Below are 55931 nucleotides of genomic sequence, written 5' to 3'. Positions count from 1 at the left end.
CGCCGTGGCAGGAGACGAACACGCCGTCGACCGGCAGCACGGACCTGAGCCCGGCCTCGATCTCGGCGAGGAACTCCTTGAAGAAAGTCTCCTCGACCGGGCCGCCGGGCTGGGCCTGCGAGACGCGCAGCGGCACCGGCGTCCACGGACCGCCCTTGTCCATCTCGGCGAAGAAGCCCGGCAGGTCGGGCAGGGTGATAGAGGCCTCGGCGCGGCCTTCGGTGACGATGCGGTTGCCGCGGATGTCGACGTCGGTCTCGAAATCTTCCTTGGTGCTGACCGGCGAAAAGCGATTGCACTCGATGGCGAATCCCAGCACGGCGATTCGCGGGTTGTCCTTGGACAACGTCTCCTCCTTAGCGGTGGAGCGAGAGGAAGGTCTCCACCAAGCGATTGAACGTAGCGGCCTGCTCGAAGTATGGCGAGTGTCCACTGTCGGCGATCACTCGTGCGTCGGCGCAGGGCAGCTTTGCGGCGATGGCCTCGGCGAGGAACGCAGGAAAAACAACGTCTTGGCCGCCCGCAATCAGCAGCGTCGGCACGCGGAAATCCTTCAGCCCGTCGAGGGTGCGGACCGCTGTGCGACGCAAGCCTGTGCGCACTTTCTCCTTGTCGAGCGCGCCCGCCATCTCGTCGACGCTCTTGTAAAGAAGATGCAACGCGGGCGTTCGCGCCGCCGCGGCGAGGCCGACGGCGGGATGGACGCCCTGGGCGAGGCCCGCGGCGACCTTCGCCTCAGCATCCTCGAGCCAGGCGTCGTACGTCGCGCCGCCCGACGGATCGGCGCCGCGGCGGTCGATGGTGCCGGAGGTCGAGCTCAGCACCAGCGCCGTCACCTTGCCCGGATTCGCGATCGCGTATTCGAGCACCGTCCAGCCGCCCATCGACTGGCCGACGAGCGCCACGTCGGCGAAGCCGAGATGATCGACCAGCGCGGCGAGGTCGCCGGCATAGTCGGCGGGATCGGGCCCTTCGGCGATCCGATCCGACGGCGCGAAGCCGCGATGGGCGAAGGCGACGCAGGTGTAGTGCGGTGCGAAGTGCGCGACCTGCTGCCACCAGCTCATCTGGTTGCCGCCCAGCCCGTGGGCGAACAGCAGCGCCGGCCCGCTGCCCGTCACTTCGTAGTGGAGCTTGCCGAACGGCCGTTCGAGCTTGCCGGCGCTGCGCTTCATCGAGTCCCCTTCTAGAAGAGGACCAGCCTAGAGCCCGCGACGCCGAGCGGCCAGCGTCCGGCCGCGAACAATCTGAACTTGCTTTCGAACAGCGACGCCGTCTCGCCGGCGATGCGCGCTACCGCGAGCTGGTACACCGCCTGCGCCGCCGCGCCCGCTGCGACATGGATCGAGGCCGGGGCCGCGCCGCCCATGCGCGCCGCGGCGGTCGCGGCCCTGCCGTGCACGAGGTCGCCGGCTTCGGTCGTGAGCTCGGTGAGCGCCGTCCACAGCGCGCGCTCCGGAACCTTTGCCTCGGCGCGCGCCAGCAGCGCCTTGCGCAGCGCTTCCTCGCGATCCCACCACGCGAGCGAGGCCGGCGCCTTCAGGAACGCCTCGGCCTCGGGCCACGACGTCACGAGCGTGACGTCATCAACGTTGGCATAGGCGAGGGCATCGGTGCGATCGCCGTCAGTCAGCGGCTCGCCCAGCGCGGCGAACCACGAAGCCGCGCTGATTTCGGCGCGCAGCGCGCGGGTCGAAGAACCAATATCACCCAAACTCGGTGTCATCCCGAGCACAGCGAGGGATCTATGCTCATGGCCTTCTAGATCCCTCGCTGTGCTCGGGATGACACCGGATGGGATCAGGCGCTTGCTGCGCGGATCACGCCGCCTGCCGGACCTCGGGCAGGGTGAGGCCGTACTTGGCGGCGACCTCGGTGGCGCGCTGGACGAAGTCCTCGCGCATCTCGTCGTTGGTGCGCTGCTTGATCTTCCACTTGCGGAAGATCTCGTTGTTCTTCGACTTCGAGCTGCCGAAGAACTTCGGCAGGTACGGCCAGTACCCGTTCACCGCCGCCTGCAGGCGCGCCCTGCCCTCGGGCGTCTTGATCAGCTCGGCCGAGAAGTCCTCGCCGAACTGCGCATGGAAGCGCTCCTCCGGCATGGTCGCGCGCGCGAGGTTGCGCAGCGGATGGAAGGTGCAGTGCAGGAGATCCTCGACCTGCAGGATCTCGGCGAGGTCGGCCAGCAGCTTGATGGCGACGAATTCCTCCCAGGTCTTGAGCGGGAACTCGAAGATCGACAGCGGCTTCTTGCCGGTGCCGGGGACCATGCGCTCCTCGGGGATGCCCATCTGGGTGCCGAGCTGCCGGAAGCGCACGTGATGGCCGTACTCCTCCATCGCCACGCGGCAGGTCAGCCACTTGGCGTAGGGCGTCGGGGCGTAGGCGATGGCCGGCTCGTCGAATACCTGCGCGCCGTAGAGTTCGTTGATGGCGTGGCTGATCACCAGCTTGCCAACGGCCTCGCGATATTCCGCGGGCGCGTTCTTCAGCTCTTCGACGGTCTTGACGACGAGGTCGGTCATCACGGGCTCCACTAGACGAGGGGTTCGGTGTTGAAGGCTTCGAGATCGGTGGTCATGTCCGTGAACTTTCCGCCGAGCCTGGCGATGAGGTCGGCGGCGAGCGCCTCCGGCTTCTCGACCTCGAGCCTGGCCACCGGCCTGGGCTGGCCGAACAGGAAGACCTCGCGGCCGCGCACGCCGAGGAGTTGGCCGGTGATGCCCTTGGCGGCCGGCGTGCACAGCGCGGTCACCAGGTTGGCGACGTGGTTGGCGCCGATCTTGAGCGCGCGCTCCTTGTAGGTCTTCTGCGCCTCGTTGGCCGGCTGGATGATGTCGGTGACGCGGGTGCGCGCGAACGGCGCCACGGCGTTGACGGTGATCTGCGCGCGAGCCAAGTCCATTGCCGCCACGCGGGTCAGGCCGAACAGGCCGGCCTTGGCGCTGGCATAGGCCGACTGGCCGAGATTGCCGTAGAGGCCCGCCGACGAGACGATGTTGACGATGCGGCCCCAGTCGTAGGCAGCGCCGCCGCGGCCCGATTTGCCCTGGTCGCGCATGACGCCGGAGGCGGCGTTGATCAGGTAGAACGGCGCCGAGAGGTTGTTACGGATCACCGCGTCCCAGTCGCGCGGATCGGCGCGGAAGACGAAGGCGTCGCGCAGGATGGCGGCGTTGTTCACGACGATGTCGATGCCGCCGAAGTTCTTGACCGCGATCTCGACCAGTTGCTTCGCGACACCCGGCGAGGCGACCGATTCGGTGAAGGCGATCGCCTTCCTGCCAATTCCCTCCGCGACCTCGCGCGCCGGCGCGGGATCGGCGCCGTCGCCGCCGATCGAGGCGCCGACATCGGCCACGATCACGTTGGCGCCCGCGGCCGCCAGAGACTCGGCAATGGCCCGGCCGATGCCGCGGCCGGCGCCGGTGACGATGGCTGAACGTCCGTCGAGAAGTCCCGTCATAGTTCCGCTCCCGTTTTCTTGCCCGCCTGGGCCATCTCGGCTGCCGTGTAGAAGGCATCGGCATGGATGTCGATCCGGCGCATGCCGCGCTGCTCGAACAATTTCGTGGCCGCCTCGACCATCACCGGCGGGCCGGCGAGGTAGGCCTTGCAGCCGTCGAGCTCGTCGAAGTCCTTCGCGACCGCCTCGTGCACCAGGCCAGTCCGATAGGGGCCGCTGCGATGGGAGCCGTTGCTCGCCTCACTCAGCACCGGCGTGAAGTGCAGGGTGCCGTGCTTTGCCGCCAGCGCCGCGAAATGGTCGTGCAGATAGAGGTCGCGCTCGGTGCGGACGCCGAAATAAAGGTGGATGTGCTGCGGCAGCTTCTGCGCCAGCGCGCGCTCGACGATCGACTTGATCGGGGCCAGGCCCGAGCCGCCGGCGACGGCGATGATCGGCCCGCGATGGCTCTCGCGCAGGTAGGAGGGGCCGAACGGGCCTTCGACCCGCACGCTGTCGCCAAGCTTGAGGGTCTCCGCGACATAGGCGCTGACCGTACCACCGACCGAACGCCTGACATGGAATTCGAGGATGGGATCGCCCGGCACGTTGGCCATCGAATAATCGCGCGGCACGCAGCCCGCGAAGGTCACCGAGGCGAACTGGCCGGCCGAGAAATCGAACGGCCCGCCCGAGTCGATCGCCAGCCGCACCCGCTTGATGTCGTGCGTGGCGTCGTCGAGGCCGACCACCCTGCAGGCAAGGATGCGACGCGGATGGACGATCAGGTCGTCCTCCTCCAGCCAGGCGACCTCGCAGTCCTCCCACGGCACGGCGCGACAGGCGAGGATCAGGCCGCGCGCCTTCTCCTCGTCCGAGAGGGCGAATTCCGAATAGCCCTCCATCGTCACCTCGCCGCTCACGAGGTGGGACTTGCAGGCGCCGCAGTTGCCCGACTGGCAGCCGAACGGATAGTCGACGCCCTGGTCGAGCGCCGACCACAGGATGGTGGCGCCGGTCTCGACCTCGATCGTGCGGTTGGCTTTGGCGATGCGGACCTTGAAGCTCATGGAGAGATAACGCCCATCCGAATTTGTTTGCTCCCCAAACAATCTCCGTTTACCACTCGGACCATGGCTCGTCCATCGGCCAAAAACCCCACACTCAGCCTCGATCGCGGCGTGCTGCCGTCGCTGCTGGGCTACGTGCTGCGGCGCACCCAGTCGGCGGTTTTCGCCGATTTCGCCGCAACCTTCGCCCAGGCCGGCGAGGCGCTGACGCCGGGCGAGTTCGGCCTGCTGGTGCTGGTCGAGCGCAATGCGGGGCTCAGCCAGATGGCGCTGGCGCGGGCGCTCGGCATCGACCGCTCGACCCTGGTGCCGATCCTGAACCGGCTGCAGGCGCGTGGCCTCCTGGTGCGCCGCGATTCACCGACCGACGGGCGCACCCATGCGCTCGGCCTGACGCCGGCCGGCGAGAAGGCGCTGACCCGCTTCGCGCGGCTGGTGAAGGCGCACGAGAAGCGCATCGCCTCGGGCCTTTCGGCGGCCGAAACGCGCACCCTCATCGGATTGCTGGAGAAGGTGCGGGCGTCGGCACGTTCGTTATAGTCCGCGCCCGATGTCCTCGACCCATCCCGATTTCGCCGGCGTCGATGCCGCGGCGATGACCGACGCCGGCATGCTGCGGCACTTCAACGACAACCGGGTCGAGCCGACGCGGCTGCTCAACGGCGCCTTCCTCGCCGTCGATTCCGGGCGCGGCACCTGCCGCTGCAGCTTCGAGATCGTGCCCGCCTTCTGCCATTCGCAGGGCCGCATCGCCCAGGGCGGCTTCCTGACCGGCATGGTCGACATCGCCATGGCCCACGCCGCGATCGCCAAAGGCCGCTTCGCCTGCGCCGTGCCGACGCTGGAGCTCAAGATCAGCTTCATGGAAGCGGTCGGCCCGGGCACGGTATTCGCCGAGGGCCGCGTGCTGCGCTGGGGCGGCTCGGTCGGCTTCCTCGACGGCGACCTGCGCGACGCCGACGGCAAGCTGATCGTCCACGCCACCTGCACGGTGAAGATCGTGCGGCCGAAAGAACCTGTCATCCCGAGCGTAGCGAGGGATCTTTGAGATCGCAGGAAGGATCCCTCGCTTACGCTCGGGATGACATCTGGGCTGTCCAGTGCTCGGCGATTTGCCGGCGCGTCGCGAACCAGGCGCCGCCCTTCGCTTTCAGGTGACCGACGATGCGGTCGATTGCAGCGATGCGGCCCGGGCGGCCGATCATGCGCAGGTGCAGGCCGATCGACATCATCCGTCCGCCCTCGGCCCACAGCGTGTCGAAGGCGTCGGTGGTGTATTCGGCGAAATCGCGCGCAGTGACGAAGCGGTGGAAGCCCTGGTGATAGTGCATGTCGTTGGTGTCGAAGCTGTAGGGGATCACCAGATGCCTCTTGCCCGACACCTCGACCTGGAACGGCAGCTCGTCGGAATAGTCGTCGCTGTCGTAGAGGAAGCCGCCTTCCTCCACGAGTAGCCGCCGCGTGTTGGGCGAGGGCGTCGAGCGGGTGTGCCAGCCGACCGGCCGATGGCCCGCGATCTCGGTCAGCACGCGCACCGTCCTGGCGATCGCCTCGCGCTCCTCGTCCTCCGTCATGTGCGCGTGCTTCTCCCAGCGCCAGCCATGGCAGGAGATCTCGTGGCCGCGCTTCACCGCGTCCAGGATCAGCCACGGCGACAGCTCGGCGGCGCGGCCGCAGGTGCTGACGGTCGCCGGCACGCCCAGCCGCGCCAACGCGTCGGCGATGCGCCACCACGCGACCTTGGTGCCGTACTCGAAATGGGACTCCATGCAGCGGTCGGGCACGCCTGCGACCTCGTCGCTGACCTCGTAGACCTTCTCGTTGAAGGCGTCGCCGGCGCCGAGCGACATCTCGGCGCCTTCCTCGAAGTTGATCACGAACGAGACGGCGACCCGCGCGCCGCCGGGCCATTTCGGATCGGGCGGCGTGCGGCCGTAGCCCCTCATGTCCCGCACGACTCGGTCACGCATCCTTGTGCCCGATCACGTCGGCCAGCGCCTCCGCCAGCCCCTTGGAATCCTTCGGCCCCGGCCGGCGGAACGTGCCGGCGGTGGGCTTGCGCGGATTGATCCGTACCAGGCCCTCGGCCATGGTCACGGCGGCCTGGATGCCGTCGACCAGCGGCACCGGCACGCGCTCGCGGATCTTGTTGGCGAGGCCTGCGAGCGGCGCGCCGGCCAGGATGATCACGTCGGCGCCGTGATCGACGACGGTCTCGTTGGCGAGATCGACGAGAAGTTGCTCCATCTCGTCCGCCACCGCGTCGATGTTGGTGAACGGGCGATCGAGCATGCGGATCGCAGCGCAGCGGTCCGACAGGCCGTGCCAGGCGACGATCTCGGCGAACCACGGCTCGAGCGACTTGGAGAAGCTCACGATGCCGAAGGTGCGGCCGAGCGTGCAGGCGACCAGCATCGCCGCCTCGGCCATGCCGACCACCGGGAAGTCGAACAGCTCGCGCGCGCCGCCCAGCCCGGGATCGCCGAAGGCGGCGCAGATCGCGGCGTCGAACGTGCCGCGCTTCTCCGCCAGCATCTCGAGGAACATCGCGCTGCCGATCGCGGCCTCGGCGCGGGTGGCGATGTAGGGCACGCCGCGCGAGGCGGTCATCGGTATCAGTTCGGTGCCGGCACTCGCGACCAGCTTGCCGGAGGCGACGAGGCGGTCGGTGATGCCGGTCGAGGTGTTGGGATTGGCGACGAGAAGCTTCATGCCCGCACTCTAGCGGCCGGTTCGGGTGTGGATAGGCCTGCATGCACGAGTCGCGTTCTGGGCAATGGAACGCGAGTCGCATATTGATTCTTTTGCCGAAAAATCGCGGCCATTGCCCATATTGGGAGTCTGGCGCGCGCTGGTGCAGGGTGGCGCCCACGATGACATCCGCCTTCGACCCGCCAACGTCTTCCGCTCGCCGCGTCCTCGCGCGTCCGCGGACTCTCGGGATGCTTTTTTCGCGCGGAGGAGGCGGGCGTGCGGGCAGCGTGGCAGGACTGGCGGAAAACGTTGGTCCGTCTGCAACGAGACGCTGCCACGGCGGCTGGCAGACCCTGTCAGCCCGCCTTCAGGCGCGCGACTTCTTCTTCCAGTTCCCTGATGCGCGCGATCAGCTTGTTCACGGCCGGTGCCATCTCCGCCTCGCTGTAGCGCGCGATGATGTGCTGGTTGCAGTTGACGTCCCACGCCTCGAGCGTGAACACGATCGCGCGCTGCGGCCGCGCCTTGTAGGCCGGATCGACCAGCCGCTCCATCAGCTCCGGATCGTGCTCGACCACCCGTGCGCGGCCCCACAATTTCACACGCTGCTGGGTGGCAAAATGCAGGATGAAGATATGCGCCCGGTCGTTCTCCTTGAGATGCCCGAGCGAGATGTACTGCCGGTTGCCGGCGAAGTCGGCGAAGGCGAGCGTATGGGTGCCGATCGTCTTCAGGAAGCCGGGCGGCCCGCCGCGATGCTGGATGTAGGGCCGGCCGTCGGCGCTGGCGGTGGCGAAGAAGAAGGTGTCGATGGCGTCGAGGAACTGGCGGAGGTCGTCGGTGATCTCCGTCTTCCAGTCGCGGCCCTCGAACATCGGGCGCGATCCCAGACGCTCCTGCTCCGCCTTGACCGCCGGGGAGAACAGGACGTCTTCGGGACCGCTCATGGTCTACTCCAGCTTCTTGCCGAGTTGGCCGGCCACTTCCTGGATGAACTGCCAGGCGACGCGGCCGGACCGCGCGCCGCGTGTCACCGACCATTCGACGGCCTGCTTGCGCAGGTCCTCCGACGACACGCCGAGCTTGTAGCGCCTGGCGTAGCCCTCGATCATGGCGAAGAAGGTGTCCTGGTCGGCATTGTGGAAACCGAGCCACAGCCCGAACCGGTCGGACAGCGAGACTTTCTCTTCCACCGCCTCGGACGGATTGATGGCGGTCGAGCGCTCGTTCTCGATCATGTCGCGCGGCATCAGGTGGCGGCGGTTGGAGGTGGCGTAGAACACCACGTTCTCCGGCCGGCCCTCGATGCCGCCCTCGAGCACCGCCTTGAGCGACTTGTAGGCCGCGTCCTGGCCGTCGAACGAGAGGTCGTCGCAGAACACCACGAACCGCCGGTCGGTCTCGCGGATGCGGTGGAGCAGGGCGGGCAGCGACGGGATGTCCTCGCGGTGGATCTCGACCAGCGCCAGCGGGCCGGGCGGGCCGCCCATCTCGCGGTTCACGTGGGCATGGACCGCCTTGACGATCGAGCTCTTGCCGGCGCCGCGCGCGCCCCACAGCAGGGCGTTGTTGGCCGGCAGGCCCTTGGCGAAGCGGCGGGTGTTGTCGAGCAGGGTCTCCTTCTGCCGGTCGATGCCCTGCAACAGGTCGAGCTCGACCCGGTTGACCTTGGAGACCGCCTCCAGCCGGTGGCCGGCGGCATGCCAGACATAGGCCTCCGCTCCCCTGATGTCGGCGCCGGCCGGCGCCGGCGGGGCCAGGCGGTCGAGCGCCCCGGCGATACGGGAAAGCGTGGCTTTAAGCTCTTGATCCATTGTCATCCAGCGCCCATGTCGACCCCAAAATCGGGCCGAAAAGGGGGCGACCATATCGCCCCGCCCTTGCGTTGCAAAGCCGCCAAGGGTGGTTATAGTCCGCGCGCTTTTTCGGCGTGTCCGGAAAGATATGAAGAATCGGAGCAGGGACGATGTTGATCTCGCAAGCGTGGGCGCAGGGCGCCGGTGGAGGCGGTTCGGACTTTCTCGTCCAGCTCTTCCCGCTGGTCCTCATTTTCATCGTCTTCTACTTCCTGCTGATCCGCCCGCAGCAGTCCAAGATGAAGCAGCAGCGCGAGATGCTGTCCGGCGTCAAGCGCGGCGACCGCGTCGTCACCGGCGGCGGCATCATCGGCCTGGTCACCAAGGTGATCGGCGACAACGAGTTGCAGGTGGAACTCGCAGAAGGCGTGCGGGTGCGCATCATCAAGGGCACCATCACCGACATCATCACCAGAGGCGAATCGGTGCGCGGCGGCAAGGAGTCCGAGGAGGACGACAAGCCCCTGCTGCCGACCAAGCCGGCGACAGCGCCGGCCGAGCGCAAGAGCCTGCTGGGCGGCCTGTTCGGCGGCGGCAAGAAGTAAGCCGCCACCGTCATGCTCAATCTTCCGCGCTGGCAGGTCATCGGCATCATTGGCGTTACGGCGCTGGCGATCCTGTTCGCCCTGCCGAACGTGCTGCCGCAGTCGGTGCTCGACAAGCTGCCGGGCTGGTACCAGCAGAGCCGCGTCAATCTCGGCCTCGACCTGCGTGGCGGTGCGCATTTCCTGCTGGAAGCCGACCTGCGCTCGGTACTGAACGAGCGGCTGGCCAATTTGAGCGATTCGGTGCGCGGCGAATTGCGCAAGCAGCAGGTCGGCATCAAGGACGTCACCGTGCAGGGCGGCAACGCCGTGATCGTGGTGCTGCGCGACGAGAGCCAGCGCCAGAAGGCGATCGAAGGCATCCGCAACATCGATCCGTCGCTGCAGGTCGGCGGCCAGGGCGACACCCTCCAGCTCACCTTCTCCAACGTCGACCTGGTGCGCAAGAAGAAGGAAGTGATCGACCAGTCGATCGAGATCCTGCGCCGCCGCGTCGACGAGACCGGCACCATCGAGCCGACCATCACCCGCCAGGGCGACGACCGCATCCTGCTGCAGGTGCCCGGCATCAAGGACACCACCGACCTCAAGCGCAAGATCAACCAGACGGCGAAGCTCACCTTCCATCTGGTCAACGAGGACGTGGCGCAAACCGGCCAGAACATCCCGACCAACCTGCCGCCCACCACCATGCTGGTGCCGACGCGCGAGGGCATGCAGGCGCTGCGCCAGGCCAATCCCAAGGCTTTTGACGAGATCATGGGCGCCAACCCGCGGCTCACGCCCGAGCAGGTGTGCCGGCGCTACCAGCCGCCCTGCCTGCCGGTGTTCAAGCGCGTGATCGTGGGCGGCGAGGATCTCGACGACTCCAAGGCGACCTTCGATCAGCAGCAGAGCGGGCGGCCGATCATCTCCTTCACCTTCAACGGCGCCGGCGGCCGCGCCTTCTGCGCGGCGACCCGCCAGAACATCGGCAAGCGGCTGGCGATCCAGCTCGACAACGAGATCATCAGCGCCCCGGTCGTGCAGAGCGCGATCTGCGGCGGCAGCGGCATCATCACCGGCCAGTTCACAACCCAGCAGACCCAGGAGCAGGCGCTGCTGCTGCGCTCTGGCGCGCTGCCCGCGACCCTGACCATCATCGAGGAGCGCACGGTCGGCGCCGACCTCGGCGCCGACGCGATCCGCGCCGGCACGGTGGCGGCGCTGGTCGGGACGGGGCTGGTCATCCTGTTCATGCTGTTCGTCTACGGCCCCTTGTTCGGCGGCTTCGCCTCGCTCGCCATGCTGGTCAACATGCTGCTGGTGTTCGCCGGCATGTCGATGCTCGGGGCCTCGCTCACCTTGCCGGGCATCGCCGGCCTGGTGCTGACGGTCGGCATGTCGGTCGATTCCAACGTGCTGATCTACGAGCGCGTGCGCGAGGAGCGCGAGGGCGGCCGCTCGGCCTTCAGCGCGCTCGCCACCGGCTATGACCGGGCGCTGACGGCGGTCATCGATTCCAACCTGACGGCGCTGATCGCGGGCGTGCTGCTGTTCGGCATGGGCTCGGGCCCGATCAAGGGCTTTGCGACCTCGCTGACGCTCGGCCTGCTGACCCATCTCTTCACCGCGACGGTGTTCACCCGCATGCTGCTGGCGGTCTGGGTACGCTGGCGGCGGCCGACGGAACTGCCGGTCTGATCATGCTCTGGAAACCCCATCATCTCATCCGGAAACGGACCAGCTTCGACTTCCTCGGCAAGCGCAAGATCGCGCTCATCCTGTCGTCGGTCATCAATGTCGTGGCGCTGGTCGGCGTGTTCGTGTTCGGCCTCAACTTCGGCATCGACTTCCAGGGCGGCATCGCCGTCCAGGTCCGCGCCAAGCAGGGCGAGGTCCATCTCGACAACCTGCGTTCGACCCTGGGCAATCTCGGCGTCGGCGAGGTCTCGCTGCAGGAATTCGGCGACAAGAGCACCGCCCTGATCCGCGTGCAGCGCCAGGAGGGCAACGCCGAGTGCGTCGCCCACGCCGACAACGTGATGAAGCGCCGGGTCGGGCAGGGCTGGTCGGTCAAGCCGGGTCCGGCCAGCACCGGCGACGTCGAGTTCGGCGCACCCAGCCCGCTCGATGCCGCCGGCTGGCGGGACGCGGTGAGCCAGGTCGGCCTGACCCTGCAGGAGCGCCAGCTGCCGCGCGCCAACACCAACGTCGCGCGCATCGACATGAGCCTCGAGCAGCGCGCCGAATGGTGCCAGCAGGTCGCGATCAAGCTGGTCGAGGACACCATCAAGGACCAGTACGAATTGCGCGGCACCGAATCGGTCGGCCCCAAGGTCGGCGAGGAGCTGATGCACTCGGGCATCTGGGCCGTGATCGCCACGCTGGCCGCGATCGCGATCTATGTCTGGTTCCGCTTCGAATGGCAGTTCGGCGTCGGCGCGCTGATCGCGCTGCTGCACGACGTGCTGTCGACCGTCGGCATCTTCGTGCTGTTCCATCTCGACTTCAGCCTGACCGCGCTCGCGGCGCTGCTCACCATCGCCGGCTACTCGGTCAACGACACCGTCGTGATCTTCGACCGCGTGCGCGAGAACATGCGGCGCTACAAGAAGATGGGCCTGATCGAGCTGCTGAACTTCAGCATCAACGAGACGCTGGCCCGCACCTTCATGACCGCGGGCACGGTGTTCGTGGCGGTGCTGGCGCTGGTGCTGTTCGGCGGCCCGGTGCTCTACAGCTTCTCGATCGCCATGCTGTGGGGGGTCATCGTCGGCACCTACTCGTCGATCTGGATCGCGTCGGCCACGCTGGTCTACACCGGCCTGCGCCCCGAGCAGCTGCGCACCGACAAGGACGACGAAGCCGCCAAGGCGAAGGCGTGAAGCCGCCGGGCACCGGCCCGCTCGACAAGACCCTGCCGGCGCCGGATCCGGCGCAGGTCCAGGTGATCCGGACCTACGGGCCGGGCCATTTCCTGATCAGCGAGCGCGACTGGCGCGAACCGGTGCTGGTGACGCCAGGCGCCTCGACGCCGTGGGCCGTGACGCGCGCCGAGGACCTTTCACCCGACAATGTCGCTGCCGCACGCCAGGGCGCTGCGCCGGCCGAGCTGCTGGTCGTGGGCTGCGGCCCGCGCGCGGTGTTCATCCCGCCGGCGGTGCGTGCCGCCTTCAAGGAAGCCGGGCTCGCGCTCGAGGTGGTCGACAGCGGCTCGGCCTGCCGCATCTACAACGTCCTGCTGGCCGAAGGGCGGCGGGTCGCGGCGGCCCTCATCCCGCTATGATCGCTCAATGATGCCGATCGAGCTCTATCTCGCCTTCATCGCCGCCACCGTGATCCTGATGGCGATCCCGGGCCCGAACGTGGCGCTGATCGTCGCCAACAGCGTGGCGCACGGCACGCGCTTCGGCCTGCTGACCGTCGCCGCGACCAGCAGCGCGGTCGTGGTGCATCTCGCGCTGACCGTCGCCGGCGCGACCGCCGTCCTCAATGTCCTGGCCGCGGGCTTCGACTGGCTGCGCTGGCTCGGCGTCTCGGCCTGGCGTGCGCCGGCCGCCGATCTGGCGCAGACCAAGGCGCAAGCCCGCTCGGCCCGCGTGATCTTCGCGCGCGGCTTCCTGGTCAGCCTGACGAACCCCAAGACGCTGCTGTTCTATGGCACGTTCTTCCCGCAGTTCGTCACGCCCGGTCCCGATGCCGACCGTCAGCTCCTGCTGCTGGCCGTGACGTTCCTCGTCGCCGCCATCGCGTGCGACAGCACCTGGGCGATCCTCGCCGGCCGCCTGCGTGCGCTCCTGGTGGCGCACGTGCGGCTGCGCAACCGTATTACCGGCGGCCTTTTGGTCGGCGCGGGCCTCGGGCTCGCGATGGCGCGCCGCTCATGAAGAACGGGGCCCCGCAGGGCCCCGTCTTCCCGTTGATCTCGCGTCCGTCAGATCGGGGCGAATCGCTGCATCACCATGAAGTAGAGCATGCCGATCGAGAACATGGTGTTGAAACGGCTGGCATAGAGCGCGGGCTTGGCGGCCGCGGCTTTCTGCTCGTCAGTCGCGGGAACGAGGCCGAGGATCTTCTGCTGGTTCGGCCAGATGATGAACCAGACGTTGAAGGCCATGACCAACGCCATCCACATGCCGAGGCCGATCAGGATGAAACCTTTCTGGAGCATCAGCGCCTCCAGGATGTAGCGCTGCATCCAAGCCACCAGCAGGCCGGTGATCACCGTCGCGAGCGCGGCGTAGCGGAAGTAGAACAGCACGTTCGGCGCGATGTGCTTGGTGATGGCGCTGCGATTCTCCGCCGGGATGCTCGGCATGGTCGGCACCTGCACGAAGTTGAGGTACCAGAGCAGGCCGATCCACAACACGCCGCTGATCACGTGCAGCCAGACCATGGCGTAGGTCGCCCAGGCATGGTCGATCTTGGTCCATTGTCCGGTGACGGCGCCGACGACGGCCACGATGATGATGAGCAGGACGACGCCGGCGCTTACCGTCCGGCCGGGTGATGTAAAGATCGCACCCATATTAAAATCCCCTTATCTTGTTGAAGGGACACGCAATCCCATCAACCTATTGTACTATTTGCACGTCGCGCGTTCAATGGCTGCACAATCCACCTTCTTCGCCGCCTCCGAGGCTGCCCACCGTTACGTGCTCGACGAGGTGCGGCAGGCCGACCGCGACCGCTTCTTGGCGGCCCTGTTCGCTCCCGAGCCCCAGCGACGGGGCCTGCTGGCGCTGCTGGCCTTCGATCACGAGTTGGGGCGGACCCGAACCGTCACCCGTGAGCCGATGCTGGCGCGTATCCGCCTCGAATGGTGGCGCGAGGCAATCGGCGAGGCAGTGGGCGAGGGCAAGCCGCGCGCCCAGCCGGTCGTTGAATCGCTCAGCGAAACGGTCCGGCGTCACGGGCTGCCGCAGCAGCGCCTGCTCGCGCTGATCGACGCGCATGAGGAAGAGGTCGAGGGCGCGCTCGACGTCGTCCGTGCGGGCCACGCCCTCGCCGACCTGCAGCTTGGCGTGCTGGGCGTGGACGCCGCCGCCACACGCAGCGCTGCACGCGCCGTCGCGGCGGCCGGGCTGATGGGCGAGGGGCCCGAGCGCGCGGCGCTGCTGGCTGAGGCGCGCGCGCTGCGACCGCAGATCGATCCGGCGGCGTTGCCGATCCTGCTGCCGGCGCGTCTGCTCGACCGTCGCTGGGCGCCATGGCAGAAACCTCTGGTGCTGTGGTGGGCAGCCCGGCGCGGACGTTACTGAGCGATGTCGACACGCATCGACAAGTCATGGCTTGTCCTGGAGAGCATCGAGAATGCCGAGCACGACCGCTGCGTCGACCTGTTCCGGCGACCCGGCGGCAGTTTCGGATTCGAGGTGTTCCGCCGCGACGTCGAGGACGCCGGCCTCTGGACGGCGATTGCATACCATTCCGGCGCCGCCTATGGCTCACGGGAGGCGGCGTTGGCCGCCGCCGTTGCCGCGGTGAGCTGGTTGGCGGAAGCGCTCACGGTCCGCCAGGGGAATGAACCGGGGCGATGAACTGGATCGGACGGAGGACCGCGTGGCCAAGATCAAGGCGAACGGCATCGAGATCGAGTACGAAACCGCGGGCAACAAGAGCGATCCCGCTCTGTTGCTGGTCATGGGCCTGGGCGCGCAGCTCACCATCTGGCCCGATTCCCTGTTCCAGGGACTGGCGCAGAAGGGCTTCTACGTCATCCGCTTCGACAATCGCGACACCGGCCTTTCCACCGACTTCGGCAAGTGGGGACCGGCCAACATTCCCGCCGCGCTCCAGGCGGCGATGAAGGGCGAGACGGTCAAGGCGCCTTATCTCTTGGACGACATGGCGGCCGACGCGGTCGGCCTGCTCGATGCGCTCGGCATCGACAAGGCGCACATTGTCGGCGCCTCGATGGGCGGCATGATCGTGCAGATCGTGGCGGCCAGGTACCCGCAGCGCACGCGCTCGATGGTGTCGATCTACTCGACCTCGGGCCGCCGCGGCCTGCCGCAGGGCAAGCCCGAAGCGCTCGCCATGCTGGGCTCGGTGCCGGAGAACGACACGCGCGAGGCGCGGGTGCTGCACGGCATGAAGCTGCGCCGGACCATCGGCAGCCCGGGCTTTCCGACCCCGGAGGCCGAGCTGCGCGCCTTCGTCGAGAAGAACGTCGACCGGCGCTATTATCCCGAAGGGGTCGGCCGGCAATATGTCTCGGTCATCGCGTCGGGCGACCGCGTGGATCTCTTGAAGACCGTCAAGGCGCCGACCCTGGTCCTGCACGGCGAGGAGGATCCGCTCCTGCCGGTCGACTGCGGTCGCGATGTCGCCAAGCTGGTGCCGGGCGCCGAGATCGAGACCATCGCCGGCTGGGGCCACGACTTCCCGCCACAGCTCGTGCCGCGACTCGTCGAGCGTGTGGCGTCGTTCTGCCAAGGGAAATAGGCCGTCGCCCCGAGCGTAGCGAAGCGAAGTCGAGGGGCCTATTTTGAAGGCGCCAGAAAAAAAGGTCCCTCCGCTCCGCGCTTCGCGCTCCGGTCGGGACGACAGTGGAGGGCGTGATCGATGAAGTTCGGCATCTTCTACGAGCACCAGCTCCCGCGGCCGTGGGGCGAGCGCAGCGAGTACCAGCTCCTGCAGGATTCGCTCACCCAGATCGAGCTCGCCGACAAGCTCGGCTACGATTACGCTTGGGAGGTCGAGCACCACTTCCTCGAGGAGTACTCGCACTCCTCGGCGCCCGAGGTGTTCCTCGGTGCCGCCAGCCAGCGCACCAAGCGCATCCGGCTGGGCCATGGCGTGATCCAGCTCACCACCAACCAGCCGCATCGCGTCGCCGAGAAGGTGGCGACGCTCGACCTCTTGTCTGGCGGCCGGGTCGATCTCGGCATGGGCGAGGCGGCGGGGCCAGCCGAGCTGCATCCCTTCAACATCCGCGTGCGCGATAAGCGCGAGCGCTGGGAGGAGGCGGTCAAGGCGATCGTCCCGATGTTCAGCCGCGAGAGCTGGGAGTTCCACGGCCAGTATTACGACTTCCCGGCGCGCAACGTGATCCCCAAGCCCCTGCAGAAGCCGCATCCGCCGCTGTGGGTCGCCTGCTCCAACATCGCGACCATCGGCAAGGCCGGCGAATGGGGCATGGGCGCGCTGGGCTTCACCTTCGTCACGCCCGAGGCGGCGCGCGCCTGGGTTCACAAGTACTACAACAACCTGCTGAACAACCAGGCCAAGCTCACCGACTATCCGAGCAATCCCAACGTCGCGATGGTGTCGGGCTTCATGTGCGCGGCCACCGACGAGGAGGCCGAGGCCAAGGCCGCCGGCTGGACCTTCTTCATCTTCGCGCTGAGCTATTACGGCCGCAAAGGCGTCGATGCGCCCGGCACCTCCGACCTGTGGAAGGAGTACCAGAGCTGGAAGGGCGGCCCGGAGGAGAAGAAGGCGCTCGAGTCAGGGCTGATCGGCTCGCCCGAGACCATCCGCCGGAAGCTGCGCCAGTTCCAGGCGAGCCGCGTCGACCAGGTGATCCTGCTCAACCAGGCCGGCAAGACCAGCCATCAGGACATCTGCGATTCGCTGGAGCTGTTCGCGAAGGAAGTGATGCCCGAGTTCCACGCGGCCGAGTCAGAGCACGCCGAGTGGAAGCGCAAGGTGATCGCGCGCGAGATCGTGCTCGAGGATCTCGACGTCCAGAAGTACGACATCTACAGCCATCAGAACGAGCACATCGTCCGGCTCACGCCGGAGCAGCTCAAGGCCAAGATGGCCGAGAAGGAAAAGGCTAGATCGGCAGGCGATTGAGGATCGGCCGCGGCAGGTGCCGCACGATCAGCATGATCCAGCGCCATAGCCCCGGGGCATAGACCGTCGTCTTGCCGCGCCGGATGGCATCGACCGTGATCTGCGCCACCTGCTCGGGCGTCGCCAGCCGCTGGCCGGCGGCCTTCATGTGCGTCGTCATCGGCGTGTCGGTCGGGCCGGGCTTGATCAGCACCACCTTCACGCCGCTGCCGAACAGGCGGTGGTCGAGCCCCTGGGCGTAGCGCGTCAGCAGGGACTTGGCGCCGCCGTAGATGTAGTTGGCGCGCCGCGTCACGTCGCCCGCGACCGAGCCGATGATGGCGATGGTGCCGCGCCGCGCCTGGGCGAAGGGACCGGCGAAGGCCTCGGCGAACAGCACCGGCGACACGGCGTTGATCTGCAGCACCTGTTCGGCGCTGGCGATGTCGAGCGCGTCCTGGCCGAGCGGCATCCAGCCGTGGGCGATCAGCACGATGTCGACCGCGCCTCCGGCGAGGGTGGCGTCGGCGAAGGCCTTGATCGCCGCGGGATCGAAGAACTCCGGCGTCGCCAGCGACACCGATTTGGCGCCGCGCACCGTGAGGTCGGCCGCGATCTTCTCGAGCTTGGCTGAATCGCGCGCCATCAGCACGAAGTCGGCGCCCTCGACGGCCCACAATCGGCAGCAATGCTCGGCGATGGCCGATGTCGCTCCGATGACGACGATCCTCATGGCTTGGTCCTTTCAGCTTCCCATCAGCCGGCGCGACAGGCCCGAGCTCATGCCCGGATCGCGATGGGCCGCGAAGGCCGCGAGGTTGGGATAGGTGGCCTCATACAGCGCCCGCGGCATGCGCGCATCCTTGGCCGGATAGAGGCGGCCGCCGGCGGCCTGGACGATCTCGTCGAGGCGGGCGAACAGGCCTGATGCGGCGCGGCTGTTGCGGAAGTCGAGCGCCAAGGTCGCGCCCTCGCGCGGGAAGCTCAGCAGGCCGGCCGGCGGGCGGGCGCCGAAGGTCTTGAGCACGGCGAGGAAGGAGCCTTCGCCCGACCGGGCGATGGCATCGAGCATGTCGCGCGTCGCCCCGAGCGCGCCTGCGCGGGGCACCACGCTCTGGTACTGGAAGAAGCCCTTCGGGCCGTACAGCCGGTTCCAGTCGAGGATCGAATCGAGTGGGAACAGGAACGGCTCGTAATGCACGACCCGCACGCCGGTGCGACGCCGGCTTAGGCAGTAATAGAGGGCGTTGAACGGCCGGAGCGACAGCCCGTTGACCATCGACACCGGCGGCGTGATCGGGATGCGGCGCGAGCGCTCGTGCCACGGCCGGCCAGTGCCGCCGGATGAGGGGCGCGCGCGCATGAACAGGCCGCGCACGCTGCTGCCCGAGGTGCAGTCGATCCACGACACGGTGTGCTCCCACGCCGCTTCCGATTCGTCGGACAGCGCGAAGAAATCGTCGAGCCCCGAGAACGCCACCGTCTCGGCCTCTAGCCAGGGGCCGCCGATCGGGCGCAACTGCAGCTCGGCCTCGGTGATCAGGCCGGTGAGGCCGAGGCCGCCGACGGTCGCGGCGAACAGCTCGGGGTTCTGGTCCGGCCCGCAGTCGATCGTCTCGCCGGTGGTGCGCACCAGGCGCAGCCGGCGGACATGCTCGCCGAAGGTGCCGACCACGTGATGGTTCTTGCCGTGCACGTCGTTGGCGATCGCGCCGCCGACGGTGACCCATTGGGTGCCCGGTACGACCGGCAGGTTCCAGGCACGGGGAATCATCAGCCGTGAGATGTCGCGCAGCACGACGCCGGCCTCGCAGGTCAGGCGCCCGGTGTCGGGATCGAAGGCGATGAAGCGGTCGAGGCCCACCGTGCGCCACAGCACGCCGCCGGCATTGAGGCAGGCGTCGCCATAGCTGCGCCCCAGGCCATGGGCGATGCCCGGATGATGGCCGGCGAGGGCGGGGGCGACCGCATGGCGGTCGGTGAGCTCGACGACGTCGTGGGGCGCGGCCCCCAGACGGCCCCAGGACGAGACAGGCCTCATGTTTGCGCCACTATAGACCACCGGAGCGGGCCGCTGCATCTTGCTTGGCAGTGAAGCATGTTCCGGTCCTGATTGCGGGCGGCGGCCCGGTCGGTATGACGCTCGCGCGCACGCTCGCCTCGTTCGGCGTGCGCTGCCTGCTGGTCGAGCGCCAGCCTTCGACCACGCGGCATCCGAAGATGGACATCACCAACGGCCGCTCGATGGAGCTGTTCCGCCGGCTCGGGCTGGTCGACAAGCTGCGCGCCGTCGCCGTGCCGGAGGAGAACAATTTCGACGTCGCCTGGATCACCACGCTGACCGATCGGGAGCTGCACCGCTTCCGCTATCCCAGCGTGGTCGAGAAGCGGGCCGAGATTCGGGCCAGGAACGACGGCACCCAGCCACGCGAGCCCGCGATGCGGGTCAGCCAGGTGATGATCGAGCCGGTGCTGCGCGACGCCATCCTGGACGATCCCCTAGTCGACGCGCGCTGGGGCGTGGCCTTCGAGGACTTCGTGCCGGACGCGACCGGCGTCACCTGCATCCTGCGGGTCGTTGAAACCGGAGCGACCGAAACCGTGCGCTGCGATTACCTCGCGGGTTGCGACGGCGGCTCGTCGATCGTGCGCGACAAGCTCGGCATCGGGCTCGGCGGCAAGGCCAATGTGGCGCATCGCTACATGGTGCATTTCCGCTCTGACGCCCGCGACATCCTGCAGGCCTTCGGCATCGCCTGGCATTACCAGAGCGCCATGGGCACCCTGATCGCGCAGGACGACAAGGAGACCTGGACCCTGCAGATGCGCATGCCGACGGAGGGCAACACCGACCCCAACGCCGTGCTCGACGCCTGGGTTGGCCGGGGCGACTTCGCGCGCAAGATCCTGGTGGCCAATCCCTGGTTCACCAACCTGCTGCTGGCCGACCAATACAGCCAGGGCCGCGTGTTCCTGGCGGGCGATTCGGCGCACCAGTACATCCCGACTGGCGGCTACGGCATGAACACCGGCATCGGCGACGCCGTCGATCTCGGCTGGAAGCTCGCCGCGGCGGTGAAGGGCTATGCCGGGCAGGGCCTGCTCGAGTCCTACGGTCGCGAGCGGCGGCCGGTCGGCAATCGCAATCGCCTGGCGTCCGAGCGCCACACCGATGTCCGCCTGAAGATCGCCGAGCTCTACAAGAACGAGCGCGATCCGGAGGCGCTGGCGCGCGGCATCGCCGCCTTGGGCAATGCCGAGAACGAGAGCTGGGGCATCGAGTTCGGCTATCGCTACGACGGCGTCGAGCCCAACTCGGTCGTCTACGAGCCGACCACCGCGCCGGGCGCGCGCCTGCCCAGTGTCTTCCTGCGCGACGGCTCGGCGCTCTACGACCGGCTCGGCCGCTGGTTCACCCTGCTGCGCTTCGGCGATGCGGACCCGTCGCCGCTGATCGAAGCCGCGCCGGTGCCGGTCGAGATGGTGATCGTCGACGATCCGTCGATCGCCCCGATCTACGAGGCGAAGCTGGTGCTGGTCCGCCCCGACACCCACGTCGCCTGGCGCGGCGATCGCTGCGACGACGGGGCGGCAGTCTGGCGGAAGGTGCTGGGATGAGGATTGCGGTCATCGGCGGCGGTATCGGCGGGCTGTCGGCGGCGCTGCATCTGCTGCGCGCCGGCTTCGACGTCCGGGTCTACGAGCAGGCGCCGCGCATCACCGAGATCGGCGCCGGCATCCAGATCAGCCCCAACGCCTCGCGGCTGTTGATCCGGCTGGGGCTGAAGCCGGCGATGGATGCGGCCGGCGTGTTCCCGCAGGCGGTGCACCAGCGGCGCTGGGACGATGGCCGCACCCTGCAGCGTGCGCCGGTCGGCAAGCCGATCGAGGAGACCTTCGGCGCGCCGTACTACCATTTCCATCGTGCCGATCTCGCCAACCTGCTGGCGGCGGCACTGCCGGCCGAGCGGGTGCATGTCGGCCACAAGCTCGTCGACCTCGAGCAGAAGGGCGGCCGCGTCACCGCGCGCTTCGAGGACGGCGCATCGGTCGAAGCCGACCTGCTGGTCGGGGCCGACGGCATCCACAGCAAGGTGCGGCACGTGCTGTTCGGTCCGGAGAAGCCGCGCTTCACCGGCTGCGTCGCCTGGCGCGGGCTGGTGCCGGCCGAACGCGTCCGCCATCTCGGCATCGAGGTCGCCTCGCACAACTGGATGGGGCCCGACGGCCATGTCGTGCATTACTGGGTCTCGGCCGGGCGCTTCATGAACGTGGTCTGCGTCACCGAGCACGGCGACTGGACGCCCGATAGCTGGACCGACAAGGGCAATGTCGCCGACACCACGGCGCGCTACGAGGGCTGGCATCCGATGGTGCGTGGCCTGATCGCGGCGTTCCCGGAAACGTACATCTGGGCCTTGCACGACCGCCTGCCGCTGCCGCAGTGGACGGCGGGCCGCGCCACGCTGCTGGGCGATGCCTGTCATCCCATGCTGCCCTTCATGGCGCAGGGCGCGGCGCAATCGATCGAGGACGGCGCGGCGCTGGCATCGCTGCTCAAGGCGATGCCCGACGACGTGCCCGGGGCGCTGCTGCGCTACGAGGCGATCCGCAAACCGCGAGCGACGCGCCTGCAGGAGGCGAGCGCCAACAACCGCACGCGCTTCCATCTGCCCGACGGCCCCGCGCAACAGGCGCGCGACCAGGCGATGGCCGCGTCAGGCGACCGCTCGATCGGCAACATAGGCTGGCTATACCTTCACGACGCCGCGGCGGTGTAGGGGCGGCGCACTGGCATCGAGCCGCCGACCGGCAGCGCCACCTTGTAGGAATTGCCCGAGGCGCCCAGGCAATGCAGCCGATAGGTCATCGTTTCGGTTTCCTCTTCACCGCGACGCGACGCGCCGCCGCCAGCGCCGCCCGGCCCCAGTCGACCAGCTCGTCGGGCTCGTCCATCAGGCGATCCGGCACGCGCCAGAAGGCAAGGTCGATCATCTCGCCCTTCTTGCGGTAGTTGAGCGGCGGCGAGGAACGGGCCTCCTCGAACGTCGCCTGGTTCTGCTCGTCGACGCGGAAGTAAAGCGTGTTCTCCGTCACCATGCCGAACATCACGCCGCCGCAGAACACGCCGCTCTTGCCGAACATGCGCCGCAGGGTGACGCGGCCGAGCGGTGCGAGCTGCTCGGTCAGGAACTCGGCAAAGTCGGGACTGGCCACCATCGCAGGGATGGTAGCCGCGAATTCCTGCCAGCGCGCGTCAGGATTCGACGCGGGTCCAGATACGGATGGTGCCGGTCCGGCCGCGCAGCTCGTGCTCGCCACGGTCGGCCAGCCTGACCGGCAGGGTAGCCGGATCACCGCCGATCTGCTTCAGGATCGCGTCCGATACCACCAGCGGGGTCTTGAACTCGCGGGTCAGGCCCTGCAGGCGGCTCGCGATGTTCACCGTGTCGCCAATCACCGTGAAGGCGAGGCTGTGCTCGGTGCCGACATCGCCCATCACCGCCGGGCCGTAGTTCAGCCCGATCCCTGTCGCGAGCGGCAGCTCGCCCGAGGCTGCGCGTTCGGCGTTCCAGGCCTCGAGCGCCGTCAGCATCAGGCCGGCGCAGCGCAGCGCGGTCAGCGCATCGTGCGGGCTGGCGTCGGGCAGGCCGAACACCGCGAAGATCGCGTCGCCGATGTATTTCTCGATGGTGCCGCCACAGGCGAAGATCGCGTCGGCCATGCGCTGGTGGAACTCGCGCAGCAGGGCGACCACCGCCTCCGGCGGCATCGCCTCGGCCATGCGGGTGAAGCCGACGATGTCGACGAACAGCACCGCCACGGTCTGGCGCCGTACCGGCCCGAGCGGCTCGTCGCTCTCGGCCAGCAGGTCGACGAGGTTGGGCGAGAAATAACGCGCCAGGTTGGAGCGCGCCCGCTCGGCCTCGGCGCGCTGCTGGTCGAGCGCGCGGATTTCGGCGATGGTCTCCAGCGTCTTGTCGATCGTCACCTCGAGGTCGTTGAGGTCGACCGGCTTGGTCACGAAGTCGAAGGCGCCGCGATTCATGGCGGTGCGGATATTCGCCATGTCGCCATAGGCCGACACGATCACCGCGCGGGCGGGCGAGCGGCGGGTGCGCATCTCCGACAGCAGGGTGAGGCCGTCCATCACCGGCATGTTGATGTCGAGCAGCAGCAGACCGATATCGGGCTCCTCGGCGAGCACCGCGAGCGCCTCCTCGCCATGGCGGGCGAAGCGGAAGGCGAGCTCGCCCTTGCGGATGCGCTGGCGAAAGCGCTGCTTCAGCAACAGTTCGAAGTCCGGCTCGTCGTCGACGGCGAGGATCTTGGCAGCGCTCATGAGGCCGCGCGCAGCTGCTGCAGTTGCTGCTTCAGCAGAGCGAAGTCGACCGGCTTGGTGACGAACTCGGCGGCGCCGAACTCGCTCGCCTTGCGCCGCCGCTCGTCGTCGCCGTAGGCGGTCACCATGATCACCGGCAGCTCGGCGTGCCGCTCCTTGACCTTGCGCAGCAGGCCGAGCCCATCCATGCCCGGCATGTTGATGTCGGAGAAGATCACGATCAGCTCGGGCCGGATGCCATCGGCGAGCTTGTCGAGCGCTTCCTCGGCCGACTGCGCGAAATGCATGACATAGGCGCCTTGCCGCACCTCGCGGCGGAACTGCTGTCGGAAAAGCTCGGCGACGTCGGCCTCGTCGTCGACGACCAGGATGCTGACGCTCATTGACTACGCTCTCTTTGCTGAAGCGACCCGAGGAATACGCGGCAATCGCACGGTGAATTCGGTGAACCTGCCGACCTCGCTTTCGACCTCGATCGAGCCGCCATGCTGCTGCGTGACGATGTCGTAGCTGATCGACAGGCCCAGACCGGTGCCTTCGCCGGTCGGCTTGGTGGTGAAGAACGGCTGGAACAGCTTGTCGCGCACCTCGGCCGGGATGCCGATGCCGTTGTCGCGTACCCTGACCTCGACCCGGTCGCCGAGATCGCGCGTCGAGACCTTGATCGCCGGGCGGAACCCCGCCTCCCTGGCGAGGCGGCGCTTGTTGGCGGCGTAGAAGCCGTTGCCGAACAGGTTGAGGAACACGCGCGTGACGTCCTGTGGCACGACCTCGATCGGCTTGCCCGCCGCCTCGAAGTCGCGCTCCAGGGTGACGTTGAACTCCTTATCCTGGGCCCGCGCGCCGTGATAGGCGAGGTTCAGCGCCTCCTCGACCAGCGCGTTGATGTCGGACGCCTGCCAGTCGCCTGAGCCGCCGCGCGAATGCGACAGCATGCTCCTGACGATGCCGTCGGCGCGCTTGCCGTGCTCGGCGATCTTGCCGAGGTTGCCGGTCAGCAGGCCCATCGTCTCGCCGAGCTCGGCGCGCTTGTCCTGGTCGAGCGTCTCCAGCGCGGGCCCGGCGATCTCCTTCAGCTCGTCGAGCAGCTCGACCGAGAGGCTCGCGAAGTTGTTGACGAAGTTCAGCGGGTTCTTGATCTCATGGGCGATACCGGCGGTGAGCTGGCCGAGCGAGGCCATCTTCTCCGACTGCACCAGGTTAGCCTGCGCCGCCTTGAGCTGCAGCAACGCCGCTTCTGCCGCATCGCGCGCGGCGCGGATATTGGCCTCGGCCTTCTTGCGCTCGGTAACGTCGCCGTAGATCAGCACGGCGCCGCCGTCTGGCACGGGGTTGTTGCGCACCTCGAGGATACGGCCGTTGGGCCGCGTCCGCTCGGCCGACCATTGCTGGTCGAACCGGGCGCGGAAGCGGGCCATCTCGGCTTCGACATCGACGACCGGACCGACCTCACCGCGCTCGATCAGCAGGCGAACGTAGTCGTCGAGCGTAGGCCGCTCCGCCAGGAAGGCATCGGATACGTCTAGCATTTCCTGGAAGTTGCGGTTCCAGGCGGCGAGCCGCCGGTGAGCGTCGAACATCACGACAGCGTCGCCCATGTTGTCGAAGGTGACGCGTAGCTCGCTTTGGCGCTCGCGCAGCTCACCCAGCAGACGGGCGTTCTCGATCGCGATCACCGCCTGGTCGGCGAACGTCTTGATCAGCGCGATCTGGCGGTCGGTGAAGGCCTCGACGTGGTCGCGCAGCACGGTGATGACGCCGATCACCTCGCCCTCGCGCAGCAGCGGTACCGACAGCACCGTCTGGTGGGCGGAGATCTGGCGCGGCACCGCGAGCTCGGGATCGGCGCTCTGGTCGAGGACATGGACGGCCTGCTGCGTGACCATCGCGCGGCCGGCGCAGGTCGACCGGTCGGGGGCGATGATGCGCGTGCGCAACCAGGCATCCTCGGCGGGCGAGGTGCCGATCGAGGCGGCGTAGCGTATCTGCCCGTCGCGCCGGATGCTGACATCGCCTTTCTCGACGCCGAACAGGCGCGCCGCCGCCGCCAGGATGGCGTTCAGAACCGGCGTGAGGTCGGAGGTCGAGCGGCTGATCACCTCCAGCACCTCGCTGGTCGCCGTCTGGTAGTCGAGCGATTCCCGCAGCTCCGTGAACAGCCGGACATTCGAGAGGGCGATCACTGCCTGGGCCGCGAACGCCTCGAGGAGCGCAATCTGGCGGGCGGCAAACGGCCCGGGCTCGGGCTTGCGCAGCAGCACGCCACCGATCGCCACACCTTCGCGCATCATCGGCGTCGCGATCGCTGCCTTGAAGCCATGCGTGGCTGCCAGCTCGCGTGCGGCACCCCATTCGGCGGGATCCAGCATGTCCATGTCCGGCAGATGAATGGTGCTACCGTCGAGGATGGCGCGGCCGATCGAGTTGGTACGGTCGAGCGGCCGGGCCACGCCCAACGCGGCCGTCAGATTTCCCTCGTGCGCCGTGTGCATGTAGTGATTGCCTTGGCGCAGCGTGATCACCGCATCGGTGGCGCCGCAGAAGCGCTGGGCGGCCTTGACGACCACGTCGAGCACAGGCTGCACGTCGGTCGGTGACTGCGAGATGGCGCGCAGGATCTCGGCCGTTGCGGTCTGCTGTTCCAGCGCCTCGCGCTGCTCGGTCAGGAGGCGCGCGTTCTCCATGGCGATGACGGCTTGCGCTGCGAAGTCCTGCAGGAGCGCCACCTGCTTGTCGCTGAAGGCGCGCACTTCGCGGCGGTACATGACGATGACGCCGATGAGCCGGCCGTCCTTGCGCAGGGCCACGAAGATAGCGGTCTTCGCGCCGCCGATATCGACCAGCGCTGTCGCGCCCACGAACCCCGAACGGTAGACGTCGGTGTTGGCGAGATCGACCAGCTGCACGACCGACTCCCCGGCCGCGAGACGGCCCAGGCCCGAATTGGGCGGCGGCGACTGGATTTGCCGCGTCGTCGCGATCAGCTCCGCCGGCACCCCGAGGTCGGCCGCGGGCTCGAAGAGCTGTCCGTCGAAGCGGCCGAAAATCCCAAAGGCCGCCTCGCAAAGATGCATCGCCTTCTCGAGCATGGCACCGAACACGGGCTCGAGGCTGCCGGGCGAGGTGTTGATGACCTGCAGAACCTCGGCGGTCGCCGTCTGCCGCTCGAGCGCCTCGCGCAGCTCGGTGAACAGACGGACGTTCTCGATCGCGATTGCCGCCTGGGCGGCGAAGGTTTCGAGCAAGGCGATCTGGCGCGACGTGAAGGCGCCGGCGTCGCGGCGGCGTAGGCAGATGCAACCGATCGCCCGGCCGTCCTTCAGCATCGGCGCGTTGAGCTGGGCGCGGAAGCCGTGCTGGATCGAATTTTCCCGGATCGACCGGTAGGCCGCCTCCGCATTCGGAGCCAGCGTGTCGGGAATGTGGGTGATACGCGCCTCGACGATGGTCTGCGCCCGTGCCGTATTGCGGGCGTCCAGCGCGTCGCGGTAGCCGAGCGGGTGGGCGGATAGCGGCCCCTCGTGGGCGCTCGACACCATCTCGTCGCCATCTCGCAGGAAGACGTGGGCGTCCTCGGCGCCGCAGAAGCCCACCGCCGCCTTGGCCACGGCCGTCATGACCGGCGCGATGTCGGTCGGCGATTGCGAAATCACGCGCAGGATATCGGCTGTCGCGGTCTGCTGCTCGAGCGCCTCGCGCTGCTCGGACATAAGGCGGGCGTTGCCCATTGTGAGCGCCGCGTGGCCGGCGAACGCCTCGACCAAGGCGATCTGCGCCTCCGTGAACGGCCGCACCTCCTGGCGGTAGAGAATGAACACGCCGATCGGCTCGGCCTCGCTCATCAGCGGCACCTGCAGGATGGTACGAATGCCGCCGAGCTCGACGCTCGCTACCGTCATCGGCAGGCGCTCCACGAGATAGGACTCGGACCGGGCGAGGTCGAGCGTCTGGGCAGATTTGCCGGCTGCAAGAGCGCGGGCCGTGGTGCTGCCCGGATGAGGCGGTTGGGGGGTCTGCCAGAACGCGACGAGCGGGGCGGGGCCGTTGAGTTGCGCGAGCATCGACAGGCGATCGTTCTCGTAGCTCAGCAGCGTGCCGAATGCAGCGTCGCAAAGCGCCATCGCCTTGCCGATGATCAGGTCGAACACGGGCCGGAAATCAGCGGAAGAGGCATTGATCGCGCGCAGCACCTCGGCAAGCGCCGCCTGCTGCTCCAGCGCCTGGTCGCGTTCGGCGCGCGCGAGGGCGAGCTCGCGCTCCAGCGCGTCGCGTGTCATTGCGTCCAGTCCCGCACCCATCGGCCTCCGTCGCCCTCCCTAAAGGCAGGGCAGAGTACATTCCCTCGAGGGGGGATTAGCCAAATTATTTAGAAATCCCGCGCGAAGAATGTCAGATGATGTGAATTCGCGGGAGGACGAAAAATGATCGAAGTCAACGGCATGGCGCACGTGATCCTGACGGTCAGCAGCTGGGACAAGGCGCACGCCTTCTACGGCGGGCTGCTGCCGTTCCTCGGCCTGAAGAAGGTTTACGACGGCAACAACTTCCTCTATCACGTAGGCGGCCGCACCGCGGTCGGCATCCAGCGCTGCGCGCCCGAGCACGAGGGCCGGCGCTTCGAGCAGAACCGCATCGGCCTGCACCATCTCTGCCTGCGCGCCCGCAGCCGCGAGGATGTCGACAAGGCGGCGGCGAAGGTGAAGAGCCTCGGCGGCCGCATCGATCGCGGGCCGCTCGAGGGCGACTGGGCGCCCGGCTACTACTTCTTCGTGTTCGAGGACCCCGACGGCATCCGGCTCGAGATCAACCACATCCCGGGCAAGGGCCTGCTGGCGACCGATCCGCCGATCAACCCCAGCAGCGACCCCGACTGGGACCAGAATTCCGGCCCGCCGCGCTTCTGAATCGGCGGCCTGGCTGCCTTCGTCGGTTGATTCATGTCGACGCAGGTCGGAGAATTGCGGCGTTCACTACAGGGCTTGAGACAGGCCCGATGTTCACATCCGCCTACCTGCTCGCGATCGTCGTGACGGCCGTGCCGCTGGCGATGGCGTTGTCGCGACTGGTGCCCGGCCAGAGCCTGACGCTGCATCGCATCTATCGCGACCTGCTGCGGATCGGCGCCGTCGTGCTGGCGATCATCCTGCTCGAGGTCGCCTTCGACATCTCGCTGCAAAACTATTGGTTCAGGGAGCTCGGCCAACAATACCGCTACTGGCTGGGCCTCGGGGTGCGCATCGGCATCTTCATCGCGGTATTCGTCGTCATAGGCTTGTTCGCCGGGGCCAACCTTCGGCTGCTGGCGCGGGACATACCCGGCTTGCCGCGCAGTGCACCGTGGCTGGTGGGATTCCTGTTCGCCGCGATCGTCGCTTTGGGGGCCACCTCGTTGTGGATGCCGGTCCTCGCGTTCCTCGGGGCCACGCCGTCGGGCTCAGTCGACCCCGTATTCGGTAAGGACCTCTCCTTCTATCTGCTGGAGCTGGCGCTATACGATCGCCTGGTTGGCTTCGCTTACGTCGTGCTGCTCGTTGCGCTCTTCGTCTGGGGAGGCTGGGGGCTGATGATGTACCAGGCGCCGCCGTCTTCGCCGCTCGGCTTTGCCCCCCTGGCGTCGCCGGCGAGAGGTCATGCGATCTGGGTGACCGGCACCAATCCCCTGCGCTTTCGCGGTCCTTTCCCGCTCCGCTGGCTGCGCCAGGGCGCAATGCTTGCGGCCCTGTTCTGCCTCGCCGGTGTCGCCGGCCGCGTGCTCGGCCGCTATCACCTGGTGATCGACGGCCATTCGGAGGTCGTGGCCGGCGCTTCCTACGTCGACGTCGAGTACTGGATCCCGGTCTACGGCGTGATCATCGGCTGCTGGCTCGTGGCTGCGCTGCTGTTCGCGGCGGCAGCCCTGTCGGCGAAGATCTGCGCCTGGCTTCTCGCAACGCCAGCGCGCTGGGCAGGCGCTGCGGGCGCACTCATGTCGGTCGCCCTCGTGGCCGGCATGACGCCCGGTGCGGTCGAGCGGGTCTACGTCCAACCCAACCAGATCACTCTGGAGCAGCCGTATCTGGTGCGCAGCATCGCGGGCACGCGCCGCGCCTTCAATATCGAGGCACCGACGCTGGAAGAGCGAGAATTCGCCGTCTCCACCAGGCCGCTGAAGTCGGCCGATCTCGAGGCCAATGCGGCGACCCTGCGGGACGCGCGCATCTGGGACTGGCGCGCACTGGAGCCGCAGCTCCAGCAGATCCAGGGACTGCGTCCCTACTATCTGTTCTCCAAGGTGGACATCGATCGATACGTCATCGACGGCGCCGAGCGGCAGGTGATGCTGACCGCACGTGAGCTTGACGTCGCGCGGCTGCCGGCGGCGGCCCAAGTCTGGGTCAATCTGGCGCTGAAATACACGCATGGCTACGGCGTCGTTGCAGCGCCCGTCGGCGAGGTCGGAGCCCGCGGCAATCCGGTGACATGGGCGTACGATATCCCGATCGAGGCCAAGGGCAGCCTCGCCGTCAGCCAGGGGCAAATCTACTACGGTCGGCTGGCGCGCGATCGCGTCTACGTGCACACCACGGAGAAGGAGTTCGACCATCCCAAAGGCGACGCCAATGTCGAGACCGAGTATCGCGGCACGGGCGGAGTGGCGGTGTCGAGCTTCTGGCGCAAGCTGGTGGTGGCGCACGAGTTCGACGGCCTGCATCTCTTCATCTCGGGCTACTTCACGCCGCAGAGCCGTGTGCTCTTCCGGCGCAATGTCGTCGACCGCGTGCGGCAGCTCGCGCCTTTCCTGAGCTTCGACCGCGATCCGTACATCGTCGCCGACGGCGACCACTACTCGTTCATCGTCGACGCCTACACGAGCTCGTCAAATCATCCCTACAGCGAGGCCTACGAGGGGTCGAGGACCGAGTTCTACGGCCATAATTACCTGCGCAACTCGGTCAAGGCGGTTGTCGACGCATACAACGGCTCCGTAGCCTTCTATGTGTTCGACGACAGCGATCCGATCATTCGCGCCTGGCGCCGCATGCTGCCAGACCTGTTTCGCGACGGCTCCGCCATGCCGGAAAACCTGCGTCGCCATATCCGCTATCCCGAGGACCAGTTCGTCGTGCAAGCCGAAATCTACGGCACCTATCACATGACCAACCCGACCACATTCTACAACCGCGAGGACCGCTGGCAGGTGCCGCGCCAGCTCCATCGCGACCGCGAGATCGAGATGGCGCCGTACTACGTGATGGCCAAGCTGCCGGGCGCGGAGCGCCCGGAGTTCATGCTCATGCTGCCGATGGCGGTTTACGGCAAGAACCAGATGGCCGGCTGGCTCGCCGGCCTCTGCGACGGAGCCAAGTACGGCAAGATGGTTGCCTTCAGCTTCCCCAAGGGCCGCTTCGTCGACGGCCCCGCCCAGGTCGAGTCGCGCATCAACTCCGACGCGCGCTTCTCCGCTAATCTCACCTTGTGGGACCAGCGCGGCTCGCGGGTGATCCGCGGCAACCTGATCGTTCTGCCTCTGGTCGGGGAGCAGATCATTGCGATCGAGCCGATCTACATCGAGGCCGAGCAGACCAGGATTCCTACCTTGACCCGCGTAGTCATGGCGCAACTCTTTCCGGACGATGAGCGGATCGAATGGGCGCCGAGCCTGAAGGAGGTGCAGGCCCTGTTGGTCGGCGAGCCGCCGGTAGCGCCGGCCGCCGCCGCCGCGTCGGCATCAGGCAGCCAGATCGTCCAGGCCCGGGCGATCTTCGAGGAGATGCGCAAGGCCTATGCCTCCGGCGACTTTGAGCACTACGGCAAACTGCTGCGCGAGCTCGATCGTGTGCTCGCGCCGCAACAGTAGCCGGTGAACGCCCGCACTATTGGCGATGGCGGAGGCCGGCGCTCCGGCGGCGCCAGTACACGAAGGCCGCGATCACGATCGCCAGCACGACCAGCCACAGGATCTCGGTCGAGCCGTCGCCGTTGTCGGGCGAGAGGCCGAAGAGTCGCTCGATGAAGTCCATGATTCTCCCCCTTCAGGCTACCGTGATGTGGCGCACGCGGGCCTTGGCGAGCGCCTTGTCGAGCTGGGCGATGTCGCCGGCCACCAGCGCCTCGAACTTCGCGACCTCGCTGTCGACCTTGGCCATGACCTCGCGCGAGACCTCGCGGGTCTGCTCGGTCGGCGCGGCGTCGGCCGTGGTGGTCATGGCGATCATGTCGAACAGCGTGTCGTTGAGGCCGGCCGGGTTGCGCAGCACGTCGCGCACCGACTTGCGCTGCGGGTCGACCATCACCTGCTCGATGGTGTCGAGCTTGCCGACGAGGGCGTTGGCGCGGTTGCGCAGGGCGCGTTCTGACTTCTCCGTGCGCTCGGCGACCTCGGCCAGCCGCCGCTTCATGCGGCGCAGCCGGTTGAGCGCCTCCTTGAGCTTGCTGAGCGACGCCACCAGCTCCTTGTGCAAGGCGAACTGCGCCGCGTAGTCGGCCGTCGTGGTCGAGAGCCGCGGGTCCTTGACCACGGTGAACTTCACCGACTGGGTCTTGCCGGCGACCGCGAGATCGACGCCGTAGCTGCCGGGCACCACGGTCGGGCCGGGCGGATTGTCGGGATCGGGCACCAGCGGCTTGGGCCGCGCCGGGGCGAGCGAATAGTCGATCTTGCTCGGGCCGGGATAGCGCATGTCCCAGACGAAGCGGTTGAGGCCCGCCTTGGTGTCGGGCTTGCGCGCCGGCGGGGCATCCTTCTCGGTGCTCGAGAAGGTGGCGATCTTGCGCCCGGCCGAATCGCGGAAGGTCAGCGTGACGCCGTCCTTCGCCTCCTGCGCCAGCCAGTACCAGACGATCGCGCCGTTGGGCGGGTTCTCGCCGACATCGAGATGCTCGCGCACCCGCGTGCCGTCGGGCCGCTCGACCATCACCGTGCTGCCGTCGATGCCGAAGGCGGGGCCGTAGGCGATGCCGGTGCGCACGTTAGCGCCGGCGCTCCAGTGCAGCTTGGTGCGGGTGGTGGTGCGCGGCGCGACCAGCCGCGTCGTCCGGCGGCCGTCGGCCCCCTTTGCGGATGATAGGGCACGCAGGGCGCTGACATCGTCCAGGATCCAGAACGAGCGGCCGTGCGTCGCCGCGACCAGGTCGGCGTCCTTGAGCTTCAGGTCATAGACCGGCGTGTTGGGCAGGCCGGTCATGCGCTGCCAGGTGGCGCCGTGGTCGAGGCTGAAATGGATGCCGGTCTCGGTGCCGACGAACAGCAGGCCTTTGGCCACCGGATCGGCGCGCACCACGCGGGTGATCTCGTCCTTCGGCAGGTTGCCGTTGATCGCAGTCCAGCTCTTGCCGCCGTTGGTGCTCTTGAACAGGTAGGGCTTGTAGTCGGCGAGCTTGTAGCGCGTGGCGGCGACGTAGACCGTGTCCGGATCGTGCGCCGAGACCTCGACGCAGCCGACATAGGCGAGCTCGGGCATGCCCTTGGGCGTGACGTCAGTCCAGCGCTTGCCGTCGTCGCGCGTCACATGGACCAGGCCGTCATCGGTCGACGCCCAGATCTCGCCCCTGCGATGCGGCGATTCGACGACCGAGGCGCAGGTCGCATGGACCTCGGCGCCGGCGCTCTCGCGGGTGATCTGGCCGCCCGAGGCGCCCTGGCGGGCGCGGTCGTTGAGGCTGAGGTCCGGCGAGATGCGCTGCCAGCTCATACCCTGATCGCTGGTGCGGAACACGCAGTTGCCGCCGGCATAGAGCGTCTGCGGATCGTGCGGCGAGAACACGATCGGGAAGGTCCAGGCGAAGCGGTATTTCAGATCCCTGGGCGCGATGCCGGTCGACTCCTCCGGCCAGACATTCACCAGCTGGATCTGGCGCGTGCGATGGTCGTAGCGCTGCAAGGCACCGGCGCCGCCGGGCGAGGAGCCGATGGCGCCGACATAGACCACGTTGTGGTCGCGCGGATCGACGGCGATGAAGCCCGATTCGCCGGTGCCGGGATAGGAGCAGTCGGCCAGCGTGATCACGCCCCATTCCGACGCGCTCGGCACCGAGATCGAGGTGTTGTCCTGCTGCGTGCCGTAGACGCGGTAGGGATACTGGTTGTCGATGTCGATGCGGTAGAACTGGGCGGTCTTCTGATTGTAGATCGTCGACCACGAGCCGCCGGAATTGAACGAGACGTGCGCGCCGCCGTCGTTGCCCTCGATCATGCGCGTGTTGTCGTTGGGATCAATCCAGAGATCGTGGTTGTCGCCGTGGCGGGTCGAGACCTCGGCGAAGCTCATGCCGCCGTCGGTCGACTTCCACATCTGCAGGTTGGTCACGTAGACGGTGTCGGGGTGCTGCGTGTCGGCGAAGACGTGGGTGTAGTACCAGGGCCGGTGCATCAGGTCGCGGTCGGGTGAGACCATGGTCCAGCGCATGCCGAAATCGTCAGAGCGGTAGAGGCCGGTCTTGTCGCCTTCGGCTTCGATCAGCGCCCAGACGCGGCCCTGCTTCGCCGGCGAGATCGACACGCCGATCTTGCCCAGCATGCCCTCGGGCAGGCCGGGCTTCCTGGTGATCTCCTCCCAGGTGTCGCCGCCGTCGGTGCTGCGGAACAGGCCGCTGCCCGGCCCGCCGCTCGATATGTTCCAGAAATTGCGCTTGGCTTCCCAGATCGAGGCGAACAGCAGCCGCGGGTTGGTGCGATCCATGGTGAGGTCGATCGCGCCCGAGACGTCGTTGCGGAAGAGGACGCGCTGCCAGCTCTTGCCGCCGTCCTTCGAGCGATAGACGCCGCGCTCGTCGTTCGGCCCGAAGATGTCGCCCAGCACCGCGGCGTAGACGAGGTCGGGGTTGGTCGGGTGGATGACGACGCGGCCGATGAACTTGCTGTTCTTCAGCCCGCTATGGCTCCAGCTGCGGCCGGCGTCGCTCGATTTGTAGATCCCGTCGCCGTAGGAGACGTCGAGGCGGATCGCCGTCTCGCCGGTGCCGGCATAGATCACGTTGGGATCGCTGGGCGCCACCGCGATCGAGCCGACCGCCGAGCTGCCCATGAAGCCGTCCGATACGCAGCGCCAGAACACGCCGCCATCCTCGGTCTTCCAGATGCCGCCGGCGCAGGCGCCGAGATAGAAGACCATCCGGTTCACCGGATCGCCCGAGACCGCGACCACTCGGCCGCCGCGCGGCGGGCCGATACAGCGCCATTTGAGGGAATCGAAGGCGGACCCGTCCGCTGGCGTCGGCTTACGCGGCATCACGGGGACCAACCGTAGGCAGATGCGCATCGCAACGCAATCGGCTTCCCGCTAGAGTCGGCTGGCACGGACCAGGGAGAAGACCGATGACCGACTACTACGATCTGGGGGCCTATTCGCGTCGCATCACGACGACGTCGCCCGAAGCGCAGGTCTGGTTCGACCGCGGCCTGAACTGGCTGTACGGCTTCAACCATGCCGAGGCGATCAAGTGCTTCGGCAAGGCGCTCGAGCACGACCCCGAGTGTCCGATGGCGCACTGGGGCGTCTCCTATGCCGCCGGACCCAACTACAATCTGCCCTGGTACCTCTACGATCCGCAGGGCAAGGCGCAGGCGCTGGGTGCATCGTATGACGCCATGAAGGCGGCACTTGCCGTGGCCGATCGCGCCATGCCACCCGAGCGGGCGCTGATCGAGGCGCTGAAGGCGCGCTACCCGCAGCGCGATCCGATCGAGGACCAGCGGCCGTGGGACAAGGCCTTCACCGCCGAGATGCGCAAGGTGTTCGGCACCTTCTCGAGCGACCTCGACATCGGTTGCGCGCTGGCCGACGCCATCATGAACGAGACGCCCTGGAAGATGTGGGACGTCGACGCGAGCGATGCCGCCGAGGGCGCCGGCACCAAGGAAGTGGTCGGCCTGCTCGAGGGCCTGTTCGCCAATCGTCCGGCGTCGTGGGACCATCCCGGCCTGCTGCACCTCTATGTCCATCTGATGGAGATGTCGCCGTTCCCGCAGCGCGCGCTGCGCCAGGGCGACCGGCTGCGCGATCTGATGCCCGACTCCGGGCATCTCATCCATATGCCGACCCACATCGACATCCTGTGCGGCCACTATCACAACGTCGTCGTCTATAACCAGAAGGCGATCGCGGCCGACCGCAAGTATCTCGCGCGCGAAGGCGCGATGAACTTCTACACGCTCTATCGCAGCCACAATCATCACTTCGTGGTCTACGGCGCGATGTTCCTCGGCCAGTTCGCGCCCGCAATGGCGGCGGCGCAGGAGCTGATCGACACCACGCCCGAGGCGCTGCTGCGCATCCCGTCGCCGCCGATGGCCGACTTCACCGAGGCCTATCTCGGCATGAAGCAGCACGTGCTGGTGCGGTTCGGCAAATGGCGCGAGATTACCGCCCAGGAGCTGCCGGCAGACCGCGACCTCTACTGCGCCACCACGGCGATGATGCTTTACGCCAAGGGGCTGGCCCATTCAGTGCTGGGCGAGATCCCCGAGGCGGTGAAGGCGCGCGCGGCTTTCCTCGAGGCCAAGGCGCGGGTGCCCGATACGCGCCTGCTGCACAACAACAAGGTCGTCGACCTGCTCGACATCGCCGCGGCGATGCTGGACGGCGAGCTCGAGTACCGGCGCGGCAACTTCGACGTGGCGTTCGCCCATCTGCGCCGTTCGGTCGAGCTGCAGGACAGCCTGGCCTACGACGAGCCGTGGGGCTGGATGCAGCCGGCGCGGCATGCGCTGGGGGCGCTGCTGCTGGAGCAGAACCGCCTGGCCGAGGCCGAGGCGGTCTACCGCGCCGATCTCGGGCTCGATCTCAAGATCAGCCGGGCGCGGCACAACCTCGACAATGTCTGGAGCCTGCACGGCCTGCACGAATGCCTCATCCGGCGCGGCGACACGATCGAGGCGCCGGCGATCAAGGCGCGGCTCGACCTGGCCCAGGCCCGCGCCGACATGCCGGTGCGCGCCTCCTGCCTCTGCCGGCGGCAGGCCGCCTGACTGCGGCCTCCTCAATCGGGCGATAGCCGGAACGATATGACGCGCCCCTGCAGTGGCGCGCCCCCGGCGTAAGCGCTAGGGTGCGGGCGCTGTTGTACAGCGTAAGTGCGTAACAGCGTCCGGGGCCCGCGTTCGCCGTCGTTCCGCCGACGACCGGATCCCTACGAAACGACCAAAAATCCGTAAGCGTCAGTCGCGTGCGCAAGCGTTCCTTAACAGGGAGGACGTTCTATGCCGCCATCAAAACTGTCTCGTCGTGGAGTCGTGGCCGGAGGCGCTGCCCTCGGCCTCGCTGCGCCGTTCGTGCGCAGCGCCAATGCAGCTGGGAGTCTGACCATCGGGTTGTGGGACCACTGGGTGCCCGGCGCCAACGATGTCCAGGAAGCCCTCATCAAGGAATGGTCAGCGAAGGAGAAGGTCGACGTCAAGGTCGACTTCATCACCAGCCAGGGCAACAAGCTGCTGCTCACGCTGTCGGTCGAGGCGCAGGCGCGCTCCGGCCACGACATCATGGAGTTCACCAACTGGGAATCGGCGCAGTTCAACCAGGCGCTCGACAACCATGACGACGTGGTCCAGCAGGTCGTCGCCCAGAACGGACCGATCGATCCGGCCGTGGAATATCTCGGCAAGTACCAGGGCCATTGGCTCGGCGTACCGATGACGCGCGGAACGCTGCTGCTCGGCTGCACCGTGCGCTTCGACATGCTCAAGGAGTATGCCGGCGTCGACTACCAGGCGCTCTATCCCGCCGGCAAGCCGCCCAACGACGCGAGCTGGACCTGGGATGCCTTCCTGGTCGCGGCCGAGAAGACCCAGAAGGCCGGGCACGGCTTCGGCCTGCCGCTCGGCAACACCACCGACACCAACCAGTGGGTCGGGGCGCTGTTCCTCGCCTACGGCGCCGAGCTGATGAATGCCAAGGGCGATATCACGGTGAAGAGCGATGCGGTCAAACAGGTGCTGGAATACGGCAAGAAGATCGCCGGCTTCTGCACGCCCGACGCGCAGGCCTGGGACGACGCCTCGAACAACAAGTGGCTGATCTCGGGCAACGGTTCGCTGATCTTCAATCCGCCGTCGGCCTGGGCGGTCGCCAAGCGCGACGCGCCGCAGGTCGCCGAGAAGTGCTGGTTCGGCGGCTTCCCGAAAGGGCCGGCCGGCCGGTTCAACCCGATCCTGCCGCGCTTCTACGGCGTCTGGAATTTCTCCAAGAACAAGCCGGCGGCCAAGAGCCTGCTCGCGTTCCTGGCGAGCCGGCAAGCCGCCGAGAAGCAGGTCGCGGCGAGCCAGGGCTACGACATCCCGCCCTATCCGAAGTTCACCGACTTCAAGACCTGGGAGGAAGAGGGGCCGCCCAAGGGCGCGCTGTCGCACTACCCGATCAAGGGCGGCGACCAGAAGGCGGGCGTCGTCTGTTCGCCGGCGCCGCCGCTGATCGCCGCCCAGATCTGGGCGCAGGCGATCCAGGCGCAGATGATCGTCCGCCACTTCAAGGGCGATTCGATCCAGAAGGTCTCCGACTGGGCGGCGATGGAGCTCGAAGGCTTCAAGCGCACGTAATCATTCACCTCCCCCGTCATACGGGGGAGGCAGGGAGGGGGAAGGCCCCAAACCCGTCGCGTCGCTTTCCCCCACCTCGATCCTCCCCCGATGACGGGGGAGGAAGGCTAAGTCGGCTTGATGTTGGCGGCGCGGATCACCTTGCCCCACTTCTCGGTCTCTTCGGCGAGGAACCTGCCGAACTCGGGCGGCGTCATCGTCATCGGCACGCCGCCGAGATCGAGGATCTTCGCCTTGATCTTGGCGTCGGCCAACGCGGTGGCGACGCCCTTGCCGAGCTTGTCGACGATCTCGCGCGGCGTGCTCGCGGGCGCGCCGAGGCCGGCGAAGGCCGAGGTCTCGTAGCCCGGCACGAACGTCGCGATCGGCGGCACATCGGGTAGCAGCTCGAGCGGCTGCGGCGTCGACACGCCCAAGGCCCGCAGGCGGCCGTTGCGGACATGGTCGATCGACGACGGCAGGTTGTCGAACATCACCTGCACCTGGCCGCCCAGCAGGTCGGCCAGCGCCAGCGGCGCGCCGCGATAGGGCACGTGCTGCATGTCGACGCCGGCCATCATCTTGAACAGCTCGCCGCTGACATGCGCCACCGAGCCGGTGCCGGCCGAGCCGTAGTTGATCTTGCCAGGATGGGCCTTGGCGTAGGCGATGAACGCCGCGCCGGTTCTGGCCGGGAACGACGGATTGACCACCATCACCTGGTAGACGCGGTAGATGCCGGCGACCGGCGCGACGTCGCGCAGCAGGTCGAAGGCGAGCTTGTCGTACAGCGTCGTGTTGATCGGGTTGTTGGCGCCGATCACCAGCAGCGTATGGCCGTCCGGCGTGGCGCGCGCGACGCCCTCGGCGGCGATGTTGCCGCCGGCGCCCGGTTTGTTCTCGACGATGAACTGCTGGGAGAACTGCTCCGACAGCGACTGCGCGACCAGCCGGGCCAGGATGTCGATCGACTGGCCCGCGGCATAGCCGACCATCATGCGCACGGGTTGCGCCGACCAGCTTTGCGCCCGGCTGCGGCCCGCGATCATCGGCGTCGCGAGCACGGAAGCGGCCAGGCGCTGGAAGGTTCGGCGGCGCAGCATCGATCACCTCAGGGGCGGCGGAAGAACATCCAGGGGTTACGCATGAACGCTTCGCGCGCGCTGGCTTGGCGGGCCGGATCCCACAACGGCTGGGCGGCGCGGCGCTGAAAGAACATATCGCGCCGGGCATCGGTTGTATTCGCCGACGTGCCGTGGGCCAGGAAGCTGTGCGCGACGACGATGTCGCCGGCTTCTAGACGCGGCACCGTCATGGGCGCGCGCAGGAACTGCCTCTGGCCGCTGAGCTTGACCTCGCCCCAATGGACGGGAGCGTCCGTCGGTTGCTGCTTGAACAGCGCGGCGAACTGCTCATGACTGCCGGGCAGCACGTGGAAGCTGCCGGCGGTGTCCGAGGCAACGTCCGTCAGCGCGACGCCCAGCAGCACGTTGAACACGCCCAGCGCTTCCTGCTGGCCGCCGTCGATATGGAAGTTGCGGCCGACACGGCCCTTGGTCGCGAAGCCGGGGAAGGTCGCGGCGAGCTGCACGTAGTCGACCGGCGGCGCGCTCTCGAGGATCTCCAGGGTCAGCGGATCGAGCACATCGGCGACCAGCGCCATGAAGGCCGGCTCGCGGCAATAGCGGATCTCGCGCCAGGATTCATTCTTCGAACGCTCCCAGCCGTCTGGGAATGCGGCATTCAGCCGATCTGCGGCCTCCTGCGCCGCGCGGAGCGGCCCCGCGGCGATCGCGCCCGAGACGATCGTGTAGCCGTCCCGCCTCAGCGCCTCCCAATGTGTTTCCTCGAACACCATGTCGGATTCTCCGCCCTGTGCTAGGCTGAGGGCAAGGCCCCCAAGCCAGAAGCCAGCGGAGGAAGCCATGAACGATTTTGCGACCCTGTCGCAGCGCGCCGACGAGCACGAGGCCCGGATGGCGCGCGAGCTCGACACCGTCTTCATCAAGTCGCGGCTGCACATGTACGCCGAGGGCACGATGGACCCGCCGCCGAGCGCCGGCGCGCTGCTCAAGGGCAAGCCGAACGGGCGCGTGTCGATGGTCGACGATCCGCGCCTGCCGGCGATGCCGGAGAAGCCGACGCTGGTCGACTTCTTCAAGCTGCGCTTCGGGCCGTCGATGCACCTGCTGCAGAGCGCCCATCACGCCCGCAAGAACGGCCTGCCGGAGAACATGATCCTGGCCTGCCTGCTGCACGACATCTCGGTGGTCGGCTTCATCCGCGGCGACCACGGCTACTGGGGCGCCCAGCTGGTCGAGCCCTATGTCGACGAGGAAGTGACCTGGGCGATCCGCGCCCACCAGGTGCTGCGCTTCTATCCCGATCCGGCGGTCGGCTACGAGTATCCCAAGAACTACACCGAGTGGATGGGCGCCGACTACGTGCCCGACCCTTACGTCGAGGAGGACTACAAGCGGATGCGGGCGCACAAGTGGTACATGTCCGGCCGCCAGATCACGCTGAACGACATCTACTCGTTCGACCCCAACCTGCATCCCGTGCTCGAAGAGTTCACCGACATCATCGGTCGCAACTTCAAGCAGCCGAGCCAGGGCCTGGGCTACGACAACAGCCCGGTCGCGCACATGTGGCGCGCCATCATCCGGCCGGCGAAGTACCTGTAGGTAAGCGCAAGGAGGGGGTAGCGCCTAGCGCTAACTGCGCCAACTCGCGACAAGTGCCGGAACTGCCGCCTCCTGCCACGCGGCGTGGCAGTCGTTTGGTGCAGGCGGGCCGGCATTTTCGGCCTGTCCTGCCACTCTGCCCGCACCCCCTCTCCGGGGGCACAAATCCACCCGTCCCTCGCGCGCACGAGCCAGCGCAACCGCAACGAGCGGCCGGCGAGAGGCTATGGAGTGCTGGGGCGGGCATCGTCATGCGCGCCACACTGCACGATGCCGGCCCGAACAGCTAATATGGGCATTGGAATAGGATTCGCGGCCTGATTTTGGCTCCTCGATTCGCGGTCCATTGCCCATAATGAAGATCGGGCGCGAGCACTTATCCACACTCTGCGGAATACGAACCCGTCAGCGCCGCATTCTGATCTCGGGAAGCGCGCCGTCTTTCGAGCCGCGCAGCAGGCCACCTGCCCCTGACACCGTGAACGCCGCCCAGAAGGCCGGATGGGCCAGCGTCTTCTTTGTCTGTCGCATGGCCTCGGTCATGGCGCCGAGCCGTCTGTTACCCCCCAGCAGGTTGGCATAGTACCGCGCCATCAGCGACTTGGTGGCGTCGTCGGGCACCTTCCACAGACTGGCGACAACCGTCTCGGCTCCTGCCGCATGAAAGGCGTAGCGCAGGCCGTAGACCGAATCGCCCGGCCGCACCGCGCCGCGCGCCGTCTCACAAGCCGACAGGACCACGAGCTGGGTCGGCGAGAGATCGAGCCCCAGGACGTCGAGCGCGGTCACGATGCCGCCCATCGAATCGTCGGGGCTGCCGGCCAGCACCAGGCCGGTCTCGACCATCGGCGCGAGCCAGAGCGCCGGCGCCGATCCCGGCATCTCCCCGCCGACGCCGCCGGCCGCGGGCTCGGTGTCGTCGAAGAAGATGCCGTGGGTGGCGACATGCAGGACGCCCGGCGCCGGCTTCTCGAGGAGCAGCCGGCGCGTCGCCTGCGCGCCCGAGACGATACTGGCGCGCGGGATGACGCTGCCGATCGCGCTGGCCTCGGCGAGGGTCCCCGGCAGGGGCCGGATCGGCCGCCGGTTCAGCAGCGACAGGTTGCTTTCCTGCGCTCCCCCAGCGGGCGCCGACAGGCGGAAGTCCGGATCGGCATAGACATCGACGTCGAAACCGGGCTTCAGCGCCATCGGCGCGAACATGCCGAGCTGCAAGGCCGAGGCCGCGTAGCCGATATCGTACTGGTCGACCAGGAACGACGTGCCGTCATTCAAGGCGGCGAAGGCCACAAGGTTCAGGTTGCCGTCGGGAAAGATCCGCACGAAGCGATTGATGATCGACCGGTCGAGCTGGGCCGCGCCCGGATCGGCGAACGCCACCTCCCTCGATCGCGCGAGGAGCGGGGCGACGAGGTGATTGTAGCCCTGCCGCGCCAGCGGCAGGTAGTCGCTCAGGGGATTGGCGGCCGCATTCAGGAGGCGAAGCACGAACGGATCGATCTCGGCCGCCGGGCCCAGCGCGGCGACCGCGACGCGGCCATCCGAGCGCGACAGGAAGCCCAGATACTCCCACGCCGGCGCCACGGCGGCCGGCTTGGCGCCGGGCTTGCCGAACCGGTAGCGGCGGAAGGTGGCGTAGTCGATCGTCCACGAGCCGATCGGCGGCCGCCCAGCGTCCGCGAGCAGCTCGGGTTTGTAGCGGACCTCGTTGACGTCGGCCAAGAAGGCCATGAAGCCGAAGAGGTCGTTCATCGCCTGCTGGCCGGCAGTGATCCTTTGCTCGAGGGCCTGCAACTGGGCGATCGTGGCGGCGTCGAAGGGCTGCGCGGCAGCGAACAGGATGCGCTCGTACTCGGCACGCGCCTCGGCCATGTCGGCCACAAGCTGACGGCTTTCCTGCAGCTTGTACGGTCCCTTGGCATTGAGGCGGGTGCGCTGGATGTTGGCCCGCATCAACTCCATCAGGCGGCCCTTCTCGGCACGCGACATGCCGAGAGCCGCCAACGCGAGCTTCTGGTCGTCGGGGCGGTCGGCGAGCAGCGACAGCATCAGGTCACGGTCGGTTTCGAGATAGGTCAGGATGGCGGCGAGCGCCGCATCGGTGAGGCGATGCGCATTGGCGCCGAGGAATTTCTCGCCGAGCGCGAAGGACTGGGTGAAGTCGGCGGCGGCGCCTGCAACATCGCCGCCCAGCGCCTTGAAGTAGCCGCGCCAGCGCAAGGCGGGCATGAGCTGCGGTGAGCCGTCACCGGCCGTGACCTGCCGCTCCTCGACCATTCGGATGGCGAGCTTCAGTCCCTCTGCCGTGTCGCCCCTGGACAGCGCGTCGACCAGTGCGCTCTCCGGCAGGGAACCGGCCGGCGCCTGGGCCCGCGCCGGCTCCCCCGGCCTTCCGAGGAGGGCGAGCACGAGGACAGCGAGCAGGAGGATCGACGAACGTCTCATTGATGCAGGGGCCCGCGCGGGCCTCCTTTCGGTTGGCTTGGGTTTTCAATAATGGTTGAATAGGCGAACTCAATCTATCGTGGCGGAAGACGTGCGTCGCGTCCTTGCATCTATCTTGGTTCTCTGCGGTTGCCTCTTGGGCAACTCGGCCGGGGCGGAAGTGTTGATAACGGCGCGGGAAGCAGCGCTTCCCCCATCCAAGACTGCGGTCGGCGAAACACGCGCGCTGTCGCGAGCGCCCGAGGCCGAGCTGTTGCCGCCCTCGCGCAGCGGCCGCGTGACCTCGCCGCTGCAATTCGGGATCAAGTTCGTGCCCCATGGCGGCACGACGATCGATCCGGCTTCGACGCGCGTGCTTTATCTCAAGGAGCCGATCGTCGACCTGACGCCACGGGTGAAGAAGTACATGACTGCTTCGGGCATCGACATGCCGGTCGCCGAGGCGCCATCCGGCCAGCACGTGATGGTGATCGAGCTCACCGATTCGCGGGGCCATGTCGGCCTCTCCACGGTCACGCTGACCGTTGGCCCGTGAACAGAGTGAGCGGGGCGAGCCTCGCATGAAGTGCCCGTTTTGCGGAGAGGCCGTAGCCGAGGAGGCGGTGGTCTGCCGGACGTGCCGGCGCGACATCTCGATCCCGCGGCCTGTCATGGAACAGAACCAGGCGCTGCAGGCCAAGGTCGAGGCGCTCGAGGCCGAGATCGCGGCGCTGCAGGCCGAGGCCGCCCGGCACGGCTGGTCGTCGCCGACGATCCCCGTCGTGGACCTCCGCCGGCTGATGACGCCCTACGTGCTGCTGCCGGTGGCGCTGCTCGTCGCCGTCCACTTCCTGCTGGTGGTCGTGCTCGACGAGAACCTGATCTATCTACGGATCGCCACCGCAATCCTGCCCATGATCTTCGGTTACGCGCTGCAGACCGGAGGACCCGCGCGCTGGCGCGTGATCGGCGGGTTCGCCTGCCTCGTGGCCTTTGCCGCTGCGCTCGGCATGTCGCTGGTGATGTACGCAGCCTACCGCAACCCCGTGTGGCCGCAGCAAGCGGTCGAGCAGCGTGAGCTGGTCGAGTACGGCTTGAGCATGGCGCTCGCCTACATTCTGGGTGCGCTGCTGGCGGCCAGGGCGGTACCGGGTGGGCAAGTCGGGCTGCTGGCCGTCTTCATGGCGGCCAACGTGCAACGCACCGGGAAGCCGCTCGAGCAGCACATGGAGCGATGGGAGAGGATCGCCCGCTTTGCCGCATCGCTGGTGACGGCCGCGGGCATGATCTACACAGGCTTCAAGCGCTTTCTCACCTGACTCCCTATGGGGCAGGGACCTGCGCTCGATACCAGTCGAGGATCTCGGCGCCGGTCCACATCACCACGCCGTCGCGGCCGAGGATGTAGTCGTACAGCATCTCGAGGTACTTGATCCGGTGTGGCACGCCGGTGAGGTAGGGGTGGATGGAGATCGCCATCACCCGCGGCGCCGTGGCGCCGTCGAGGTACAGGCGGTCGAACTGGTCGCGGCCGCGGCGGAAGATCTCCTCCGAGGGCTGCTTCTCGACCGCGCTGATCACCACGTCGTTGACCTCGACCGTGTAGGGTACCGAGACCACCGTGCCGGCGCGCGTCTCGAGCGGCACCGGCTGCTCATCGAGCACCCAATCGGCGACATACTCGATGCCGGCCTCCGCCAGCAGGTCGAGCGTCTCGTCGGTCTCCATGAGACCCGGCGATTCCCAGCCGCGCGGCAGCTTGCCGGTGAAGCCCTTGATGGCGGCGACGGTGGCGGCGATGGCGGCGCGCTGGTCGTCGACGCGGTGCATCGGCCGCTGCACGAAGCCGTGGCCCATGAAGTCCCAGCCCGCCTCGAGCGCCGCCTGGCAGGCCTCGCGGTAGAGCTCGACCGCCGTGCCGTTCAGCGCGAACGTCGCCTTGAGCTTGCGCGCGCCCAGCACCTCGACGAAGCGCCAGAAGCCGACCCGCATGCCATATTCGTGCCACGCCCAGTTGGGCACGTCGGGCAGCAGCGGCTGGCCCATCGGGGGCGGCAGCACGGTGCGCGGCATGGCGCCCAACGGGCTCCAGTTCTCGACGTTGACGATCGTCCATACCGCGACGCGTGCGTTGCCGGGCAGGACGAGCTTCGGCCGCTTGTGGATCGGCAGGTAAGGCGTGCGGCCGCGCAGACTGTAGCCGGGATCGGTCATGGTCAGTCCTCAGATACGCTTCGCCGTGCCGCCAGCTGGGACGGGGTCGGCATGGAAGCTCAGAATCGTCCAGCTCCCGTCGCGTTTGATCAGGACGATCTGGAAGGTCGCGTTGCCGTTCTGGAAGCGGGCAGTGGCGACATACCTGGCGGAGACTTCGGCGCCCGCGCCGGTGCCATAGCTCATCGTGGCGTCACCCTTGGCACCCTCGTACGCGACCATGGGGCCGAGCTTGGCCAAAGTGTCGAATACCAGCGCGAGCTGCTCCGGGGTGGCTTTGGTCCGGAGCTCCGGCGCGGCACGGTCGAGCAATGCCTGTCTGTTCTAGTTGGCGGCAATGGCAGGCACGGCGCTGTCGACGAAAGCTTTGCTTTCCTTGTCCAGCGCCGAACCCCGATACGCGGCCCAGCCGAGGACACCGGCAATCGCGATCACGCCTACCAAAGCGATCGCGCCGAAGATCATCAGGAATTTCTTCATGTCGGCCCCCGAAGAGCCCGACTGTATCAGGCCTTATTCGGGTTGATCAGGAACTTCTCGCCGGTCGCGCGCTTGTTGTAGATCGCGATGTTGGCGGGATCGAGCACCTCGGGCAGCGAGATCGTCCTGGTGTAGTGGCTGGCGAAGGTCGTCTTCAGCGACTTCACCACCCGCTCGCGCAGGCGTGTCTGGTCGGGGCGGCCGATCTTCTGCAGGAACGGCGTCAGCAGCCAGCCGCCGACACTCCAGGCCATGCCGTAGTTGCGCGTCAGCTCGACCGCGCCGGTGTTGAGGCTGCCGTAGATATAGACCTGCTTGTGCGTGATCGAGCCGTAGCGGCTGTACTCCTTGGCGGTCTTGTTCAGCGCGATCTCCATCGCGGTCAGGATCTGGCTGGCGAGCTTGCCGCCGCCGATCGCGTCGAAGGCGATGGTGGCGCCGGTCTCGACCAGCGCCTGGACGAGATCGTCCTGGAACGAGGCCGTGGTCGAATCGACGACATGCCTGGCGCCGATGTCCTTCAGGATCTTGGCCTGTGCAGCACTGCGCACGATGTTGACCAGGCCGATGCCGTCCTCGTTGCAGATCTTGTTCAGCATCTGGCCGAGGTTCGATGCGGCGGCGGTGTGCACCAGCGCCTTGTGGCCTTCGCGCTTCATGGTCTCGGTCATGCCGAGCGCGGTCAGCGGGTTGACGAACCACGACGCGCCCTCGGCCGCCGTCGTGCCGGCCGGCAGCGGCTGGCAGTCGCGCGCCTTCAGCACGCGGTACTGCGCGTACATCGAGCCGCCGACCATCGACACGGTCTTGCCCATCAGCGCCTGCGCCTCGTCGGAGGCGCCGGCCTTGATCACCGTGCCGGCGCCCTCGTTGCCGACCGGCATCGACTGGTCGAGCCGCGCCGCGAGGAAAGGCAGGGCCTGCGGCGACACCTTGGCGGTGACCTTGAGCGACGCGCCGCTGCCGGAGGTGGTCGCGGCGGCCATGTCGGCGGGGCCGAGCAGCAGGCCGAGATCGGAGGGATTGATCGGCGTCGCCTCGACCTTGACCACGACCTGGTCGGGGCCGGGCTCGGGCACCTCGACAGTCGCGAGCGACAGTTCGAGCTCGCCGCTCTTCTTGATCAGGGAGCGCAGCTGCAATCCGGTGGTCATGACGTTCCTCTCCAGGCGGGTCGTGTGGTCGAGAAGGCTAGCACGGCCGAGAAGGAGACGATGCCCAAAGCGACGAACACGAACAGCCCGTGCAGGCCCCAGCCCATGACGTCCAGCGCGAACAGGCTGCCGCAGACCGCGATCAGGATGCGGCAGAGGTTGGCCATCACCGGCCAGACCATCTCGCCGGTGCCCTGGCTCGCGAAATAGAGCGCCATGGCCAGGCCGAAGAAGCCGTAGACGGGTCCCACTATGTGCAGGTAGGTGCGGCCCGAGGCCAGCGCATCGGGATGGCGGGTGAACAGGCCGAGCCACAGGTCGGGCTGGATCGCCACCACGATGCCGATGGTCGCTGCGATGGCGCCCGCCATCAGCGCGCCGCTCCAGGCCACGCGCTGGGCGCGCTCATGCTGCCGGGCGCCGATGTTGGTGCCGACCAGCGCGGTCAGCGTGGCGCCGATGCCGAAGCTGATCGGCACCAGCATGTATTCCAGCCGGCTGCCGATGCCGTAGCCCGCGATCGCCGCGTCGCCGGCCCGCCCGATCAGGCCGGTCACCAGCAGCACGGTGCCGTTGGTCAGGATCACCACCAGGCAGGCGACCAGCCCGACCTTCAGGATGTCGCGGAACGAGGCCCAGCGGAATCCGTCCTTCGGCCAGTGCAGGCGCAATGCCGCGTGCGGGCCGACGAGACGCATCAGCATCCACAGCGCCGCCAGCGTGAACGACGTCACGGCCGCGGCGGCGGGACCCGCGATGCCGAGCTTCGGCAGGCCGAGCCAGCCCAGCGTCAGCGCGCCGCTCAACGGGATCTGCAGCGCCGCCGTCGCGACCAGCGCGTAGCCGGGAGTCCTCATGTCGCCGGTGCCGCGCAGCACCGAGGCGAGCGTGTTGGCGATCCAGGGGGCGAAGCAGCCGAGGAAGAGTACGGTCGAGAAGGCCACCGCACGGTCGAGCGCGCCGCCGCTGCCGCCCAGCGCGCCGTAGATCGGCCGCCCGAAGCCGACCAGCACGATCGCGAACAGCGCCGCCATGCCGAGCGCGATCACCAGCGCGTGCGCCGCCGCCGCTTCCGCTGCGGCGCGGTTGCCGGCGCCCAGCGCCCGCGCGACCGAGGAGGAGATGCCGCCGCCCATCGCCCCGGCCGACATCTGGCCGAGCGCCATCTGGGTCGGGAAAACCAGCGCCAGCGCCGCTAGATCGACGAGGCCCAGTTGGGCGACGAACCAGCTGTCGGAGATGCTGACCAGGCTCTGCATCGCCACGTTCAGCACGTTGGGGGCGGCCAGGGTCAGGATGGTGGGCACGATCGGCCCCGTCAGCATCATTTGCCGGCGTTCGGCAGGACTCATGCCGGGTTAGGTAGCATGCGCCCGCCGAGGTACGCGCAAGCTTATCTTATGACCAGCCTCGATATCGTGTCGGCGAGCTGGTTCACGGTGCGGATCTCGACGACCTGCTTCATCGGGATGGCGATGTCGAAGCGGTCTTCCAGCTCGACCATCATGTCCATGACGGTGAGCGAATCGACCGTGGTGCCGTCGCAGATCACGGTGTCGCCGGCGATCGGTCGGCCCTCGGCCAGATAGGGCGTGAGGAGGCGTCGGATCTCGCCGTAGATTTCCATCTGCAGCGAGACGCTCTCGAGCTTGCGGGGGAGGATGATGGAGGGGCTGTTCATGCCCCGCATTCTCCACCCATCCCGGGGCCGGCGTTAAAACACGTTTGGTTACCGACCGTGTCGAGTCGTTACGAAATGTTGCAGCAGCTACTCTGCGGCGAGCCGCGGCGGCGCCAACCAGCGATCGAAATCGCTCAGTGCCCGCGCCGCCAGCGCCTGCTTGCGTTCCTTGCCGCGCAACGTGCCCTCGATCGGCGGGAACAGCCCGAAGTTCACGTTCATCGGCTGGAAGGTCGTCGCATCGGCGCCGCCGGTGATGTGGTTGAGCAGCGCACCCATCGCGGTCGTGACCGGCGGCACGCTCGGCGTCTCGCCGCGCAGCTCGGCCGAGGCGAAGCGGCCGGTCAGCAGGCCGACGGCGGCGCTTTCGACATAGCCCTCGCAGCCGGTGATCTGGCCGGCGAAGCGCAGGCTGGGGCGCGCCTTCAGCCGCAGCGTTGAATCGAGCAGCCGCGGGCTGTTGAGGAAGGTGTTGCGGTGCAGGCCGCCCAGCCGCGCGAACTCGGCGTTGTGCAGGCCGGGGATGGTGCGGAACAGACGCACCTGCTCGCCATGCTTCAGCTTGGTCTGGAAGCCCACGATGTTCCACAGCGTGCCGAGCGCATTGTCCTGGCGCAGCTGCACGACCGCCCACGGCCGCCGGCCGGTGCGCGGATCGCGCAGGCCGACCGGCTTCATCGGCCCGAAGCGCAGGCTCTGCGGCCCGGTCGAGGCGATTACCTCGATCGGCTGGCAGCCCTGGAAGTAGGGCGTGCTCGCCTCCCACTCCTTGAACTCGGTCTTGTCGCCGGCCAGCAGGCCCGCGACGAAGGCCTCGTACTGCTCCTTGTCGAGCGGGCAATTGATGTAGTCGGCACCGCCGCCGCCTGGACCCGCCTTGTCGTAGCGCGACTGCTTCCAGGCGATCGTCTGGTCGATGCTCTCGTGATGCACGATCGGCGCGATCGCGTCGAAGAAGGCGAGCGACTCCTGGCCGGTCAGCCTGGCGATCGCCTCGGCGAGCGCCGGCGAGGTGAGGGGACCGGTGGCGATGATGGTGATTTCCCACTCGGCCGGCGGCAGCCCCGCCACTTCCGCGCGCTCGAGCGTCACCAGCGGATGGGCGAGCAGCGCCGCCTGCACCGCGGCGGAGAAGCCGTGCCTGTCGACCGCGAGCGCACCGCCGGCCGGCAGCTTGTGCGTGTCGGCCGCGCGCATGATCAGCGAGCCCGCGCGCCGCATCTCCTCGTGCAGCAGGCCGACCGCGTTGTTCTGCGCATCGTCCGAGCGGAAGGAGTTGGAGCAGACCAGCTCGGCCAGAGAGTCGGTGACATGCGCCTCGGTGCCGCGCACCGGCCGCATCTCGTGCAGCACCACGGGCACGCCGGCGGACGCGAGTTGCCACGCCGCCTCGCTGCCTGCGAGGCCGCCGCCCACGATGTGCACCTTCCTGCTTGACGTCATCCGCTTGGACCCGAAACTCTCGCCCTCTTACATGGGAGAGCAGACGATGGCCAACAAGTTCCATAATCCCAAGTCGGTGACGCTGGCCGGCAAGTATGCGCTGGGCTGCGAGGTGCCGGCCGGCACGCGCCTGCTGTTCGTATCGGGCCAGGTCGGTCTCGACGGCAACGGCAAGCTCGCCGACGGCATCGAGGCCCAGTGCGAGCAGGTCTGGAAGAATATCGGCGAGGTGCTGAAGTCGGCCGGCATGGACTATGCGGACATCGTCAAGATGACGACCTTCCTGACCGACAGCCGGTTCATCGTCGCCAACCGCACCGTGCGCGACAAGTACATCAAGGAGCCCTACACCGCCTCGACCCTGCTGATCGTGCAGGGTCTCGCCGATCCGTCCATGCTGGTCGAGATCGAAGTGACGGCCGCGAAATGACATACCCGTCGTCCCGACCGGAGCGCGAAGCGCGGAGTGGAGGGCCCTTCTCTCGGCGACCGCGATCTCTCTTGCTGAGAGAAGGTCCCTCGACTGCGCCGCGCTTTGCGCGGCTTCGCTCGGGACGACGATGATGCCCGACAGCCTCAAGGTCGCGCTCGCCCAGCTCGATCCCAAGGTCGGCGACGTCGCCGGCAACCTGGCGAAGGTGCGGTTGGCGCGCGCCGAGGCGAAGACGCAGGGCGCCGACCTGGTGCTGACGACGGAACTGGTCCTCGCGGGCTACTTCCCCGAGGACCTGGTGCTGAAGCCGTCCTTCGTGAAGCGCTGTCACGAGGCGGTCGAGGCGCTGCGCGCCGACACCGCCGACGGCGGGCCGGGCGTGTTCGTCGCCACGCCGTGGCACGAGGACGGCAAGCTCTACAACGCCATCGTCGCCCTGCACAAAGGCGAGGTGATCGGCAAGCGCTACAAGGTCGACTTGCCGAACTACGGCGTGTTCGACGACAAGCGCGTCTTCTCGCCGGGACCGATGCCGGGCCCGCTGGTGTTCAACGGCGTGCGCGTCGGTGTGCCGATCTGCGAGGACGTCTGGACGCCCGACGTCGTGGAGTGCGTCGCCGAGACCGGCGGCGAGATCCTGCTGGTGCCCAACGCCTCGCCCTACGAGGTCGGCAAGACCGACTATCGCGTGCAGCTCGGCGTCAAGCGGGTGATCGAGAGCGGCCTGCCCTTCGCCTATCTCAACCAGGTCGGCGGCCAGGACGAGGTGGTCTATGACGGCGGCTCGTTCGTGCTGGGAGCCGACCGCATGCTGAAGGCCAAGCTCGCCTCGTTCCGCGAGCAGGTCGCGACCGTCGAGTTCCGCCGCGCCGGCGGCGGCTGGGAGTGCCTGCCCGGCCCGATCGCGCCCGAGCTCGAGCCGATCGATTCGATCTACCAGGCGATGATGCTCGGCCTGCGCGACTACGTGAACAAGACCGGCTTTCCGTCGGTGATCATCGGCCTGTCGGGCGGCGTCGATTCGGCGCTCACCGCGGCGGTCGCCGCCGACGCCCTGGGCGCCGATCGCGTGCACACCGTGATGATGCCGTCGCCCTACACCAGCCGGGAGTCGCTGGAGGACGCCAAGGCCTGTGCCGAGGCGATCGGCGTGAAGTACGACATCGTCGGCATCGAGCCGGCGATGGCGGCATTCCGCAAGATGCTGCTGCCGATGTTCGGCAACGCCGAGGAAGACGTCACCGAGGAGAACATCCAGAGCCGCGCCCGCGGCGTCACCCTGATGGCCCTCTCGAACAAGCTCGGCGGCATGGTGCTGACCACCGGCAACAAGTCGGAGATGGCGGTCGGCTACGCCACGCTCTACGGCGACATGTGCGGCGGCTACAACGTCCTGAAGGACGTCTACAAGACGACGGTGTTCGAGCTCTGCAAATGGCGCAACGCGCATCTCCCCGAGGGCGCGATGGGCCGCAAGGGTCGGGTGATCCCCGAGCGCATCATCAGCAAGCCGCCCTCGGCCGAGCTCAAGCCCGACCAGAAGGACGAGGATTCGCTGCCGCCCTATCCGGTGCTCGACGCGATCCTCAAGGGCCTGATCGAGCGCGACCTGTCGGCCGAGGAGCTGGCGAAGGAGGGCCACGACGCCGCGACCGTGCAGCGTGTCTGGCGCCTGCTCGAAGGGGCGGAGTACAAGCGCCGACAGGCGCCGCCCGGCGTGAAGATCACCTCGCGCCTGATCAGCCGCGAACGGCGCTACCCGATCGTCAACGGCTTCAGGGGCTGACATGCTGATCGCGCAGCTTTCCGACATGCATCTGCGCCCCGAGGGCCAGCTGCTCTACGACCGCATCGACACCGCGGCCTATCTCGAACGCGCGGTGGCGCACGTCCTGAAGCTCGATCCGCGGCCCGATGTCGTCATCATGACCGGCGACCTCGTCGAGGCGGGCAAGCCCGAGGAATACGCGCGCCTGCGCCGGCTGATCGCGCCGTTGCCGATGGCGGTCTACGTCATTCCCGGCAACCACGATGCCCGCGAGTCGCTGCGCGCGGCGTTCGCCGACCAGGGCTATTTCCCGGCGTCCGGCTTCCTTCAGTACACGGTCGAGGATCTGCCGATCCGCCTGATCGCGCTCGACACCGTGGTCGAGGGCAAGGGTTACGGCGCGCTGTGCACGGAACGCCTGGCCTGGCTCGAGGCCCGACTGGCGGAGCAGACCGACAAGCCGGCCATGCTCTTCATGCACCATCCGCCATTCGACTGCGGCATCGAGACCTTCGACAAGTCGCGCCTGATGGAAGGTGACGACCGGCTGGCCGAGTTGGTTCGAAGCCATCCCAATGTCGAGCGCGCCACTTGCGGCCACGTCCATCGGCCGATCCAGGTGCGCTGGGCCGGCACCGTGGCCTCGATCGCGCCGAGCACGGCGCACCAGGCGACACTCGATCTGCACGAACACTCGGCGCTCACCATGATGATGGAGCCACCCGCGATCGCGCTGCATCAATGGCGACCGGGAACCGGGCTCGTCACCCACGTCAGCTACATCGGCGACTTCGACGGACCCAAGCCCTTCCGCAAGATGTGATGGAGCAACCTCGGGGGCGAGGCCCGCGTTTTCCGTCGCCTTGTCCCTGAAAGACCTCACCAAGCGCCTCGGCCCCGGTGTCATTACCGGCGCCGCCGACGACGACCCCAGCGGGATCGCCACCTATTCGCAGGCCGGCGCCCAGGCCGGCTTCGGCCTGCTTTGGACGGTGGTGCTGACCTGGCCGATGATGGTCGCCGTCCAGTCGGTCAGCGCGCGCATCGGCCGGGTCACCGGCCGCGGCCTCGCCGCCAACATGCTCGAGGTCTTTCCCCGGCCGGTCGTCGGGTTGCTGGTCGCGCTGCTGTTCATCGCCAACACCATCAACATCGGCGCCGACCTCTCGGCGATGGGCGCTGCGGCGAAGCATGCCGTCGGCGACGGCAGCGAGCACCTCTACACCGTGCTCTTCGCCCTCGGCACCCTGGCCGCCACGGTGTTCATTCCCTATCACCGCTATGTCGACGTGCTGAAGTGGCTGACTTTTTCGCTGTTCGCCTATATCGGCATCGCCTTCACCGTGCAGATCGACTGGCACGCCGTCGTGGTCGGCGCCCTGCTGCCGCATTTCGAGGTCACCGGCGAGGCGCTGACCCTGGTGGTCGCGGTGTTCGGCACCACCATCAGCCCTTATCTCTTCTTCTGGCAGAGCTCGCAGGAGGTCGAGGAGGAGGAGGCCGACCCCAGGGCCGCGCCCCTGCTCGAGAAGCCTCAGCAGGCGCCGCGCGAGCTGGAGCGCATCGGCTGGGAGACCTGGATCGGCATGGCGATGTCGAACCTGGTCGCCTTCTTCATCATGCTGGCCACCGCCGTCACCCTGCACGCCAACGGCCAGACCGACATCCAGTCGACCCAGCAGGCGGCCGAGGCCCTGAAGCCGATCGCCGGCGAGGCCGCCTTCCTGCTGTTCAGCATCGGCATCGTCGGCACCGGCCTGCTGGCCGTGCCGGTGCTGGCAGGCTCGGTGGCCTACGCTGCGGGTGAGCTGTTCGCCTGGCCGATCGGGCTCGAGCATCCGCCGCGCGACGCTCGTGGCTTCTATTCGGTGATCGCCGCGGCGACCGTGCTCGGCATCGCCGTCGATCTGTCGGGCCTCGATCCGATCAAGGCGCTGGTGTGGAGCGCGGTGGTCAACGGCGTCGCCGTCGTGCCGATTCTGGTGGCGATGATGATCGTGGCATCGCGGCCGGCCCAGATGGGCAAGTTCGTCGCCAGTCGCAGCCAGCGGATCTTCGGCTGGATCACCACGGTGATGATGGCGGCCGCAGCGGTCGCGATGTTCGCGACGATGTAATAGCTGACAGTCCCTGTCGCCTCGGCGTGATAACGTCCGGCGCATGAAGCTCTATTCCGGTCCGCTCAGCATGTTCGGCGCCAAGGCCGAGATCGCCGCCCACGAGAAGGGCATCGCCTTCGAGCTGGTGATGGTGCCGTTCGAGATGGCGACGCTCTATCAGCCCAAGCATCCCGAGGTGCTGCGCATCAATCCCAAGCGCCAGGTGCCGGTGCTGGTCGACGGCGATCTCGAGATCTTCGATTCGACGCAGATATTCGAATACCTCGAGACGATCCGGCCCGAGCCGGCCTTGTGGCCGGCCGACCCGAAGGCACGGGCGCGCGCTCGCCTGCTCGAGCATACGTCCGACGAGGTCTATTTCCCGCCGATCGTTCGCCTCATGGGCCTGCAGAGCACGCCGGACGATCCGGCCGCGGTCGAGGCGCGTGCTGCGGCGACGGCGTTCTACGACACGATGGAGCGGGCGATCGGCACGCAGGGCTGGCTGGCCGGTTCCTACTCCTACGCCGACATCGCCTTCTACATGGCGCAGCTCTTTGGCGCGCGGATGACGGCGCCGATGGACGAGCGCCATCCGCGCCTGCAGGCCTGGCGCGATCGCATGAGCGCGCGGCCGGCGGTCGCGAAAGTCGCGGGCGCGATGGGTCGCTATCTGCTCTCTCAGGGGCGCAAGCTGCCGCCGTTTCTTGCTAAGCTCAGCACCTGACCATGGCCAAAGTCTTCTTCCTGCCCGGCACGGGCGCCTCGCCCGATTTCTGGAAACCGGTCGGCACGCGCTTGCCAGCCGACTGGCCGAAAACTTATTTCGGCTGGCCCGGGCTGGGCAGCCAGCCGCACGATCCCTCCATCAAGGGCTACGACGACCTCGTCGCCCTGGTCGAGGCGCGCATGACCGAACCGGTCGACCTGGTCGCGCAATCGATGGGCGGCTTCATCGCCGCCCGGCTGGCGCTCGAGCATCCGCGGTTGGTGCGGCGACTGGTTCTGACCGTGACCTCGGGTGGCGTCGATATGGCGGCGTTCGGCACCAGCGACTGGCGGCCAGAGTATCGCCAGCTCCATCCCAATGCCGCGGCCTGGGTCACGGCGTCGACCAGCGTGCCCCCGTTGCCGGTCGAGCGCATTGCCGTACCGACCTTGCTGTTGTGGGGCGATGCCGATCCGATCAGCCCGCTGGCGGTGGGGCAGCATCTCGCGCAACGCGTGCCAAACGCCCGGCTCCACGTCGTCAAGGGCGGCGGGCACGATCTCGCCAGGACTCACGCCGATGAAGTCGCACCGCTGATCGAACGGCACCTCGCCGAGGATTGACGCGAAAGCGC

At 67.8% G+C, this 55931-nt stretch carries 54 protein-coding genes and 1 pseudogene (1 of these 55 only partly in view); 26 read left to right on the top strand and 29 right to left on the bottom strand.

Going from position 1 to position 55931, the window contains the following annotated elements:
- From J0J01_RS01685 to J0J01_RS01660, 6 genes are all read right to left on the bottom strand, one after another.
- A protein-coding gene (locus J0J01_RS01685; RefSeq protein ID WP_296378398.1) for a M81 family metallopeptidase crosses the window boundary here: on the bottom strand, positions 1 to 346 show its start. The gene continues 1193 nt to the left of window position 1, outside the view; only the first 346 of its 1539 coding nucleotides appear in the window; the start codon lies at positions 344 to 346; the stop codon falls past the left edge of the window.
- A 10-nt stretch (positions 347 to 356) separates the two neighbouring features.
- The gene (locus tag J0J01_RS01680) at positions 357 to 1175 is read right to left on the bottom strand and encodes an alpha/beta hydrolase (RefSeq protein ID WP_296378397.1); all 819 of its coding nucleotides are present in this window, start codon (positions 1173 to 1175) and stop codon (positions 357 to 359) included.
- Between the two features lie 11 nt (positions 1176 to 1186).
- Complete coding sequence (locus tag J0J01_RS01675; protein WP_296378396.1) at positions 1187 to 1735, bottom strand: hypothetical protein; 549 nt, start codon at positions 1733 to 1735, stop codon at positions 1187 to 1189.
- Positions 1736 to 1820: 85 nt separating this feature from the next.
- Positions 1821 to 2525, bottom strand: coding sequence for a Phenylacetic acid catabolic protein (locus tag J0J01_RS01670; RefSeq protein WP_296378395.1), 705 nt, complete (start codon positions 2523 to 2525; stop codon positions 1821 to 1823).
- A gap of 11 nt (positions 2526 to 2536) precedes the next feature.
- The gene (locus J0J01_RS01665) at positions 2537 to 3466 is read right to left on the bottom strand and encodes an SDR family NAD(P)-dependent oxidoreductase (RefSeq protein ID WP_296378394.1); all 930 of its coding nucleotides are present in this window, start codon (positions 3464 to 3466) and stop codon (positions 2537 to 2539) included.
- Complete coding sequence (locus J0J01_RS01660; RefSeq protein ID WP_296378393.1) at positions 3463 to 4515, bottom strand: 2Fe-2S iron-sulfur cluster-binding protein; 1053 nt, start codon at positions 4513 to 4515, stop codon at positions 3463 to 3465. The genes J0J01_RS01665 and J0J01_RS01660 overlap by 4 nt, the downstream gene beginning before the upstream one ends.
- A 63-nt stretch (positions 4516 to 4578) precedes the next feature.
- On the opposite strand from J0J01_RS01660, the gene J0J01_RS01655 reads away from it, so the two are divergent.
- Both J0J01_RS01655 and J0J01_RS01650 read left to right on the top strand, forming a co-directional pair.
- The gene (locus J0J01_RS01655) at positions 4579 to 5055 is read left to right on the top strand and encodes a MarR family transcriptional regulator (protein WP_296378392.1); all 477 of its coding nucleotides are present in this window, start codon (positions 4579 to 4581) and stop codon (positions 5053 to 5055) included.
- 10 nt (positions 5056 to 5065) lie between these two features.
- On the top strand, positions 5066 to 5563 hold the full coding sequence (locus J0J01_RS01650; protein WP_296378391.1) for a PaaI family thioesterase: 498 nt from the start codon (positions 5066 to 5068) through the stop codon (positions 5561 to 5563).
- A gap of 22 nt (positions 5564 to 5585) precedes the next feature.
- Here the strand turns inward: J0J01_RS01650 and J0J01_RS01645 are convergent, their stop codons facing one another.
- The 4 genes from J0J01_RS01645 to J0J01_RS01630 form a co-directional block, all read right to left on the bottom strand.
- The gene (locus tag J0J01_RS01645) at positions 5586 to 6485 is read right to left on the bottom strand and encodes a polysaccharide deacetylase family protein (protein ID WP_296378390.1); all 900 of its coding nucleotides are present in this window, start codon (positions 6483 to 6485) and stop codon (positions 5586 to 5588) included.
- Complete coding sequence (locus tag J0J01_RS01640) at positions 6478 to 7227, bottom strand: aspartate/glutamate racemase family protein (protein WP_296378389.1); 750 nt, start codon at positions 7225 to 7227, stop codon at positions 6478 to 6480. The genes J0J01_RS01645 and J0J01_RS01640 overlap by 8 nt, the downstream gene beginning before the upstream one ends.
- A 338-nt stretch (positions 7228 to 7565) precedes the next feature.
- Entirely contained in the window at positions 7566 to 8156 is a 591-nt protein-coding gene (locus tag J0J01_RS01635; protein WP_296378388.1) for a pyridoxamine 5'-phosphate oxidase family protein, read from the bottom strand.
- Positions 8157 to 8159: 3 nt separating this feature from the next.
- Complete coding sequence (locus J0J01_RS01630) at positions 8160 to 9029, bottom strand: ATP-binding protein (protein WP_296378387.1); 870 nt, start codon at positions 9027 to 9029, stop codon at positions 8160 to 8162.
- 146 nt (positions 9030 to 9175) lie between these two features.
- Between J0J01_RS01630 and yajC the strand changes: the two are divergent.
- The 5 genes and pseudogenes from yajC to J0J01_RS01605 form a co-directional block, all read left to right on the top strand.
- Positions 9176 to 9493: pseudogene (yajC, locus tag J0J01_RS01625) on the top strand (preprotein translocase subunit YajC); the annotation flags it as partial.
- A gap of 129 nt (positions 9494 to 9622) precedes the next feature.
- On the top strand, positions 9623 to 11293 hold the full coding sequence (secD, locus tag J0J01_RS01620) for a protein translocase subunit SecD (protein ID WP_296378385.1): 1671 nt from the start codon (positions 9623 to 9625) through the stop codon (positions 11291 to 11293).
- A gap of 2 nt (positions 11294 to 11295) precedes the next feature.
- Positions 11296 to 12477 carry a protein translocase subunit SecF gene (gene secF, locus J0J01_RS01615; RefSeq protein ID WP_296378384.1) on the top strand — a complete coding sequence of 394 codons (1182 nt, stop codon included), beginning with the start codon at positions 11296 to 11298 and terminating at the stop codon, positions 12475 to 12477.
- A complete protein-coding gene (locus J0J01_RS01610) occupies positions 12474 to 12878 on the top strand; it encodes an Mth938-like domain-containing protein (protein WP_296378383.1) in 405 nt (134 codons plus the stop codon). Before secF ends, J0J01_RS01610 begins: the two co-directional genes overlap by 4 nt.
- Positions 12879 to 12885: 7 nt before the next feature.
- Positions 12886 to 13479 (top strand): LysE family translocator, encoded by a 594-nt coding sequence (locus J0J01_RS01605; protein WP_296378382.1) that lies wholly within the window; start codon positions 12886 to 12888, stop codon positions 13477 to 13479.
- Positions 13480 to 13526: 47 nt separating this feature from the next.
- Here J0J01_RS01605 and J0J01_RS01600 read toward each other — a convergent pair whose 3' ends face one another.
- Positions 13527 to 14054 carry a urate hydroxylase PuuD gene (locus J0J01_RS01600; RefSeq protein ID WP_296378381.1) on the bottom strand — a complete coding sequence of 176 codons (528 nt, stop codon included), beginning with the start codon at positions 14052 to 14054 and terminating at the stop codon, positions 13527 to 13529.
- Between J0J01_RS01600 and J0J01_RS01595 the strand changes: the two genes are divergently transcribed.
- The 4 genes from J0J01_RS01595 (at position 14032) to J0J01_RS01580 (ending at position 17395) form a co-directional block, all read left to right on the top strand.
- A complete protein-coding gene (locus J0J01_RS01595) occupies positions 14032 to 14853 on the top strand; it encodes a squalene/phytoene synthase family protein (protein WP_296378380.1) in 822 nt (273 codons plus the stop codon). The two genes, J0J01_RS01600 and J0J01_RS01595, sit on opposite strands and share 23 nt — an antisense overlap.
- Positions 14854 to 14856: 3 nt before the next feature.
- Positions 14857 to 15132, top strand: coding sequence for a hypothetical protein (locus tag J0J01_RS01590; RefSeq protein WP_296378379.1), 276 nt, complete (start codon positions 14857 to 14859; stop codon positions 15130 to 15132).
- Between the two features lie 22 nt (positions 15133 to 15154).
- Positions 15155 to 16039 carry an alpha/beta fold hydrolase gene (locus J0J01_RS01585; RefSeq protein WP_296378378.1) on the top strand — a complete coding sequence of 295 codons (885 nt, stop codon included), beginning with the start codon at positions 15155 to 15157 and terminating at the stop codon, positions 16037 to 16039.
- 120 nt (positions 16040 to 16159) lie between these two features.
- On the top strand, positions 16160 to 17395 hold the full coding sequence (locus tag J0J01_RS01580; protein ID WP_296378377.1) for an LLM class flavin-dependent oxidoreductase: 1236 nt from the start codon (positions 16160 to 16162) through the stop codon (positions 17393 to 17395).
- Here the strand turns inward: J0J01_RS01580 and J0J01_RS01575 are convergent.
- Positions 17376 to 18107, bottom strand: a complete 732-nt coding sequence (locus J0J01_RS01575; RefSeq protein ID WP_296378376.1) for an SDR family NAD(P)-dependent oxidoreductase — start codon at positions 18105 to 18107, stop codon at positions 17376 to 17378. The two genes, J0J01_RS01580 and J0J01_RS01575, sit on opposite strands and share 20 nt — an antisense overlap.
- Before the next feature lie 12 nt (positions 18108 to 18119).
- Positions 18120 to 19415: an FAD-binding oxidoreductase gene (locus tag J0J01_RS01570; protein ID WP_296378375.1), complete on the bottom strand. Its 1296-nt coding sequence runs from the start codon at positions 19413 to 19415 to the stop codon at positions 18120 to 18122.
- A gap of 50 nt (positions 19416 to 19465) precedes the next feature.
- Here J0J01_RS01570 and J0J01_RS01565 point away from each other — a divergent pair, with 50 nt between their 5' ends.
- Both J0J01_RS01565 and J0J01_RS01560 read left to right on the top strand, forming a co-directional pair.
- On the top strand, positions 19466 to 20992 hold the full coding sequence (locus J0J01_RS01565) for an FAD-dependent monooxygenase (RefSeq protein ID WP_296378374.1): 1527 nt from the start codon (positions 19466 to 19468) through the stop codon (positions 20990 to 20992).
- Positions 20989 to 22155, top strand: a complete 1167-nt coding sequence (locus tag J0J01_RS01560) for an FAD-dependent oxidoreductase (protein ID WP_296378373.1) — start codon at positions 20989 to 20991, stop codon at positions 22153 to 22155. Before J0J01_RS01565 ends, J0J01_RS01560 begins: the two co-directional genes overlap by 4 nt.
- Positions 22156 to 22240: 85 nt before the next feature.
- On the opposite strand, the gene J0J01_RS01555 is transcribed toward J0J01_RS01560, so the two are convergent.
- From J0J01_RS01555 to J0J01_RS01540, 4 genes are read right to left on the bottom strand one after another with little or no spacing between them, the layout of a single operon-like run.
- Positions 22241 to 22594, bottom strand: coding sequence for a TfoX/Sxy family protein (locus tag J0J01_RS01555; protein ID WP_296378372.1), 354 nt, complete (start codon positions 22592 to 22594; stop codon positions 22241 to 22243).
- Between the two features lie 37 nt (positions 22595 to 22631).
- Positions 22632 to 23717 carry an adenylate/guanylate cyclase domain-containing protein gene (locus tag J0J01_RS01550; protein WP_296378371.1) on the bottom strand — a complete coding sequence of 362 codons (1086 nt, stop codon included), beginning with the start codon at positions 23715 to 23717 and terminating at the stop codon, positions 22632 to 22634.
- The gene (locus tag J0J01_RS01545; RefSeq protein ID WP_296378370.1) at positions 23714 to 24100 is read right to left on the bottom strand and encodes a response regulator; all 387 of its coding nucleotides are present in this window, start codon (positions 24098 to 24100) and stop codon (positions 23714 to 23716) included. The genes J0J01_RS01550 and J0J01_RS01545 overlap by 4 nt, the downstream gene beginning before the upstream one ends.
- A gap of 3 nt (positions 24101 to 24103) precedes the next feature.
- Complete coding sequence (locus tag J0J01_RS01540) at positions 24104 to 27994, bottom strand: GAF domain-containing protein (protein WP_296378369.1); 3891 nt, start codon at positions 27992 to 27994, stop codon at positions 24104 to 24106.
- A gap of 144 nt (positions 27995 to 28138) precedes the next feature.
- Here J0J01_RS01540 and J0J01_RS01535 point away from each other — a divergent pair, with 144 nt between their 5' ends.
- Together J0J01_RS01535 and J0J01_RS01530 are read left to right on the top strand one after the other, a co-directional pair.
- Positions 28139 to 28621 carry a VOC family protein gene (locus J0J01_RS01535; RefSeq protein WP_296378368.1) on the top strand — a complete coding sequence of 161 codons (483 nt, stop codon included), beginning with the start codon at positions 28139 to 28141 and terminating at the stop codon, positions 28619 to 28621.
- Positions 28622 to 28710: 89 nt separating this feature from the next.
- Positions 28711 to 31554, top strand: a complete 2844-nt coding sequence (locus J0J01_RS01530; RefSeq protein ID WP_296378367.1) for a UPF0182 family protein — start codon at positions 28711 to 28713, stop codon at positions 31552 to 31554.
- Positions 31555 to 31570: 16 nt separating this feature from the next.
- Here the strand turns inward: J0J01_RS01530 and J0J01_RS01525 are convergent, their stop codons facing one another.
- The gene (locus J0J01_RS01525) at positions 31571 to 31717 is read right to left on the bottom strand and encodes a hypothetical protein (protein WP_296378366.1); all 147 of its coding nucleotides are present in this window, start codon (positions 31715 to 31717) and stop codon (positions 31571 to 31573) included.
- 12 nt (positions 31718 to 31729) lie between these two features.
- Positions 31730 to 34924 carry a hypothetical protein gene (locus J0J01_RS01520; protein ID WP_296378472.1) on the bottom strand — a complete coding sequence of 1065 codons (3195 nt, stop codon included), beginning with the start codon at positions 34922 to 34924 and terminating at the stop codon, positions 31730 to 31732.
- A gap of 86 nt (positions 34925 to 35010) precedes the next feature.
- Here J0J01_RS01520 and J0J01_RS01515 point away from each other — a divergent pair, with 86 nt between their 5' ends.
- Together J0J01_RS01515 and J0J01_RS01510 are read left to right on the top strand one after the other, a co-directional pair.
- Positions 35011 to 36663: a tetratricopeptide repeat protein gene (locus tag J0J01_RS01515; protein WP_296378365.1), complete on the top strand. Its 1653-nt coding sequence runs from the start codon at positions 35011 to 35013 to the stop codon at positions 36661 to 36663.
- A 264-nt stretch (positions 36664 to 36927) separates the two neighbouring features.
- Positions 36928 to 38226 carry an extracellular solute-binding protein gene (locus J0J01_RS01510; protein ID WP_296378364.1) on the top strand — a complete coding sequence of 433 codons (1299 nt, stop codon included), beginning with the start codon at positions 36928 to 36930 and terminating at the stop codon, positions 38224 to 38226.
- Positions 38227 to 38333: 107 nt separating this feature from the next.
- Here the strand turns inward: J0J01_RS01510 and J0J01_RS01505 are convergent, their stop codons facing one another.
- Positions 38334 to 39308, bottom strand: coding sequence for a tripartite tricarboxylate transporter substrate binding protein (locus tag J0J01_RS01505; protein ID WP_296378363.1), 975 nt, complete (start codon positions 39306 to 39308; stop codon positions 38334 to 38336).
- A gap of 8 nt (positions 39309 to 39316) precedes the next feature.
- A complete protein-coding gene (locus J0J01_RS01500; RefSeq protein ID WP_296378362.1) occupies positions 39317 to 40063 on the bottom strand; it encodes a phytanoyl-CoA dioxygenase family protein in 747 nt (248 codons plus the stop codon).
- A 67-nt stretch (positions 40064 to 40130) separates the two neighbouring features.
- On the opposite strand from J0J01_RS01500, the gene J0J01_RS01495 reads away from it, so the two are divergent.
- Positions 40131 to 40892 carry a hypothetical protein gene (locus tag J0J01_RS01495; RefSeq protein WP_296378361.1) on the top strand — a complete coding sequence of 254 codons (762 nt, stop codon included), beginning with the start codon at positions 40131 to 40133 and terminating at the stop codon, positions 40890 to 40892.
- A gap of 405 nt (positions 40893 to 41297) precedes the next feature.
- On the opposite strand, the gene J0J01_RS01490 is transcribed toward J0J01_RS01495, so the two are convergent.
- On the bottom strand, positions 41298 to 43337 hold the full coding sequence (locus J0J01_RS01490; protein WP_296378359.1) for a CHAT domain-containing protein: 2040 nt from the start codon (positions 43335 to 43337) through the stop codon (positions 41298 to 41300).
- Between the two features lie 136 nt (positions 43338 to 43473).
- Here J0J01_RS01490 and J0J01_RS01485 point away from each other — a divergent pair, with 136 nt between their 5' ends.
- Entirely contained in the window at positions 43474 to 43872 is a 399-nt protein-coding gene (locus tag J0J01_RS01485; RefSeq protein ID WP_296378358.1) for a hypothetical protein, read from the top strand.
- 115 nt (positions 43873 to 43987) lie between these two features.
- The gene (locus J0J01_RS01480) at positions 43988 to 44635 is read left to right on the top strand and encodes a FlxA-like family protein (RefSeq protein ID WP_296378357.1); all 648 of its coding nucleotides are present in this window, start codon (positions 43988 to 43990) and stop codon (positions 44633 to 44635) included.
- Positions 44636 to 44639: 4 nt separating this feature from the next.
- Here the strand turns inward: J0J01_RS01480 and J0J01_RS01475 are convergent, their stop codons facing one another.
- The 7 genes from J0J01_RS01475 to trmFO form a co-directional block, all read right to left on the bottom strand.
- Positions 44640 to 45530: a polysaccharide deacetylase family protein gene (locus J0J01_RS01475; protein ID WP_296378356.1), complete on the bottom strand. Its 891-nt coding sequence runs from the start codon at positions 45528 to 45530 to the stop codon at positions 44640 to 44642.
- A 9-nt stretch (positions 45531 to 45539) separates the two neighbouring features.
- Positions 45540 to 45842, bottom strand: a complete 303-nt coding sequence (locus tag J0J01_RS01470; protein ID WP_296378355.1) for a hypothetical protein — start codon at positions 45840 to 45842, stop codon at positions 45540 to 45542.
- A gap of 12 nt (positions 45843 to 45854) precedes the next feature.
- Complete coding sequence (locus J0J01_RS01465; RefSeq protein WP_296378354.1) at positions 45855 to 46010, bottom strand: hypothetical protein; 156 nt, start codon at positions 46008 to 46010, stop codon at positions 45855 to 45857.
- Positions 46011 to 46036: 26 nt separating this feature from the next.
- Positions 46037 to 47164, bottom strand: coding sequence for a zinc-binding dehydrogenase (locus J0J01_RS01460; RefSeq protein WP_296378353.1), 1128 nt, complete (start codon positions 47162 to 47164; stop codon positions 46037 to 46039).
- Positions 47161 to 48516 carry an MATE family efflux transporter gene (locus tag J0J01_RS01455; RefSeq protein ID WP_296378352.1) on the bottom strand — a complete coding sequence of 452 codons (1356 nt, stop codon included), beginning with the start codon at positions 48514 to 48516 and terminating at the stop codon, positions 47161 to 47163. Before J0J01_RS01455 ends, J0J01_RS01460 begins: the two co-directional genes overlap by 4 nt.
- Positions 48517 to 48557: 41 nt before the next feature.
- Positions 48558 to 48845 (bottom strand): acyl carrier protein, encoded by a 288-nt coding sequence (locus J0J01_RS01450; protein ID WP_296378351.1) that lies wholly within the window; start codon positions 48843 to 48845, stop codon positions 48558 to 48560.
- A gap of 87 nt (positions 48846 to 48932) precedes the next feature.
- A complete protein-coding gene (trmFO, locus tag J0J01_RS01445) occupies positions 48933 to 50288 on the bottom strand; it encodes a methylenetetrahydrofolate--tRNA-(uracil(54)-C(5))-methyltransferase (FADH(2)-oxidizing) TrmFO (protein ID WP_296378350.1) in 1356 nt (451 codons plus the stop codon).
- Positions 50289 to 50334: 46 nt separating this feature from the next.
- Between trmFO and J0J01_RS01440 the strand changes: the two genes are divergently transcribed.
- From J0J01_RS01440 to J0J01_RS01415, 6 genes are all read left to right on the top strand, one after another.
- Positions 50335 to 50718: a Rid family hydrolase gene (locus tag J0J01_RS01440; RefSeq protein WP_296378349.1), complete on the top strand. Its 384-nt coding sequence runs from the start codon at positions 50335 to 50337 to the stop codon at positions 50716 to 50718.
- A gap of 130 nt (positions 50719 to 50848) precedes the next feature.
- Positions 50849 to 52507: an NAD+ synthase gene (locus J0J01_RS01435; RefSeq protein WP_296378348.1), complete on the top strand. Its 1659-nt coding sequence runs from the start codon at positions 50849 to 50851 to the stop codon at positions 52505 to 52507.
- 1 nt (position 52508) lies between these two features.
- A complete protein-coding gene (locus tag J0J01_RS01430; RefSeq protein ID WP_296378347.1) occupies positions 52509 to 53312 on the top strand; it encodes a phosphodiesterase in 804 nt (267 codons plus the stop codon).
- A gap of 40 nt (positions 53313 to 53352) precedes the next feature.
- Positions 53353 to 54606: an Nramp family divalent metal transporter gene (locus tag J0J01_RS01425; RefSeq protein ID WP_296378346.1), complete on the top strand. Its 1254-nt coding sequence runs from the start codon at positions 53353 to 53355 to the stop codon at positions 54604 to 54606.
- Positions 54607 to 54649: 43 nt separating this feature from the next.
- Complete coding sequence (locus J0J01_RS01420) at positions 54650 to 55315, top strand: glutathione S-transferase family protein (RefSeq protein ID WP_296378345.1); 666 nt, start codon at positions 54650 to 54652, stop codon at positions 55313 to 55315.
- 2 nt (positions 55316 to 55317) lie between these two features.
- On the top strand, positions 55318 to 55920 hold the full coding sequence (locus tag J0J01_RS01415; protein WP_296378343.1) for an alpha/beta hydrolase: 603 nt from the start codon (positions 55318 to 55320) through the stop codon (positions 55918 to 55920).
- Positions 55921 to 55931: the final 11 nt, after the last annotated feature.

Origin of the sequence: Reyranella sp., from assembly GCF_017305915.1 — a bacterium.
Taxonomy (GTDB): domain Bacteria; phylum Pseudomonadota; class Alphaproteobacteria; order Reyranellales; family Reyranellaceae; genus Reyranella.
Note: the sequence above shows the minus strand (reverse complement) of the source record. Positions and strands in the feature narration are given on the sequence as shown.

Excerpts from the sequence above, each read along its gene's own strand:
- J0J01_RS01415 (WP_296378343.1), top strand. The coding sequence starts at position 55,318 with ATGGCCAAAGTCTTCTTCCTGCCCGGCACGGGCGCCTCGCCCGATTTC.
- secF (WP_296378384.1), top strand. The coding sequence starts at position 11,296 with ATGCTCTGGAAACCCCATCATCTCATCCGGAAACGGACCAGCTTCGAC.
- J0J01_RS01635 (WP_296378388.1), bottom strand. The coding sequence starts at position 8,156 with ATGAGCGGTCCCGAAGACGTCCTGTTCTCCCCGGCGGTCAAGGCGGAG.
- J0J01_RS01525 (WP_296378366.1), bottom strand. The coding sequence starts at position 31,717 with ATGGACTTCATCGAGCGACTCTTCGGCCTCTCGCCCGACAACGGCGAC.
- J0J01_RS01490 (WP_296378359.1), bottom strand. The coding sequence starts at position 43,337 with ATGAGACGTTCGTCGATCCTCCTGCTCGCTGTCCTCGTGCTCGCCCTC.
- J0J01_RS01660 (WP_296378393.1), bottom strand. The coding sequence starts at position 4,515 with ATGAGCTTCAAGGTCCGCATCGCCAAAGCCAACCGCACGATCGAGGTC.
- J0J01_RS01430 (WP_296378347.1), top strand. The coding sequence starts at position 52,509 with ATGCTGATCGCGCAGCTTTCCGACATGCATCTGCGCCCCGAGGGCCAG.
- J0J01_RS01500 (WP_296378362.1), bottom strand. The coding sequence starts at position 40,063 with ATGGTGTTCGAGGAAACACATTGGGAGGCGCTGAGGCGGGACGGCTAC.
- J0J01_RS01475 (WP_296378356.1), bottom strand. The coding sequence starts at position 45,530 with ATGACCGATCCCGGCTACAGTCTGCGCGGCCGCACGCCTTACCTGCCG.
- J0J01_RS01505 (WP_296378363.1), bottom strand. The coding sequence starts at position 39,308 with ATGCTGCGCCGCCGAACCTTCCAGCGCCTGGCCGCTTCCGTGCTCGCG.
- J0J01_RS01655 (WP_296378392.1), top strand. The coding sequence starts at position 4,579 with ATGGCTCGTCCATCGGCCAAAAACCCCACACTCAGCCTCGATCGCGGC.
- J0J01_RS01630 (WP_296378387.1), bottom strand. The coding sequence starts at position 9,029 with ATGACAATGGATCAAGAGCTTAAAGCCACGCTTTCCCGTATCGCCGGG.
- J0J01_RS01465 (WP_296378354.1), bottom strand. The coding sequence starts at position 46,010 with ATGAAGAAATTCCTGATGATCTTCGGCGCGATCGCTTTGGTAGGCGTG.
- J0J01_RS01455 (WP_296378352.1), bottom strand. The coding sequence starts at position 48,516 with ATGAGTCCTGCCGAACGCCGGCAAATGATGCTGACGGGGCCGATCGTG.
- J0J01_RS01650 (WP_296378391.1), top strand. The coding sequence starts at position 5,066 with ATGTCCTCGACCCATCCCGATTTCGCCGGCGTCGATGCCGCGGCGATG.
- J0J01_RS01460 (WP_296378353.1), bottom strand. The coding sequence starts at position 47,164 with ATGACCACCGGATTGCAGCTGCGCTCCCTGATCAAGAAGAGCGGCGAG.
- J0J01_RS01440 (WP_296378349.1), top strand. The coding sequence starts at position 50,335 with ATGGCCAACAAGTTCCATAATCCCAAGTCGGTGACGCTGGCCGGCAAG.
- J0J01_RS01570 (WP_296378375.1), bottom strand. The coding sequence starts at position 19,415 with ATGAGGCCTGTCTCGTCCTGGGGCCGTCTGGGGGCCGCGCCCCACGAC.
- J0J01_RS01670 (WP_296378395.1), bottom strand. The coding sequence starts at position 2,525 with ATGACCGACCTCGTCGTCAAGACCGTCGAAGAGCTGAAGAACGCGCCC.
- J0J01_RS01420 (WP_296378345.1), top strand. The coding sequence starts at position 54,650 with ATGAAGCTCTATTCCGGTCCGCTCAGCATGTTCGGCGCCAAGGCCGAG.
- trmFO (WP_296378350.1), bottom strand. The coding sequence starts at position 50,288 with ATGACGTCAAGCAGGAAGGTGCACATCGTGGGCGGCGGCCTCGCAGGC.
- J0J01_RS01640 (WP_296378389.1), bottom strand. The coding sequence starts at position 7,227 with ATGAAGCTTCTCGTCGCCAATCCCAACACCTCGACCGGCATCACCGAC.
- J0J01_RS01540 (WP_296378369.1), bottom strand. The coding sequence starts at position 27,994 with ATGACACGCGACGCGCTGGAGCGCGAGCTCGCCCTCGCGCGCGCCGAA.
- J0J01_RS01580 (WP_296378377.1), top strand. The coding sequence starts at position 16,160 with ATGAAGTTCGGCATCTTCTACGAGCACCAGCTCCCGCGGCCGTGGGGC.
- J0J01_RS01480 (WP_296378357.1), top strand. The coding sequence starts at position 43,988 with ATGGAACAGAACCAGGCGCTGCAGGCCAAGGTCGAGGCGCTCGAGGCC.
- J0J01_RS01495 (WP_296378361.1), top strand. The coding sequence starts at position 40,131 with ATGAACGATTTTGCGACCCTGTCGCAGCGCGCCGACGAGCACGAGGCC.
- J0J01_RS01555 (WP_296378372.1), bottom strand. The coding sequence starts at position 22,594 with ATGGTGGCCAGTCCCGACTTTGCCGAGTTCCTGACCGAGCAGCTCGCA.
- J0J01_RS01550 (WP_296378371.1), bottom strand. The coding sequence starts at position 23,717 with ATGAGCGCTGCCAAGATCCTCGCCGTCGACGACGAGCCGGACTTCGAA.
- J0J01_RS01515 (WP_296378365.1), top strand. The coding sequence starts at position 35,011 with ATGACCGACTACTACGATCTGGGGGCCTATTCGCGTCGCATCACGACG.
- J0J01_RS01680 (WP_296378397.1), bottom strand. The coding sequence starts at position 1,175 with ATGAAGCGCAGCGCCGGCAAGCTCGAACGGCCGTTCGGCAAGCTCCAC.
- J0J01_RS01450 (WP_296378351.1), bottom strand. The coding sequence starts at position 48,845 with ATGAACAGCCCCTCCATCATCCTCCCCCGCAAGCTCGAGAGCGTCTCG.
- J0J01_RS01575 (WP_296378376.1), bottom strand. The coding sequence starts at position 18,107 with ATGAGGATCGTCGTCATCGGAGCGACATCGGCCATCGCCGAGCATTGC.
- J0J01_RS01520 (WP_296378472.1), bottom strand. The coding sequence starts at position 34,924 with ATGCCGCGTAAGCCGACGCCAGCGGACGGGTCCGCCTTCGATTCCCTC.
- J0J01_RS01535 (WP_296378368.1), top strand. The coding sequence starts at position 28,139 with ATGATCGAAGTCAACGGCATGGCGCACGTGATCCTGACGGTCAGCAGC.
- J0J01_RS01665 (WP_296378394.1), bottom strand. The coding sequence starts at position 3,466 with ATGACGGGACTTCTCGACGGACGTTCAGCCATCGTCACCGGCGCCGGC.
- J0J01_RS01545 (WP_296378370.1), bottom strand. The coding sequence starts at position 24,100 with ATGAGCGTCAGCATCCTGGTCGTCGACGACGAGGCCGACGTCGCCGAG.
- J0J01_RS01605 (WP_296378382.1), top strand. The coding sequence starts at position 12,886 with ATGATGCCGATCGAGCTCTATCTCGCCTTCATCGCCGCCACCGTGATC.
- J0J01_RS01645 (WP_296378390.1), bottom strand. The coding sequence starts at position 6,485 with ATGCGTGACCGAGTCGTGCGGGACATGAGGGGCTACGGCCGCACGCCG.
- J0J01_RS01530 (WP_296378367.1), top strand. The coding sequence starts at position 28,711 with ATGTTCACATCCGCCTACCTGCTCGCGATCGTCGTGACGGCCGTGCCG.
- J0J01_RS01560 (WP_296378373.1), top strand. The coding sequence starts at position 20,989 with ATGAGGATTGCGGTCATCGGCGGCGGTATCGGCGGGCTGTCGGCGGCG.
- J0J01_RS01590 (WP_296378379.1), top strand. The coding sequence starts at position 14,857 with ATGTCGACACGCATCGACAAGTCATGGCTTGTCCTGGAGAGCATCGAG.
- J0J01_RS01435 (WP_296378348.1), top strand. The coding sequence starts at position 50,849 with ATGATGCCCGACAGCCTCAAGGTCGCGCTCGCCCAGCTCGATCCCAAG.
- secD (WP_296378385.1), top strand. The coding sequence starts at position 9,623 with ATGCTCAATCTTCCGCGCTGGCAGGTCATCGGCATCATTGGCGTTACG.